57 protein-coding genes (1 of these 57 cut by a window edge) are annotated in these 55,669 nt (G+C 63.5%); 30 read left to right on the forward strand and 27 right to left on the reverse strand.

Annotation, left to right across the window (positions count from 1 at the left end):
- The first annotated feature begins 22 nt into the window (after positions 1-22).
- Positions 23-511 carry an Lrp/AsnC ligand binding domain-containing protein gene (locus IFT57_RS20965; RefSeq protein WP_043192202.1) on the forward strand — a complete coding sequence of 163 codons (489 nt, stop codon included), beginning with the start codon at positions 23-25 and terminating at the stop codon, positions 509-511.
- A 12-nt stretch (positions 512-523) separates the two neighbouring features.
- On the opposite strand, the gene IFT57_RS20970 is transcribed toward IFT57_RS20965, so the two are convergent.
- Complete coding sequence (locus tag IFT57_RS20970; protein WP_122479951.1) at positions 524-877, reverse strand: YkgJ family cysteine cluster protein; 354 nt, start codon at positions 875-877, stop codon at positions 524-526.
- Between the two features lie 110 nt (positions 878-987).
- Here IFT57_RS20970 and IFT57_RS20975 point away from each other — a divergent pair, with 110 nt between their 5' ends.
- Complete coding sequence (locus IFT57_RS20975) at positions 988-2,280, forward strand: NAD(P)/FAD-dependent oxidoreductase (protein ID WP_122716030.1); 1,293 nt, start codon at positions 988-990, stop codon at positions 2,278-2,280.
- 36 nt (positions 2,281-2,316) lie between these two features.
- On the opposite strand, the gene IFT57_RS20980 is transcribed toward IFT57_RS20975, so the two are convergent.
- Positions 2,317-2,553: a DUF1127 domain-containing protein gene (locus tag IFT57_RS20980; RefSeq protein ID WP_192152557.1), complete on the reverse strand. Its 237-nt coding sequence runs from the start codon at positions 2,551-2,553 to the stop codon at positions 2,317-2,319.
- A 165-nt stretch (positions 2,554-2,718) separates the two neighbouring features.
- On the opposite strand from IFT57_RS20980, the gene IFT57_RS20985 reads away from it, so the two are divergent.
- A complete protein-coding gene (locus IFT57_RS20985; RefSeq protein ID WP_192152558.1) occupies positions 2,719-4,158 on the forward strand; it encodes an aminotransferase-like domain-containing protein in 1,440 nt (479 codons plus the stop codon).
- 43 nt (positions 4,159-4,201) lie between these two features.
- The gene (locus IFT57_RS20990; protein ID WP_192152586.1) at positions 4,202-5,764 is read left to right on the forward strand and encodes a phospholipase D family protein; all 1,563 of its coding nucleotides are present in this window, start codon (positions 4,202-4,204) and stop codon (positions 5,762-5,764) included.
- Positions 5,765-5,788: 24 nt separating this feature from the next.
- Here IFT57_RS20990 and IFT57_RS20995 read toward each other — a convergent pair whose 3' ends face one another.
- Complete coding sequence (locus IFT57_RS20995) at positions 5,789-7,282, reverse strand: aldehyde dehydrogenase (protein ID WP_192152559.1); 1,494 nt, start codon at positions 7,280-7,282, stop codon at positions 5,789-5,791.
- Positions 7,283-7,444: 162 nt separating this feature from the next.
- On the opposite strand from IFT57_RS20995, the gene IFT57_RS21000 reads away from it, so the two are divergent.
- Positions 7,445-7,807 carry a cupin domain-containing protein gene (locus tag IFT57_RS21000; protein WP_192152560.1) on the forward strand — a complete coding sequence of 121 codons (363 nt, stop codon included), beginning with the start codon at positions 7,445-7,447 and terminating at the stop codon, positions 7,805-7,807.
- Positions 7,808-7,951: 144 nt separating this feature from the next.
- Here the strand turns inward: IFT57_RS21000 and rpmG are convergent, their stop codons facing one another.
- A complete protein-coding gene (rpmG, locus tag IFT57_RS21005; protein WP_022960960.1) occupies positions 7,952-8,107 on the reverse strand; it encodes a 50S ribosomal protein L33 in 156 nt (51 codons plus the stop codon).
- 12 nt (positions 8,108-8,119) lie between these two features.
- A complete protein-coding gene (rpmB, locus tag IFT57_RS21010; protein ID WP_122479958.1) occupies positions 8,120-8,356 on the reverse strand; it encodes a 50S ribosomal protein L28 in 237 nt (78 codons plus the stop codon).
- A 372-nt stretch (positions 8,357-8,728) separates the two neighbouring features.
- Between rpmB and IFT57_RS21015 the strand changes: the two genes are divergently transcribed.
- A complete protein-coding gene (locus IFT57_RS21015) occupies positions 8,729-10,318 on the forward strand; it encodes an ABC transporter substrate-binding protein (RefSeq protein ID WP_192152561.1) in 1,590 nt (529 codons plus the stop codon).
- 16 nt (positions 10,319-10,334) lie between these two features.
- Here the strand turns inward: IFT57_RS21015 and radC are convergent, their stop codons facing one another.
- Positions 10,335-11,009 carry a RadC family protein gene (gene radC / locus IFT57_RS21020; protein WP_122479960.1) on the reverse strand — a complete coding sequence of 225 codons (675 nt, stop codon included), beginning with the start codon at positions 11,007-11,009 and terminating at the stop codon, positions 10,335-10,337.
- A gap of 134 nt (positions 11,010-11,143) precedes the next feature.
- Here radC and coaBC point away from each other — a divergent pair, with 134 nt between their 5' ends.
- From coaBC to argB, 4 genes are all read left to right on the forward strand, one after another.
- On the forward strand, positions 11,144-12,352 hold the full coding sequence (gene coaBC / locus IFT57_RS21025) for a bifunctional phosphopantothenoylcysteine decarboxylase/phosphopantothenate--cysteine ligase CoaBC (protein WP_122716037.1): 1,209 nt from the start codon (positions 11,144-11,146) through the stop codon (positions 12,350-12,352).
- An 8-nt stretch (positions 12,353-12,360) separates the two neighbouring features.
- Complete coding sequence (gene dut, locus IFT57_RS21030) at positions 12,361-12,816, forward strand: dUTP diphosphatase (protein WP_192152562.1); 456 nt, start codon at positions 12,361-12,363, stop codon at positions 12,814-12,816.
- A 1,158-nt stretch (positions 12,817-13,974) separates the two neighbouring features.
- Positions 13,975-15,399, forward strand: a complete 1,425-nt coding sequence (locus IFT57_RS27045; RefSeq protein ID WP_244657393.1) for a phosphomannomutase/phosphoglucomutase — start codon at positions 13,975-13,977, stop codon at positions 15,397-15,399.
- 24 nt (positions 15,400-15,423) lie between these two features.
- On the forward strand, positions 15,424-16,329 hold the full coding sequence (gene argB / locus IFT57_RS21040; protein ID WP_192152564.1) for an acetylglutamate kinase: 906 nt from the start codon (positions 15,424-15,426) through the stop codon (positions 16,327-16,329).
- Between the two features lie 242 nt (positions 16,330-16,571).
- Here the strand turns inward: argB and IFT57_RS21045 are convergent, their stop codons facing one another.
- Together IFT57_RS21045 and pyrE are read right to left on the reverse strand one after the other, a co-directional pair.
- On the reverse strand, positions 16,572-17,129 hold the full coding sequence (locus tag IFT57_RS21045) for a DUF4124 domain-containing protein (RefSeq protein WP_244657394.1): 558 nt from the start codon (positions 17,127-17,129) through the stop codon (positions 16,572-16,574).
- A gap of 46 nt (positions 17,130-17,175) precedes the next feature.
- Positions 17,176-17,817, reverse strand: a complete 642-nt coding sequence (pyrE, locus tag IFT57_RS21050) for an orotate phosphoribosyltransferase (protein WP_192152565.1) — start codon at positions 17,815-17,817, stop codon at positions 17,176-17,178.
- Between the two features lie 82 nt (positions 17,818-17,899).
- Between pyrE and IFT57_RS21055 the strand changes: the two genes are divergently transcribed.
- Positions 17,900-18,679: an exodeoxyribonuclease III gene (locus IFT57_RS21055; RefSeq protein WP_043192186.1), complete on the forward strand. Its 780-nt coding sequence runs from the start codon at positions 17,900-17,902 to the stop codon at positions 18,677-18,679.
- Positions 18,680-18,794: 115 nt separating this feature from the next.
- Here the strand turns inward: IFT57_RS21055 and rph are convergent, their stop codons facing one another.
- Positions 18,795-19,517 carry a ribonuclease PH gene (gene rph / locus IFT57_RS21060; protein ID WP_122479965.1) on the reverse strand — a complete coding sequence of 241 codons (723 nt, stop codon included), beginning with the start codon at positions 19,515-19,517 and terminating at the stop codon, positions 18,795-18,797.
- Positions 19,518-19,703: 186 nt separating this feature from the next.
- Here rph and IFT57_RS21065 point away from each other — a divergent pair, with 186 nt between their 5' ends.
- The 6 genes from IFT57_RS21065 to IFT57_RS21090 all read left to right on the forward strand — a co-directional run bounded on the left by IFT57_RS21065 (position 19,704) and on the right by IFT57_RS21090 (position 24,942).
- On the forward strand, positions 19,704-20,567 hold the full coding sequence (locus IFT57_RS21065; protein ID WP_192152566.1) for a YicC/YloC family endoribonuclease: 864 nt from the start codon (positions 19,704-19,706) through the stop codon (positions 20,565-20,567).
- Between the two features lie 12 nt (positions 20,568-20,579).
- On the forward strand, positions 20,580-21,200 hold the full coding sequence (gene gmk / locus IFT57_RS21070; protein WP_043192180.1) for a guanylate kinase: 621 nt from the start codon (positions 20,580-20,582) through the stop codon (positions 21,198-21,200).
- 97 nt (positions 21,201-21,297) lie between these two features.
- Entirely contained in the window at positions 21,298-21,561 is a 264-nt protein-coding gene (gene rpoZ / locus IFT57_RS21075) for a DNA-directed RNA polymerase subunit omega (RefSeq protein WP_122796135.1), read from the forward strand.
- A 63-nt stretch (positions 21,562-21,624) separates the two neighbouring features.
- Positions 21,625-23,736: a bifunctional GTP diphosphokinase/guanosine-3',5'-bis pyrophosphate 3'-pyrophosphohydrolase gene (spoT, locus tag IFT57_RS21080; RefSeq protein ID WP_122479968.1), complete on the forward strand. Its 2,112-nt coding sequence runs from the start codon at positions 21,625-21,627 to the stop codon at positions 23,734-23,736.
- Positions 23,737-23,767: 31 nt separating this feature from the next.
- Complete coding sequence (locus IFT57_RS21085; protein WP_122716145.1) at positions 23,768-24,148, forward strand: RidA family protein; 381 nt, start codon at positions 23,768-23,770, stop codon at positions 24,146-24,148.
- Between the two features lie 59 nt (positions 24,149-24,207).
- Positions 24,208-24,942: a hypothetical protein gene (locus IFT57_RS21090; protein ID WP_122796134.1), complete on the forward strand. Its 735-nt coding sequence runs from the start codon at positions 24,208-24,210 to the stop codon at positions 24,940-24,942.
- A gap of 18 nt (positions 24,943-24,960) precedes the next feature.
- On the opposite strand, the gene IFT57_RS21095 is transcribed toward IFT57_RS21090, so the two are convergent.
- Positions 24,961-25,812, reverse strand: a complete 852-nt coding sequence (locus tag IFT57_RS21095) for an SDR family oxidoreductase (protein ID WP_192152567.1) — start codon at positions 25,810-25,812, stop codon at positions 24,961-24,963.
- Positions 25,813-26,006: 194 nt separating this feature from the next.
- Between IFT57_RS21095 and exbB the strand changes: the two genes are divergently transcribed.
- The 6 genes from exbB (at position 26,007) to IFT57_RS21125 (ending at position 32,713) form a co-directional block, all read left to right on the forward strand.
- The gene (gene exbB, locus IFT57_RS21100; protein WP_192152568.1) at positions 26,007-26,966 is read left to right on the forward strand and encodes a tonB-system energizer ExbB; all 960 of its coding nucleotides are present in this window, start codon (positions 26,007-26,009) and stop codon (positions 26,964-26,966) included.
- Between the two features lie 3 nt (positions 26,967-26,969).
- The gene (exbD, locus tag IFT57_RS21105) at positions 26,970-27,395 is read left to right on the forward strand and encodes a TonB system transport protein ExbD (protein ID WP_122479972.1); all 426 of its coding nucleotides are present in this window, start codon (positions 26,970-26,972) and stop codon (positions 27,393-27,395) included.
- On the forward strand, positions 27,392-28,135 hold the full coding sequence (locus IFT57_RS21110; RefSeq protein WP_192152569.1) for an energy transducer TonB: 744 nt from the start codon (positions 27,392-27,394) through the stop codon (positions 28,133-28,135). Before exbD ends, IFT57_RS21110 begins: the two co-directional genes overlap by 4 nt.
- Positions 28,136-28,228: 93 nt before the next feature.
- Complete coding sequence (locus tag IFT57_RS21115; RefSeq protein ID WP_122716044.1) at positions 28,229-29,155, forward strand: hydrogen peroxide-inducible genes activator; 927 nt, start codon at positions 28,229-28,231, stop codon at positions 29,153-29,155.
- Positions 29,152-31,227: an ATP-dependent DNA helicase RecG gene (gene recG, locus IFT57_RS21120; protein WP_192152570.1), complete on the forward strand. Its 2,076-nt coding sequence runs from the start codon at positions 29,152-29,154 to the stop codon at positions 31,225-31,227. The genes IFT57_RS21115 and recG overlap by 4 nt, the downstream gene beginning before the upstream one ends.
- A gap of 88 nt (positions 31,228-31,315) precedes the next feature.
- Positions 31,316-32,713 (forward strand): aminoacyl-tRNA deacylase and HDOD domain-containing protein, encoded by a 1,398-nt coding sequence (locus IFT57_RS21125; RefSeq protein ID WP_192152571.1) that lies wholly within the window; start codon positions 31,316-31,318, stop codon positions 32,711-32,713.
- A 17-nt stretch (positions 32,714-32,730) separates the two neighbouring features.
- On the opposite strand, the gene IFT57_RS21130 is transcribed toward IFT57_RS21125, so the two are convergent.
- The 3 genes from IFT57_RS21130 to IFT57_RS21140 all read right to left on the reverse strand — a co-directional run bounded on the left by IFT57_RS21130 (position 32,731) and on the right by IFT57_RS21140 (position 33,955).
- Complete coding sequence (locus IFT57_RS21130; RefSeq protein WP_192152572.1) at positions 32,731-33,102, reverse strand: helicase; 372 nt, start codon at positions 33,100-33,102, stop codon at positions 32,731-32,733.
- A 185-nt stretch (positions 33,103-33,287) separates the two neighbouring features.
- Entirely contained in the window at positions 33,288-33,569 is a 282-nt protein-coding gene (locus IFT57_RS21135) for an HU family DNA-binding protein (RefSeq protein WP_122479976.1), read from the reverse strand.
- 218 nt (positions 33,570-33,787) lie between these two features.
- Positions 33,788-33,955 carry a rubredoxin gene (locus IFT57_RS21140; RefSeq protein ID WP_122479977.1) on the reverse strand — a complete coding sequence of 56 codons (168 nt, stop codon included), beginning with the start codon at positions 33,953-33,955 and terminating at the stop codon, positions 33,788-33,790.
- Between the two features lie 180 nt (positions 33,956-34,135).
- Between IFT57_RS21140 and IFT57_RS21145 the strand changes: the two genes are divergently transcribed.
- Together IFT57_RS21145 and ubiA are read left to right on the forward strand one after the other, a co-directional pair.
- Positions 34,136-34,681 carry a chorismate--pyruvate lyase family protein gene (locus IFT57_RS21145; RefSeq protein ID WP_446731218.1) on the forward strand — a complete coding sequence of 182 codons (546 nt, stop codon included), beginning with the start codon at positions 34,136-34,138 and terminating at the stop codon, positions 34,679-34,681.
- Entirely contained in the window at positions 34,681-35,571 is an 891-nt protein-coding gene (gene ubiA / locus IFT57_RS21150) for a 4-hydroxybenzoate octaprenyltransferase (protein ID WP_122796127.1), read from the forward strand. The genes IFT57_RS21145 and ubiA overlap by 1 nt, the downstream gene beginning before the upstream one ends.
- A gap of 54 nt (positions 35,572-35,625) precedes the next feature.
- On the opposite strand, the gene IFT57_RS21155 is transcribed toward ubiA, so the two are convergent.
- On the reverse strand, positions 35,626-36,021 hold the full coding sequence (locus IFT57_RS21155) for a COG4315 family predicted lipoprotein (RefSeq protein ID WP_122716047.1): 396 nt from the start codon (positions 36,019-36,021) through the stop codon (positions 35,626-35,628).
- Positions 36,022-36,165: 144 nt separating this feature from the next.
- Between IFT57_RS21155 and phoB the strand changes: the two genes are divergently transcribed.
- The 3 genes from phoB to IFT57_RS21170 all read left to right on the forward strand — a co-directional run bounded on the left by phoB (position 36,166) and on the right by IFT57_RS21170 (position 39,772).
- Positions 36,166-36,855, forward strand: a complete 690-nt coding sequence (gene phoB / locus IFT57_RS21160) for a phosphate regulon transcriptional regulator PhoB (protein ID WP_122479981.1) — start codon at positions 36,166-36,168, stop codon at positions 36,853-36,855.
- Between the two features lie 71 nt (positions 36,856-36,926).
- Entirely contained in the window at positions 36,927-38,192 is a 1,266-nt protein-coding gene (gene phoR / locus IFT57_RS21165) for a phosphate regulon sensor histidine kinase PhoR (protein ID WP_199869035.1), read from the forward strand.
- Between the two features lie 239 nt (positions 38,193-38,431).
- Positions 38,432-39,772, forward strand: coding sequence for a hemolysin family protein (locus tag IFT57_RS21170; protein ID WP_043192150.1), 1,341 nt, complete (start codon positions 38,432-38,434; stop codon positions 39,770-39,772).
- 141 nt (positions 39,773-39,913) lie between these two features.
- Here the strand turns inward: IFT57_RS21170 and IFT57_RS21175 are convergent, their stop codons facing one another.
- The 8 genes from IFT57_RS21175 to IFT57_RS21210 form a co-directional block, all read right to left on the reverse strand.
- A complete protein-coding gene (locus IFT57_RS21175) occupies positions 39,914-40,810 on the reverse strand; it encodes a peptidoglycan DD-metalloendopeptidase family protein (protein ID WP_192050202.1) in 897 nt (298 codons plus the stop codon).
- Positions 40,811-40,880: 70 nt separating this feature from the next.
- Positions 40,881-41,786: a response regulator gene (locus tag IFT57_RS21180; protein WP_192152574.1), complete on the reverse strand. Its 906-nt coding sequence runs from the start codon at positions 41,784-41,786 to the stop codon at positions 40,881-40,883.
- Between the two features lie 140 nt (positions 41,787-41,926).
- A complete protein-coding gene (gene phoU / locus IFT57_RS21185; RefSeq protein ID WP_043192144.1) occupies positions 41,927-42,685 on the reverse strand; it encodes a phosphate signaling complex protein PhoU in 759 nt (252 codons plus the stop codon).
- Positions 42,686-42,740: 55 nt separating this feature from the next.
- The gene (gene pstB, locus IFT57_RS21190) at positions 42,741-43,574 is read right to left on the reverse strand and encodes a phosphate ABC transporter ATP-binding protein PstB (RefSeq protein WP_122479985.1); all 834 of its coding nucleotides are present in this window, start codon (positions 43,572-43,574) and stop codon (positions 42,741-42,743) included.
- A gap of 138 nt (positions 43,575-43,712) precedes the next feature.
- Complete coding sequence (gene pstA / locus IFT57_RS21195; protein WP_192152588.1) at positions 43,713-45,329, reverse strand: phosphate ABC transporter permease PstA; 1,617 nt, start codon at positions 45,327-45,329, stop codon at positions 43,713-43,715.
- Positions 45,330-45,399: 70 nt separating this feature from the next.
- The gene (locus tag IFT57_RS21200; protein ID WP_192152589.1) at positions 45,400-47,433 is read right to left on the reverse strand and encodes an ABC transporter permease subunit; all 2,034 of its coding nucleotides are present in this window, start codon (positions 47,431-47,433) and stop codon (positions 45,400-45,402) included.
- Between the two features lie 457 nt (positions 47,434-47,890).
- Positions 47,891-48,889 (reverse strand): phosphate ABC transporter substrate-binding protein PstS, encoded by a 999-nt coding sequence (locus tag IFT57_RS21205; protein WP_192152575.1) that lies wholly within the window; start codon positions 48,887-48,889, stop codon positions 47,891-47,893.
- A 161-nt stretch (positions 48,890-49,050) separates the two neighbouring features.
- Entirely contained in the window at positions 49,051-50,340 is a 1,290-nt protein-coding gene (locus IFT57_RS21210; protein ID WP_122716054.1) for an MFS transporter, read from the reverse strand.
- Positions 50,341-50,665: 325 nt separating this feature from the next.
- Between IFT57_RS21210 and IFT57_RS21215 the strand changes: the two genes are divergently transcribed.
- The gene (locus IFT57_RS21215) at positions 50,666-51,067 is read left to right on the forward strand and encodes an acyl-CoA thioesterase (RefSeq protein WP_043192132.1); all 402 of its coding nucleotides are present in this window, start codon (positions 50,666-50,668) and stop codon (positions 51,065-51,067) included.
- Between the two features lie 51 nt (positions 51,068-51,118).
- The gene (locus tag IFT57_RS21220; RefSeq protein ID WP_192152576.1) at positions 51,119-52,021 is read left to right on the forward strand and encodes a D-hexose-6-phosphate mutarotase; all 903 of its coding nucleotides are present in this window, start codon (positions 51,119-51,121) and stop codon (positions 52,019-52,021) included.
- A gap of 64 nt (positions 52,022-52,085) precedes the next feature.
- Here IFT57_RS21220 and IFT57_RS21225 read toward each other — a convergent pair whose 3' ends face one another.
- From IFT57_RS21225 to IFT57_RS21245, 5 genes are all read right to left on the reverse strand, one after another.
- Positions 52,086-52,619, reverse strand: coding sequence for a DUF3299 domain-containing protein (locus IFT57_RS21225; protein ID WP_122716056.1), 534 nt, complete (start codon positions 52,617-52,619; stop codon positions 52,086-52,088).
- A 140-nt stretch (positions 52,620-52,759) separates the two neighbouring features.
- A complete protein-coding gene (locus IFT57_RS21230; protein WP_122479992.1) occupies positions 52,760-53,008 on the reverse strand; it encodes a GlsB/YeaQ/YmgE family stress response membrane protein in 249 nt (82 codons plus the stop codon).
- Between the two features lie 93 nt (positions 53,009-53,101).
- Entirely contained in the window at positions 53,102-54,184 is a 1,083-nt protein-coding gene (locus IFT57_RS21235; RefSeq protein ID WP_122716057.1) for a 5-(carboxyamino)imidazole ribonucleotide synthase, read from the reverse strand.
- A gap of 11 nt (positions 54,185-54,195) precedes the next feature.
- On the reverse strand, positions 54,196-54,687 hold the full coding sequence (purE, locus tag IFT57_RS21240; RefSeq protein ID WP_122479994.1) for a 5-(carboxyamino)imidazole ribonucleotide mutase: 492 nt from the start codon (positions 54,685-54,687) through the stop codon (positions 54,196-54,198).
- A 337-nt stretch (positions 54,688-55,024) separates the two neighbouring features.
- Positions 55,025-55,669 carry the 3' portion of a LysR substrate-binding domain-containing protein gene (locus tag IFT57_RS21245; protein WP_192152577.1) on the reverse strand. It continues 264 nt past the right edge of the window, so only the last 645 of its 909 coding nucleotides appear in the window; the start codon falls outside the window, past its right edge — the gene reads right to left on this strand; its stop codon occupies positions 55,025-55,027.

Consider the following 55,669-nt stretch of genomic DNA (forward strand, 5'->3'; position numbering starts at 1 on the left):
CTTTAACGGAGGGGCATCGCCTGTGCGTACCCAGCACCAGAGCAAACGCGAACTCGACAAGATCGACCGCAACATCCTGCGCATCCTGCAGGCCGACGGGCGCATGTCGTTCACCGAACTGGGCGAGAAGGTCGGCCTGTCGACCACCCCCTGCACCGAGCGGGTCCGTCGCCTGGAGCGCGAAGGCATCATCATGGGCTATTACGCCCGGCTCAATCCGCAGCACCTGCGCGGCAGCCTGCTGGTGTTCGTCGAGATCAGCCTGGACTACAAGTCGGGCGACACCTTCGAAGAGTTTCGCCGCGCCGTGCTCAAGCTGCCCCATGTACTGGAATGCCATCTGGTGTCGGGTGACTTCGACTATTTGGTCAAGGCGCGTATCTCGGAGATGGCGTCCTACCGCAAGCTGCTGGGCGATATCCTGCTGAAACTGCCCCACGTGCGCGAATCCAAGAGCTACATCGTCATGGAAGAAGTGAAGGAAAGCCTGAACCTGCCGGTGCCGGACTGATCCACGGACGCTTCAGACCAGCACCTGACGGGTACTGGCGATCAGCTTGTGCACCTGATGCTCCACGGCCGGATCGATCAGCTCTGTCGGACGCCGCCCATTGGGGCACGGCAACGTCGGGGTGGTGCCGAACAGCCGGCAGATCAGCGGGCGCTCTTCATACACCGTGCATCCCTGCGGCCCCAGGTGCACACAGTCGAGGCGGGCCATCGCGGCCTCCTGCTCGGCGGCCGTCTTGCGCGGCAGCCGGGCCATTTCCTCGGACGATGTGGTCACCGGACCGCAGCAGTCATGGCAACCCGGCACGCATTCGAACGAGGGAATCTGCTCGCGAAGAAAGCGGAGCTTGTGGCTGTTGCAGCTCATGACGAGTCACCTGGTGGGCAAGGCGCCATTGTGCCGCGCGGTTGCCGCCATGGGAAACCCCGGCTTATGCTGCGTCAGATTTTCCAAACACTGCCATCAGGACCCTATCCATGAATGCTCACGCCGAGCACGCCGCTTCGTACTACGCCGCCAGCCTGCACCGGCAGCCGGTATACCCGCCCCTGCTGGGTGAGGTCAGCGTCGACGTCTGCGTGGTGGGCGGCGGTTTCTCCGGGCTCAACACCGCCATCGAGCTGGCTCAGCGCGGGCTCAGCGTCGCGCTGCTCGAAGCCCGGCAGATCGGCTGGGGCGCCAGCGGGCGCAACGGCGGGCAATTGATTCGTGGTGTCGGCCACGGCCTGGAGCAGTTTCGCAAGGTCATCGGCGACGACGGGGTGCGCGACCTGACCCTGATGGGGCTGGAAGCGGTGGAAATCGTGCGCCGGCGCATCGACCAGCATCGTATCGAGTGCGACATGACCTGGGGTTACTGTGACCTGGCCAACAAACCAGCCCAGTTGCAGGGCTTCATGGAAGAAGCCGAAGCGTTGCGCAGCCTCGGCTACGCCCACGAGTTGCAGATCGTCGAGGCGCAGGACATGCGCAGCGTGGTCGGCTCGGATCGCTACCACGGCGGCCTGGTCGACATGGGCTCCGGCCACCTGCATCCGCTGAACCTGGCCTTGGGCGAAGCCGAGGTGGCGCGGCAGCTGGGTGTGCAGCTTTTCGAGCACTCGCGGGTGACACGCATCGAGTATGGCCCGCAGGTGCGCGTGCACAGCGCTCAAGGCCAGGTACGCGCCCGCTATCTGGTGCTGGGCTGCAATGCCTACCTGAACGATCTCAACCCACAGCTGAGCGGCAAGGTGCTGCCTGCAGGCAGCTATATCATTGCCACCGAGCCACTGGCTGCCGAGCAGGCGCGGCAGCTGCTGCCGCGCAACACGGCGGTGTGCGACCAGCGAGTGACGGTCGACTACTACCGATTGTCTGCCGATCGGCGCTTGCTGTTCGGCGGTGCCTGTCACTATTCAGGGCGTGACCCGAAGGATATCGCCCAGTACATGCGGCCCAAGATGCTCGAGGTGTTCCCGCAACTGGCGGATGTGCGCATCGACTATCAGTGGGGCGGCATGATCGGCATCGGTGCCAACCGTCTGCCGCAGATCGGCCGGCTCAAGGAACAACCCAACGTGTTCTACGCCCAGGCCTACTCCGGGCATGGCCTGAACGTCACCCACCTGGCCGGCAAGCTGCTCGGCGAGGCCATCAGCGGCCAGGCCAGCCGCGGCTTCGACCTGTTCGCCAAGGTGCCGCACATGACCTTTCCCGGCGGTCGTCACCTGCGCTCGCCGCTGCTGGCGCTGGGCATGCTCTGGCACCGGTTCAAGGAACTGGGCTAGAGCCGCGAACGCTGCAGCCGCCAAGAACTCGCACGACTACAGGCGCCAGAACGGCTTCAAGCCCTCGCTACGCGCCTGCTGCACATCCAGGCCGATATCGCGCAACTGGTCCTTGTCCAGTTCCAGCAAGGCTGGCCGTGTGCGCAGGTGATGCAGCATCAGCGCCCAACGCCCCAGCTCCGCCGGTGCGCGCTCGGCGCAGGGACGCAGCCTTGGCTCTTCCCGCAATTCTTCGGTGCGCAGCAGCAGACGTACATCGGTCAAGCCATTCATGGCCGTTCTCCTTGAAGTGTTTAAACAGCAAGGCCATGGTGCCGTAGCAATGGGCATCTCATACAGATTCAAAAAGCTCTTATGTTTTCCATACAGAAAGCTGAAATGCTGGTCTGAATGCTGTATTTTAAGCGTATCTGTATGGTTCTTTGCTCGAGCGACTCTATGACCCTGTACATGAACCTCGCCCAGCTGCTCAGTCAGCGCATCGAACAAGGCCTCTACCGCCCTGGTGATCGGCTGCCCTCGGTACGCGCCCTGAGCATCGAGCACGGCGTCAGCCTGAGCACCGTGCAGCAAGCCTATCGCCAGCTCGAAGACCACGGCTTGGCGGCACCGCGGCCCAAATCCGGCTATTTCGTACCCACCGCTCGCGAGCTGCCGGCGCTGCCAGCGGTAGGCCGGCCCATGCAGCGTCCGGTGGAAATCTCGCAGTGGGACCAGGTGGTCGAACTGATGCGCGCCGCGCCTCGTGATGATGTGGTGCAGCTGGGCCGCGGCATGCCCGATGTCAGCAGCCCGACCCTGCGCCCCCTGCTGCGCGAGCTGGCTCGCCTGAGCCGGCACCAGGCCATGCCGGGCCTGTACTACGATTCGCTGTATGGCACCCAGGCCCTGCGCGAGCAGATTGCCCGGTTGCTGGTGGATGCCGGCTGCCAGTTGGGCGTTGGTGAACTGGTGGTCACCACTGGCTGCCACGAGGCGCTGTCGGCCAGCGTGCGTGCCATCTGCGAACCCGGCGATATCGTCGCCGTGGACTCACCGAGCTTCTTCGGCGCCATGCAGACGCTCAAGGGCTTGGGCATGAAGGCCCTGGAAATCCCCACCGACCCGCTGACCGGCATCAGCCTGCAGGCACTTGAACTGGCATTGGAGCAGTGGCCGATCAAGGCCATACAGCTGACGCCCAACTGCAACAACCCGCTGGGCTACGTCATGCCCGAAGCCCGCAAGCGCGCGCTGCTGACGCTCGCCCAGCGCTTCGACGTGGCGATCATCGAGGACGATGTGTATGGCGACCTGGCCTTCAGCTACCCACGTCCGCGCACGATCAAGTCGTTCGACGAAGACGGCCGGGTGCTGTTGTGCAGTTCGTTCTCCAAAACCCTGGCGCCCGGCCTGCGGATCGGTTTCGTCGCCCCGGGCCGCTACCTGGAACGGGTGCTGCACATGAAATACATCGGCACCGGGTCGACAGCGACACAGCCGCAGCTGGCCATCGCCGAGTTCATCAAGGGTGGCCATTACGAACCCCACCTGCGGCGCATGCGCACCCAATACCAGCGCAGCCGCGACCTGATGATCGACTGGGTCACTCGCTACTTTCCCGCCGGCACCCGCTGCAGCCGCCCGCAAGGTGGCTTCATGCTGTGGGTCGAATTGCCCGACGGCTTCGATACCCTCAAGCTCAACCGCCTGCTGCTCGATCAGGGCGTGCAGATCGCCGTGGGCAGCATTTTTTCGGCGTCGGGCAAATACCGTAATTGCCTGCGCATGAACTTCGCCAGCAAGCCCACGCCGCAGATAGAGACCGCGGTGCGCGCGGTGGGCAGCTGCGCACGGCAACTGCTGGTGGAAAATCCACACCCCGATGCCGACCTTTGACGGCCTGCCAGGGTCGAACTGCACGCCTCCCCCTCTGCCAAGGATGACCGCTTTGCCCTGCCCCAGGCTGTTACCGCTGCTGTTGACCTTGATCCTGGCCCTGCAAGGCTGCGCCAGCGTGAACGCGCCGCGGGACTACAGCGAGATGTTACCGGCCGAACAATCGGCCTTCGGCAGGTCGGTGCAGGCCCAGGTACAGGCCCATCACGGGCAATCGGGGTTCCGCCTGTTGTCGAGCAGCGATGAGGCGTTTCGCGCACGCGCCGAATTGATCCGTAACGCCCAGGGCAGCCTCGACCTGCAGTACTACATCGTCCACGACGGTTTCAGTACCCGGGCGCTGGTCGACGAGCTGCTCAAGGCCGCCGACCGCGGCGTGCGCGTGCGCATCCTGCTGGACGACACCACCAGTGATGGCCTGGACAAGACCATCGCCACCCTGGCTGCGCACCACAACATCCAGATCCGCCTGTTCAACCCGACGCACCTGGGCCGATCCACCGGCGCCACGCGTGCAGTGGGCCGTCTGCTGCAACTGTCCCGGCAACACCGGCGCATGCACAACAAATTGTGGCTGGCCGACAACAGCGTGGCCATCGTCGGCGGGCGCAACCTGGGCGACGAATACTTCGACGCCGAGCCGGACATGAATTTCACCGACATCGACCTGCTCGGCTTCGGGCCGGTGGCCCAGCAACTGGGCTACAGCTTCGATCAGTACTGGAACAGTGCGCTGAGCCAGCCGATCGCCAACTTTCTGTTCACCGTTCCCACGGCCAGGCACCTGGCGTCCACGCGCGTGCGCCTGGAGCAGTCGCTGCTTGAATCCAGACGCCAGCACCATGTTCTCTACGAACGCCTGATGACCTATCAGAGCGCGCCACAGATGGACATCTGGCGGCAGCAACTGATCTGGGCCTGGGGCCAGGCGCTGTGGGATGCACCAACCAAGGTGCTGGCCCGCGGCGAGCCCGACCCGCACCTGCTGCTGACCACCCAGCTCGCGCCTGAGCTGACCCGGGTCAAGCATGAACTGATGTTGATCTCTGCCTATTTCGTACCGGGCGAGGCTGGCCGCGACTACCTCACCGGGCGCGCCGACGCCGGGGTCGACGTCAGCCTGCTGACCAATTCACTGGAAGCCACCGATGTGCCCGCAGTACACGGCGGGTATGTACCCTACCGCAAGGCGTTGCTCGAACACGGCGTGAAGCTGTTCGAACTGCGTCGCCAGCCAGGTGACGATGGCGACGTGTCCCTGAGTTTCACCGGCAGTTCCGATTCCAGCCTGCACAGCAAGGCGATGATCTTCGATGCGCGCAAATCCTTCATCGGCTCGTTCAATTTCGATCCGCGTTCGGTGCTGTGGAATACCGAGGTCGGGGTGCTGGTCGACAGCCCGGAACTGGCAGCGCAGATGCGCCACCTGGCCCATGAGGGCATGTCGCCTGCGCGCAGCTATCAGGTGCGCCTGGAAAATGGCCAGGTGGTATGGGACACCGAGGACCACCACCAGATGCATACCCTGCATCGCGAACCGGGTGACTGGTGGCGAAGGCTGAACGCATGGTTCAGCGAGGCAGTGGGGCTGGAAAAGATGCTTTGATTCCCCAGCCCCCCTGGCGATGGATCAGAGCTTGATCCAGGTGGCCTTCAGTTCGGTGTATTTGTCGAACGCGTGCAGCGACTTGTCACGGCCGTTGCCCGACTGCTTGAAACCACCGAACGGCGCGGTCATGTCGCCACCATCGTACTGATTGACCCACACACTGCCGGCACGCAACGCCTTGGCCGTCAGGTGCGCCTTGGAGATGTCCGCCGTCCATACCGCGGCGGCCAGGCCATAGGCGCTGTCGTTGGCGATGCGCACGGCCTCCTCGGCAGTATCGAAGGTAAGCACCGACAATACCGGCCCGAAAATCTCTTCCTGAGCGATCTTCATGGCATTGGTCACGCCATCGAAAATGGTCGGTTCGACGTAGGTGCCGCCGGTTTCCTCGAGGATGCGCTTGCCGCCCACCAGCAGCGTTGCGCCGCCTTCCTGACCCGCCGCAATGTACGACAGCACGGTGTTCATCTGCTGGGTGTCCACCAGGGCACCGACGTTGGTCGCCGGGTCCAGCGGATTCCCGGGTTTCCACCCCTTGAGAGCCTCGACCACCATCGGCAGGAAGCGCTCCTTGACCGAACGTTCCACCAACAGGCGCGAACCGGCCGTACAGACTTCGCCCTGGTTGAAGGCAATGGCACTGGCCGCCGAATCGGCCGCGGCTTGCAGGTCGGGCGCATCGGCGAAGACGATGTTGGGGCTCTTGCCACCTGCTTCCAGCCAGACGCGCTTCATGTTCGACTCGCCAGCGTAGATCATCAGTTGCTTGGCGATCCTGGTGGAACCTGTGAACACCACGGTGTCCACGTCCATGTGCAGGGCCAGCGCCTTGCCGACCGTGTGGCCATGGCCGGGCAGCACGTTGAGCACGCCTTTGGGAATGCCCGCCTCGATCGCCAGCTGGGCAATGCGAATGGCCGTCAGCGGAGATTTTTCCGAAGGCTTGAGAATCACCGAGTTGCCCGTGGCCAGGGCCGGCCCCAGCTTCCAGCAGGCCATCATCAGCGGGAAGTTCCACGGCACCACTGCGGCGACCACGCCCACGGCTTCGCGGGTGACCAGGCCGAGCTGATCGTGCGGGGTCGGGGCGACTTCGTCGTAGACCTTGTCGATGGCCTCGCCGCTCCAGGCCAGGGCATTGGCCGAACCAGGCACGTCGATGTTCAGCGAATCGCTGATCGGCTTGCCCATGTCCAGCGTTTCCAGAAGCGCGAGCTCTTCGGCATTTTCCCGCAGCAGGCCGGCGAAGCGAATCAGGGTAGCCTTGCGCTTGGCCGGTGCCGCCTTGGCCCAGACGCCGGCATTGAACGTGGCGCGGGCATTCTCGACCGCGCGCTGCGCATCGGCAGCGTCGCAGCTGGCCACCTGGGCCAACAGCCGGCCATCGACGGGGCTTACGCATTCGAAGGTCTGGCCTGACACGGCGTCGGTGTATTCGCCGTTGATGAACGCGCGCCCTTCGATCTTCAGCTGCTGGGCACGTTGTTCCCAGTCAGCGCGAGTCAGAGTGGTCATACGGATCTCCTGTGATTGAATGCAAAGCCCGGCCGTGCAAGGCTGGGCGGGTAACATCGAACCACCCTAAACCACCGGTGTGACGCTTTTCAATATATTTGACACCTGGCGCACAGAGGCCCACGGATGTGCGTTTTATCCAACAAGCGAGGGGTTTGCTGCATGAACATCACCAGCATCGTCGATTTTGCTCAACACAGCGTCACCCCGGAACGCTACCGGCCTGAGCCCGAGAAGATCCTTGGCGGCGACCCCGAACAGACACTGTTCAACCACTACCAGAGCCCCTGCGGGCAGATGAACGCGGGGGTATGGGAAGGCCAGGTAGGGCAATGGACGGTCAACTATACCGAGCACGAATACTGTGAAATCGTGCAGGGCGTTTCCGTGTTGCGCGACAGTCAGGGCAACGGCAAGACGCTGCGCGCCGGCGACCGCTTCGTGATCCCCGCCGGCTTCACTGGCACCTGGGAAGTACTGGAAGCCTGCCGCAAGATCTACGTGGTGTTCGAATCCAAGGATTGAGTCTGCTCCACACCCCCCTGTGGGAACACGTGCACCTGTGGGAGCAGGCTCTACCCGCGAAAGCATCCCCGCGATGCCAGAATTCACACCAAAAAAAAGGCCCGCATCTTTCGACGCGGGCCTTTTTCTGGTCGCCAAAATCAATTACTTGATTTTGCCTTCCTTGTACATCACGTGCTTGCGAACAACCGGATCAAATTTCTTGATCTCGATCTTGTCCGGGGTAGTACGCTTGTTCTTGTCGGTAGTGTAGAAGTGACCAGTACCGGCGCTCGAGATCAAACGAATCAATTCACGCATGATAAAGCTCCCTTAAACCTTGCCGCCATCGCGACGGATTTCGGCCAGCACGACAGTGATGCCACGCTTGTCGATGATACGCATGCCCTTGGCGGATACGCGCAGACGCACAAAACGTTTCTCTTCTTCAACCCAGAAGCGGTGATGCTGCAGGTTCGGCAGGAAACGACGACGGGTTTTGTTGTTTGCGTGGGAAATGTTATTCCCAGTCACCGGACCCTTACCGGTAACTTGACAGACTCTCGACATGCCTCAGCCCTCTAAAACCACATGCCCAACCCGGCATGGGTTGGCCGCTTATCTTTCAGTCATTTGGCGCACGGCGCCGCGTTTCTTCAGGGTCTTACCCACCTCACCGTAAAGGCAGAGGAACAGGGCCCTAGAAAAGAGCGCTGCTTTATACCAGAAAGCCTTGGGCGCAACAACTGCAGATGCACAATCAATGTGCCGGGCAACGCAGTCATCGGCCCACGCGCAGCAGTGGCGGGCGTGCTGCGGCACGACCACTCGTCGCGCAAAAAAACGATTTAGGGATAGTCAACGCTGCCGGACATCTCTAGGGTAGGACTTTTCTCCAGACTGCATAGGCAGATGGGCCCTCGACACGCCAAGGAACACACCATGCGTCTTGCGACTTTGCCGTTCTTGCTTGCTCCCCTGTTTGCCTCTGCGTTGGCTCATGCCGCGCCGCTGACAGTCTGTACCGAGGCCAGCCCCGAAGGCTTCGACGTGGTCCAGTACAATTCCCTGACCACCACCAACGCGTCGGCCGACGTGCTGATGAACCGCCTGGTGGAGTTCGATGCCAAAGCCGGCAAGGTCGTTCCCAGCCTGGCGGACAGCTGGGCCGTATCGGCCGATGGCCTGAGCTACACGTTCAAGCTGCACCCCGGCGTCAAGTTCCACGGCACCTCGTACTTCAAGCCCGACCGCGAGCTGAATGCGCAGGACGTGCTGTTCAGCTTCCAGCGCATGCTCGACCCGGCCAACCCTTGGCACAAGGTCGCGCAGAGTGGCTTTCCGCACGCCCAGTCGATGCAGCTGCCGGGGCTGATCAAGAAGATCGAGGCGCCTGATCCGCTGACCGTCCGGTTTACCCTGGATCATCCCGATGCGACGTTCCTGGCGACCTTGAGCATGGGCTTCGCCTCGATCTATTCGGCGCAATACGCCGAGCAACTGATGCAGGCCGGCACTCCGGAAAAACTCAACAGCCAGCCCATCGGCAGCGGTCCGTTCATCTTCGTGCGTTTCGAGAAGGACGCCGTGGTGCGCTACAAGGCCAACCCGGACTACTTCGCCGGCAAACCTGCGGTCGACCCGCTGCTGTTCGCCATCACCCCGGACGCCAACGTGCGCCTGCAGAAGCTGCGGCGCAACGAGTGCCAACTGACCCTGTCGCCCAAGCCGCTGGACATCGCCGCAGCCGCCGACGACAAGAGCCTTCAGGTGATCAAGACCGAAGCCTTCATGACCGCGTTCCTGGCCATCAACAGCCAGCACCCGCCGCTGGACAAGCCTGAAGTGCGCCAGGCGATCAACCTGGCGTTCGACAAGGACAGCTACCTCAAGGCCGTGTTCGAAGGCACCGCCGAGGCGGCCAATGGGCCCTACCCGCCCAATACCTGGAGCTATGCGCGGGACCTGCCGGGTTACCAGCAGGACACCGCCAAGGCGCGCGAATTGCTGGCCAGGGCAGGCTTGAAGGACGGCTTCAAAACCACCATCTGGACCCGCCCATCGGGCAGCCTGCTCAACCCCAACCCCAGCCTGGGAGCGCAGCTGCTGCAGGCGGACCTGGCCAAGGTCGGCATCAAGGCCGAAATCCGCGTGATCGAATGGGGCGAGCTGATCCGTCGTGCCAAGGCCGGTGAGCATGACCTGTTGTTCATGGGCTGGGCCGGCGACAACGGTGATCCAGACAACTTCCTGACGCCGCAGTTTTCCTGCGCGGCCGTGCAGTCGGGGACCAACTTCGCGCGCTATTGCGACAAGGCCCTGGACAAGCTGATCAGTGATGGCAAGGCGGTGACCGACCAGGCCCAGCGCAGCAAGCTGTACCACCAGGCCCAGGCGCAGATCCAGCAGCAGGCGCTGTGGCTGCCACTGGCACACCCGACGGCGGCCGTGCTGGCCCGCAAGGGCGTCGAGGGCTACACCGTCAGCCCGTTCGGCCGGCAGGACTTTTCCAAGGTGTCTGTAGGTAAATAGGACGCAGCAAGGCCACTCACATCCAGCCATGCTCGACCATCGACAGCGGCTCGCCTTCGCCGATGATGATGTGATCGAGCACGCGCACATCTACCAGCGCCAGTGATTCCTTGAGGCGCTGGGTCAGCGCGCGGTCGGCCTGGCTCGGGGTCGGGTTTCCGGAAGGATGATTGTGCGTCAGGATCAGCGCCGCGGCGTTCATGGCTATGGCCCGCTTGACCACTTCGCGCGGATACACCGCCGCGCTGTCGATGGTGCCGCGAAACAGCACCTCGAAACCCAACGGCTGGTGCTTGGTGTCCAGGAACAGGCAACCGAACACTTCCTGGCGCTCATGGCGCAGCTTGGCCTTGAGGTAGCGGCGCACCGACTCGGGATCTTCCATGGCCGGTCCGCGGTTCAGGCGTTCGGCCATGTAGCGGCGGTTCATTTCGATGGAGGCTTGCAGCTGGGCGTATTTGGCCGGCCCCATGCCGAAGTGCTGGCTGAAGGTTTTCTGGTCGGCCTCGAGCAGGGCGCGCAGGCCGCCGAAGCGGATCAGCAGGTTGCGCGCGACGTCCACGGCGCTGTGCCCGGCCACGCCGGTGCGCAGGAATATCGCCAGCAGCTCGCCATCGGAAAGACTGCCCGGACCATGCGCCAGCAGGCGCTCACGTGGCCGCTCGGCCTCGGGCCAATCGCGAATACTCATCCCCACTCCCTGTCTGTGAGCCTCGCTGTTCCATAGCGAGCGCTGTGCTATCTTAGCGCAACTTTTTGCACGGCGACCCGGCCCCGGGAGGCGGTTTCACCGTGGTGTTATTACCAGATGATAAAGGCAGGCCTATGCAGCGGCTGTATCGAAAACGCATCATTCTGGGCGTCGGCGGCGGCATTGCCGCCTACAAGAGCGCCGAGCTGGTACGTAGGCTTCTGGAGCAGGGTGCCGAAGTACGCGTGGTGATGACCAAGGGCGGCAGCGAGTTCATCACGCCGCTGACGTTGCAGGCGCTTTCCGGCCACCCGGTGCACATGGACCTGCTCGACCCTGCGGCCGAAGCCGCCATGGGCCATATCGAGCTGGCCAAATGGGCCGACCTGGTGCTCATCGCCCCCGCCACTGCCGACCTGATGGCGCGCCTGGCGCAGGGCATGGCCAACGACCTGTTGACTACGCTGGTACTGGCCACCGACGCCACCGTGGCCATCGCCCCGGCCATGAACCAAGCCATGTGGCGCGATCCGGCCACTCAGGACAACCTGCACCTGCTGCGCAGCCGCGGCCTGAAAGTCTTCGGCCCGGCCGCCGGCAGCCAGGCCTGCGGCGACATCGGCCTGGGCCGCATGCTCGAAGCCACCGAGCTTGCGCTGTGCGCGGCCGAATGTTTCGAGCACCTGGCCTTGACCGGCAAGCACGTGCTGATCACTGCCGGCCCGACTCAGGAAAACATCGATCCGGTTCGCTATATCACCAACCACAGCTCCGGCAAGATGGGCTTTGCCCTGGCCGAAGCGGCCGTCGAGGCCGGCGCTCGCGTCACCTTGATCTGTGGCCCGGTGCACCTGCCCACGCCCGACCGCGTGACCCGCATCGACGTCGTCAGCGCCCGCGACATGCTCGCCGCCTGCGAAGCCGGCATGCCCTGCGACGTGTTCATCGCATCCGCCGCCGTGGCCGACTACCGCCCCGAGGTGGTGGCCGCGCAAAAGCTCAAGAAAGACCCGGCCAGCGGTGACGGCCTGTTGCTGCAGATGGTGCGCAACCCGGACATCCTGGCGACCATCGCCGGTCGCGCCGACCGCCCATTCAGCGTCGGCTTCGCTGCCGAAACCGAACACCTGCTCGACTACGCCGCGCGCAAGCTCCAGGACAAGAACCTGGACTTGATCGTGGCCAACGACGTCGCCAACCCCAGCATTGGTTTCAACAGCGAAGAAAACGCCTGCAGCGTGATCGACCGTCAGTTGCAGACCACTGCTTTCGCCCAGACCAGCAAGGGCAAGATCGCCCGCCAGCTGGTTTCCTTCATCGCCAAGCGCCTCGATCAGGTTTAACGACAACCATGCACGCCCTTCAAGCCAAGATCCTCGACCCACGCCTGGGCCGGGACTTCCCGCTGCCCCACTACGCCACGCCCGGCTCCGCCGGCCTGGACCTGCGCGCCATGCTGCAGCAGGACACGCTGCTGGCACCTGGGCAAACCTTGCTGATTCCTACCGGCCTGTCGATCTACATCGGCGATCCGGGCCTGGCGGCGCTGATCCTGCCGCGCTCGGGCCTGGGCCACAAGCACGGTATCGTGCTGGGCAATCTGGTCGGCCTGATCGACTCCGATTACCAGGGCGAGCTAATGGTTTCGTGCTGGAACCGAGGCCACACCGAGTTCACCCTGACGGTGGGCGAGCGTATTGCCCAACTGGTATTGGTGCCGGTGGTGCAAGCCCATTTCGAGCTGGTCGAAAGCTTCGACGAAAGCCAGCGCGGGACCGGCGGTTTCGGTCACTCCGGCACCCAGTAGACGGCCATGCAGATCAGGCGGCCGTGGCGATACCATGCCGTTCCAGAGCGTTCAATGCGGAGATGACAAGTGAAAGGATTTCCTCGCAATGCCAAGACCGCCGAGCACGGCCAGGCTTCGAACGCACGGCCCAACGCCGGCAACCAGGCGTTGCTGCTCGCCATTGCCGGGGTGCTCGCCGCTCTGCTGCTGATCTGGTTTCTGGTGGTCGCACCGCTGGCCGGCCGTGCCTTCCAGAACGCCGAGGCGAGTGCTGCCGCGCCTTTCACTGCGGGCCTGGACGCCGCGATCGCGCGTCAGGCCGGCCAGGCCGCCGCCCTGGCTCATTCACCTGCACTCATGGCCGCACTGGCCAGCCAGGACCCTGCGGGCATCGCCCAGGCTGCCAGTGCAGTGCCGTTGATCGACGGCCTGCAAGGTGTGCGCCTGAACCTGCCGGGACAGGCCAAGGTCGACCAGCAGGGCGCGGCCCCGATCAACTTTGCCGTACTGGACATGCTCAGCCGCGCCGAACGCGGCGTTGCCACCCCGCCCGAAGCCTACAAGGTCAACGGACGCTGGTGGATCTACACCGTCGCAGCCGTCCAGCAAGGCCCGCAGTCACCGGTGCTGGGCACGCTGCTGCTGGGGTTCGACATGCAGCCATTGGTCAAGGCGCTGGCATTGCCCGACGCCGAGTTCGGCCAGTTGCGCCTGCAGCAAAGCGTACTGGGCAGCCCACCGCAGCTGCTGGTCGAGCAAGGCAGCAACGCGTCTGCCACACGCTATCCGTATGCGACCTCCAACCCCAACTGGCGTCTGGAATTCAGCCCGGGGCCGTTGTTCCAACCGCCCTTCGCCTGGAGTTCGCTGGGCCTGATGATGCTGGCTGCGGCAATTGCCATTGGCTGCGCGGCGCTGGCAGTGCGTCTTGCCCAGCGCCAGCTGTATGCGCGCATCGAGGCCGATGCGCGGCAACTCGAGCAGTTGCTCGACGAGTTGTCCGGCGGCAAGGCGGTCAAGGCGTTCGGCCTCAGCCTGGCGCCGCTCAACGGCCTGGCACAGGGCCTGGCGCGGCTGTCGCTGCGTGAAGGCAGCGCGCAACTCGCCGACAGCACTGACGCTGCGCCAGCGCCTGCCGCGGACAATTGGACCAATCCGATCTTTCAGGACACCTACATGCTCGACCTCGACGCGGCGGACCCTGTCGCCGACCCGAGTACCCTGCCACCGGCACTGCCCCACGGGATTTTTCGCGCCTATGACATCCGCGGCATCGTCGGCAGTACTCTGAATGCCGACACGGCCTACTGGGTCGGCCGCGCCGTCGGTGCGCAAAGCCTGGCCATGGGCGAGGCCAACGTCAATGTCGGCCGGGACGGACGTCTGTCCGGGCCGGAGCTGGTGCAGCCGCTGATCCAGGGTCTGGTCGACGCCGGCTGCCATGTCAGCGACGTGGGCCTGGTGCCGACGCCGGCGCTGTACTATGCCAACCACGTGCTGAGCGGACGTTCCGGGGTGATGCTCACCGGCAGCCACAACCCGCCCGACTACAATGGCTTCAAGGTGGTGATCGCCGGCGACACGCTGGCCAACGAACAGATCCTGGCCTTGCACCAGCGCCTGCTGCACAACGACCTCAGCCAGGGCCAGGGCAGTGTCGAACGGGTGGACATCCTGCCGCGCTATGTCGCGCAGATCCGCGATGACATCGTGCTCACCCGCCGGCTCAAGGTGGTGGTCGATTGCGGCAACGGTGCCGGCGCGGTAGTGGCCCCGGAACTGATCCAGGCCTTGGGTTGCGAGGTCATCCCGTTATTCTGCGAGGTCGACGGGCATTTTCCCAATCACCATCCTGATCCGAGCAAGGCCGCCAATCTGCAGGCGTTGATTGCCAAGGTCAACGAAAGCGGCGCCGACCTGGGCCTGGCCTTCGATGGTGACGCCGACCGTGTAGGCGTGGTGACCAACACCGGTCGCATCATCCATCCCGATCGCCTGCTGATGCTGTTCGCGCGCGATGTGCTGTCGCGCAATCCCGGTGCCGACGTGATCTACGACGTCAAATGCACGCGCCGCCTGGGCCCGCTGATCAAGGAGCACGGCGGGCGTCCGGTGATGTGGAAGACGGGGCATTCCCTGATCAAGAAAGAGATGAAGCGCACCGGCGCGCTGGTGGCCGGGGAAATGAGCGGGCACATCTTCTTCAAGGAACGCTGGTTCGGCTTCGACGACGGCATCTACAGCGCCGCGCGGCTGCTGGAAATTCTCAGCCGGGAAAACCTCAGCGCCGAAGAGGTCTTCGCTGCATTCGCCGACGACGTGTCCACACCCGAACTGAATATCCCGGTGACCGAAGACAGCAAATTCAGCATCATCGACGCCTTGCACCAAAGCGCCCAATGGGGCGACGCGCAGCTCACCACCATTGATGGCGTGCGCGTGGACTACCCTAAAGGCTGGGGGCTGGTTCGTGCCTCCAACACCACACCGGTGCTGGTGACGCGCTTCGAAGCCGAAGACGCCGAGGAACTCGAACGAATCCAGGGCGTCTTCCGTACCCAGCTGTTGAAAGTCGCACCTGACCTGCACCTACCGTTCTGATCACTTGTTTCACTGGAGCCCCGCATGACCCTCGAACGTGATGCCGCCACCAACGTCGCCAAGGTATTGTCCGAAGCGCTGCCCTATATCCGCCGCTTCGTCGGCAAGACGCTGGTGATCAAGTACGGCGGCAACGCGATGGAGAGCGAAGAGCTCAAGACCGGTTTCGCCCGTGACATCGTGCTGATGAAGGCTGTCGGCATCAACCCGGTGGTGGTGCACGGTGGCGGACCGCAAATCGGCGACCTGCTCAAGCGCCTGTCCATCGAGAGCCATTTCGTCGATGGCATGCGCGTCACCGATGCGCAGACCATGGACGTGGTGGAGATGGTGCTGGGTGGCCAGGTCAACAAGGACATCGTCAACCTGATCAACCGTCACGGCGGCAGCGCCATCGGCCTGACCGGCAAGGACGCCGAACTGATCCGCGCGCGCAAGCTCACGGTGACTCGCCAGACGCCTGAAATGACCAAGCCGGAAATCATCGACATCGGCCACGTCGGGGAAGTCACCGGGGTCAATACCGATCTGCTGAACATGCTGGTCAACGGCGATTTCATTCCGGTGATCGCGCCCATCGGCGTCGGCCCGGACGGTGAGTCCTACAACATCAACGCCGATCTGGTGGCGGGCAAGGTGGCCGAGGCGCTCAAGGCCGAAAAGCTGATGCTGCTGACCAATATCGCCGGTTTGATGGACAATGAAGGCAACGTGCTGACCGGCCTGACCACCGAGCAGGTGGCCGGTCTGATCGCTGATGGCACCATCTACGGCGGCATGCTGCCCAAGATCCGCTGCGCACTGGAAGCGGTCCAGGGCGGCGTGACCACCTCGCACATCATCGACGGCCGCGTCCCCAACGCCGTGTTGCTGGAAATCTTCACCGACAGCGGCGTCGGCACCCTGATCAGCAACAAGAAGATCGGCTGACCCGACGGCGGTGCGCAGACGCACCGCAGCGATCGCCGACGCGGCTCGCGCCGCTGCTACAGAATTCCCGATCCCCTGTGGCAGCAGCACAAGCCGCGCCGGCGGTGAATGCACTCGTGTAGCAGCGGCGCGAGCCGCGTCGGCGGTGAATGCTCCCCTGTAGCAGCGGCGCGAGCCGCGTCGGCGGTGAATGCGGTGGACCAGGCAGAACGTGGTGAGGCCCGACGCGGCTTGCGCCGCTGCTACAGAGGCGTTTCGAGAAGCTTGACCAATTTGGCCCGCTGCTGCGCGAAGCCGGCGTCGGCTTCGCTGCGCGATTGCTGCAGCTTGTCGATGCGGGTTTGCAGCTCGGTAACTTGGGCCTGCACATCACGCAGCTGGTCGAGCATCGACGTCGATACCTCCTGACCCGCGCGCTCCTGTGTGGCGGCCTGCCCCTGCAATGTGGCCTGCTGGCCCTGCAAGGTCTGCACGTTCGCCGTGGCCACGGCAATCAGCGCATCGATTTCCGCCCGGCGACGGGCACAGGCCTTGTCCAATTCTTCTACCGATGGATAGCGCTCGAGCAGCTGCGCATCGGCCTGCGCCTGCACGTCGGCCTGCTGCTTGATACGCAGTTCCTCGGCCGTGGGCGCAGGTGGCACCGTCTGCACCACCCGACCGGTCTGGTTGAGCACCTGATAACCCTTGCCTACGTATTCCGGGGGTACGCCCTGGCGATCCAGCACGGTCACGCCGCGGCTATCGACGTAGCGATAGAGCAACATGCCCGGCACCTCGGCCGCCGTTGCCGGCAACATTGGCAGCAGGCTGATCGCGGCAACCGCCAGGCGCAGACGCACGTGCTCAGATACCGTATTGCGCACGGTAGGCTTCGACCGCCGGCAGATGCTGCTTGAGCTGCGCATCGTCGGCGAGAAATTCCAGCACCTGGTTCAGCGAAACGATGCTGACCACCGGCACGGCGAAGTCACGCTCCACCTCCTGGATGGCCGACAGCTCGCCGTTGCCAAGCTCCTGGCGATTCAAGGCGATCATGACCCCAGCGGCAGTGGCACCCTGCTGCTGGATGATCTGCATCACTTCGCGGATGGCCGTACCGGCGGTGATCACGTCGTCGATGATCAGCACGTTGCCTGCCAGCGGCGAACCGACCAGGCTGCCACCTTCGCCGTGCGCCTTGGCTTCCTTGCGATTGAAGCACCAGGGCACGTCCAGCTGGTGCCGTTCGGCCAGTTGCACGGAAGTGGCGGCCGCCAGGGGAATACCCTTGTAGGCGGGGCCGAACAACACGTCGAAGGCGATGCCGCTGTCAACGATGGCTGCGGCATAATAGCGCGCCAGTTCGGCCAGTGCAGCGCCGGTATTGAACAGGCCGGCATTGAAGAAATAAGGACTGGTACGCCCTGATTTCAGGGTGAATTCGCCGAAACGCAGAACGCCTCGATCAATGGCAAAACGAATGAAGTCGCGCTGATAGGCCTGCATCGAAAAAGTCTCGGATACCACGGATTTAGCTAATTAGGTAGAGCTCGGGTATCATACACGCACAAGATTTTTGGGGCCATGTATGCGGATCATCAGTGTGAACGTCAATGGTATTCAGGCGGCAGTCGAGCGCGGGTTGCTCAGTTGGCTGCAGGCCCAGAATGCCGACGTCATCTGCTTGCAGGACACCCGTGCTTCCGCCTTTGAACTGGACGACGCCGCCTTCCAACTGGACGGCTACTTCCTTTATGCATGCGATGCCGAAGTGCCCGCCCAAGGCGGCGTGGCGCTGTACTCGCGGTTGCAACCCAAGGCGGTCATCAGTGGGCTGGGCTTCGAGACAGCCGACCGCTACGGGCGTTATCTGCAGGCAGATTTCGACAAGCTCAGTATTGCCACCCTGCTGTTGCCCTCGGGCATGAACGGCGATGAAGACTTGAACCAGAAGTTCAAGCTCATGGACGACTTCGGCAAGTATCTGGACAAGCAACGGCGCAAGCGTCGCGAATACATCTACTGTGGCTCGCTGTATGTAGCGCAACAGAAACTCGACATCAAGAACTGGCGCGACAGTCAGCAGTCGCCGGGTTTCCTGGCACCCGAGCGCGCCTGGATGGACGAAATCGTCGGCAACATGGGTTACGTCGACGCATTGCGCGAAGTCAGCCGCGAAGGCGACCAGTACAGCTGGTGGCCCGACAACGAACAGGCCGAGATGCTCAACCTGGGCTGGCGCTTCGACTACCAACTGCTCACACCTGGCCTGCGCCGTTTCGTGCGCAGCGCGCGCCTGCCGCGTCAGCCGCGTTTTTCCCAGCATGCGCCACTGATCGTGGACTACGACTGGACCCTGACGATCTGATCGTCAGGCACAAAAAAGCCGACCCCTCGAGGTCGGCTTTTTTGTTTGCGGCCTGTGGCCGCTCCTACAAACACTGCGAATCCCCTGTGGCAGCCCGCTACCACAAAGGGTTACCTCACTCGCCCAGGGCGACTTTCTGCAGGGCGAAGATTTCTTCCATGCCGTGTTGAGCCAGCGCCAGCATGGCGTTCAGCTCGGCGGGCTGGAACGGCGCGCCTTCGGCGGTGCCCTGCACTTCGATGAAGCCACCGGTGCTGGTCATGACCACGTTGAGATCGGTCTCGGCTGCGGAGTCTTCCAAGTAGTCCAGGTCCAGGACCGGCTCGCCCTGATACATGCCTACCGATACTGCCGCGATCATCTGCTTGAGCGGATCGCCGCCTTTCAGCCCGCCGCGCTTCTTGACCATTTTCAAGGCATCGACCAACGCCACCATGGCACCGGTGATGGACGCGGTACGGGTACCGCCATCAGCCTGGATCACATCGCAATCGACGTAGAGGGTGATGTCGCCCAGCTTGCTCATGTCGAGCGCTGCGCGCAGCGAACGGCCGATCAGGCGCTGGATTTCCAAGGTGCGACCGCCTTGCTTGCCACGGCTGGCCTCACGTTGGTTACGGTCGCCGGTGGCGCGTGGCAGCATGCCGTATTCGGCGGTCAGCCAGCCTTGGCCCTGGCCTTTGAGGAAGCGCGGAACGCCGTTTTCGACGCTGACGGTGCAGATCACCTTGGTGTCGCCGAACTCTACCAGCACAGACCCTTCGGCGTGCTTGGTGTAGTTGCGAGTGATGCGGATCGAGCGGAGCTGATCGGCGGCGCGACCACTTGGACGTTTCATCGGGATACCTGTACTGGACTCAAATCTGACGGGCATTATAGGGCGTCCGACCACGAATTGCCCGCGCGGGGTCGGCGCGGGACATTGTAGATGGCCTCTGCGCGGGCAGCATTGGGAGCCAGCGCCAGGTTGCGCTACAATCCTGCGCCTCGATTCATCCTCCACCGCCTGCGAGGTTTCTCCCCCATGGTGCACAGCATGACCGCCTTCGCCCGCTGCGAACGCGCCGCGGCCCAGGGCACCCTGAGCTGGGAGCTGCGCTCGGTCAATCACCGCTACCTGGAACCGCACCTGCGCCTGCCCGAGGCCCTGCGCGACCTCGAGGGTTCGGTGCGCGAAGCGCTGCGCCAGGGCCTCTCGCGCGGCAAGGTCGAATGCACCCTGCGCTACACCGAGGAAACCGGCAGCCAGCCCCTGCAGGTCGATCGCGAACGCGCCACCCAGCTGATAGCCGCCGCCGAGACCATCGCCAGCTTGATCAAGCAGCCTGCGCCGCTCAACCCACTGGAAGTACTGGCCTGGCCTGGCGTGCTGGTGGTCGATGCCAGCGACCCCCAGGCGCTGAGCACGGCCGCCAACGAACTGTTCGCGCAGGCGCTGGCCGAGCTCAAGAATGGCCGTGTGCGCGAAGGCGCCGAACTGGCCCGACTGATCAACGACCGGCTCGATGCAATGAGCAGCGAGGTCGCCACCTTGCGCAGCCTGGTGCCGCAGATGCTCAGCGCGCAACGGCAGAAGATCCTCGATCGCTGCGCCGACCTCCAGGTCGAACTCGATCCGCAACGCCTGGAGCAGGAAATGGTCCTGCTGGCGCAGAAAAGCGACGTGGCCGAAGAGCTCGATCGCCTCGCCACCCACGTTACCGAAGTGCGGCGCGTGCTCAAGGCCGGCGGCGCCGCCGGCCGGCGCCTGGGTTTCCTCATGCAGGAACTCAACCGCGAAGCCAACACCCTGGGCTCCAAAGCCTTCGACCCACGCAGTACGCAGGCTGCCGTCAACCTCAAGGTGTTGATCGAGCAGATGCGTGAACAAGTGCAGAACATTGAGTAAGGCCACCCCGTCATGAACCACAGCACCGGCACCCTTTACATCGTTTCGGCCCCTTCGGGCGCCGGCAAGACCAGCCTGGTCAAGGCCCTGATCGACGCCCAGCCGTCCATTCGCGTCTCGGTCTCGCACACCACCCGCGCCATGCGGCCGGGCGAAGTCTGCGGCGTGAACTACCACTTCGTCGACCGCGAAACCTTCATCGACATGATCGGCCATGGCGACTTCCTGGAGCAGGCCGAGGTGTTCGGCAACCTCTACGGCACGTCCCAGAGTCACCTGCAGCAGACACTCGACGAAGGCCACGATCTGATCCTGGAAATCGACTGGCAAGGCGCCGAACAGGTGCGTCGGTTGATGCCCGGGGCGCGCTCGATCTTCATCCTGCCGCCCTCGCAGCTGGCGCTGCGCCAGCGCCTGACCAACCGCGGCACCGACAGCGACGAGATCATCGAGACGCGCATGCGTGAAGCGGTCAGCGAGATGAGTCACTATGTGGAATACGATTATCTGATCATCAACGACGACTTCGCCTCGGCCCTGGAAGACCTGAAAGCAGTGTTTCGCGCCAACCGTCTGCAGCAGCAGGCGCAGCAGCAAAGGCACGGCAATTTGCTGGCCGAGCTGCTTGCCTGAAAACAAAGCTTCCCTAAACGCTGGTGATTTTTTAAACTGTCTAGTCCGCTCGCCCATCCGGGCTGCGCGCATAATCGCATTTGCTACGAGGAAGACCATGGCCCGCGTAACCGTTGAAGACTGCCTAGAACACGTGGATAACCGTTTCGAGCTGGTCATGCTCTCCACCAAGCGCGCTCGCCAACTGGCGACCGGCGGCAAAGAGCCGAAAGTAGCGTGGGAAAATGACAAGCCTACCGTGGTAGCCCTGCGTGAAATCGCTGAAGGCCTGATCAACTATGCTGTTATTGCCGAAGCTGAAATCGTTGAAGACGAGCCCCTCTTCGCAGCGTTCGAAGACGAGGCCAACGAGGCCGTCTGAGTCCATGCCTGGTCGACGCTGTACGGCGCGAGGTTCTATCCCACCTCAGCAGGAGGTTTTCCCTTGCCGAGCATAGACGCCCTCGCCGATCGCCTGTCGACCTACCTCGGCAAGGAACAGGTCAACCTGGTCCGCCGAGCGTACTTCTACGCCGAACAAGCCCACGACGGCCAACGCCGTCGCAGCGGTGAAGCCTACGTCACGCATCCGTTGGCGGTGGCAGGCATTCTCGCCGACATGCACATGGACCATCAGAGCCTGATGGCGGCCATGTTGCACGATGTGATTGAAGACACCGGTATCGCCAAGGAAGCACTCAGTGCCCAGTTCGGCGAAACCGTGGCCGATCTGGTCGACGGGGTCAGCAAGCTGACCCAGATGAACTTCGAGACCAAGGCCGAGGCCCAGGCGGAAAACTTCCAGAAAATGGCCATGGCCATGGCCCGGGACATCCGCGTGATCCTGGTCAAGCTGGCCGACCGCCTGCACAACATGCGCACCCTCGAGGTGCTGTCCGGCGAAAAGCGCCGGCGCATCGCCAAGGAAACCCTGGAGATCTACGCACCCATCGCCAACCGCCTGGGCATGCACAACGTGCGCGTCGAATTCGAGGACCTGGGCTTCAAGGCCATGTACCCGATGCGCTCGGCGCGCATCTACCAGGCCGTCAAGCGCGCCCGGGGCAATCGCAAGGAACTGGTCAACAAGATCGAGCAGTCCCTGGCCCATTGCCTGTCGGTGGATGGCATCGAGGGCGATGTCAGCGGGCGGCAGAAACACATCTATGGCATCTACAAGAAGATGCGCGGCAAGCGCCGCGCCTTCAACGAGATCATGGACGTGTACGCTTTCCGCATCGTGGTCGACAAGGTCGACACCTGCTACCGCGTGCTCGGCGCCGTGCACAACCTGTACAAGCCGCTGCCGGGTCGCTTCAAGGACTACATCGCGATCCCCAAGGCCAACGGCTACCAGTCGCTGCACACCACCTTGTTCGGCATGCACGGGGTGCCCATCGAAATCCAGATCCGCACCCGTGAAATGGAAGAGATGGCCAACAACGGCATCGCTGCCCATTGGCTGTACAAGTCCAGTGACGACGAACAGCCCAAGGGCACCCATGCCCGTGCCCGCCAGTGGGTCAAGGGCGTGCTGGAAATGCAGCAACGTGCCGGCAACTCGCTGGAATTCATCGAGAGCGTGAAGATCGACCTGTTTCCGGACGAGGTCTACGTGTTCACGCCCAAGGGTCGCATCATGGAGCTGCCCAAAGGCTCCACGGCGGTTGACTTCGCCTATGCGGTGCACACCGACGTGGGCAACAGCTGCATTGCCTGCCGCATCAACCGACGTCTGGCCCCGCTCTCCGAACCGCTGCAGAGCGGCTCGACGGTGGAAATCGTCAGCGCACCCGGAGCCAGGCCCAACCCGGCCTGGCTCAATTTCGTGGTCACCGGCAAGGCACGTACGCACATTCGCCATGCCTTGAAGCTGCAGCGTCGCTCCGAATCGGTGAACCTGGGCGAGCGCCTGCTCAACAAGGTGCTCAATGGTTTCGACAGCGCGCTGGACACGATCCCCGCCGAGCGCATTCAGGCGATGCTGGCCGAGTACCGCCTGGAGCTCATCGAAGACCTGCTCGAAGACATCGGCCTGGGTAACCGCATGGCCTATGTGGTGGCTCGACGCCTGCTGGCGACCGATGGCGGCGAGCAGTTGCCCAGCCCTGAAGGGCCGCTGGCCATCCGCGGCACCGAGGGCCTGGTGCTCAGTTATGCCAAGTGCTGCACGCCGATTCCCGGCGATCCCATCGTCGGTCACCTGTCGGCCGGCAAGGGCATGGTGGTTCACCTGGAAAACTGCCGCAACATCAGCGAAATTCGCCACAACCCGGAAAAGTGCATCCAGTTGGGCTGGGCCAAGGACGTCACGGGCGAGTTCAATGTCGAACTGCGCGTGGAGCTCGAACACCAGCGCGGCCTGATCGCGCTGCTGGCCAGCAGCGTCAACGCGGCCGATGGCAACATCGAGAAAATCAGCATGGACGAACGCGATGGCCGCATCAGCGTGGTCCAGCTGGTGGTCAGCGTGCACGACCGTGTGCACCTGGCCCGCGTGATCAAGAAACTGCGCGCCCTGGCAGGCGTCACCCGCCTCACGCGCGTGCGTGCCTGAGGCGCAGAACCTTCATTTCAAGGAGCTGTTCATGACCAAGACCGTAATCACCAGCGACAAGGCCCCGGCCGCCATCGGCCCCTACTCCCAAGCCATCAAGGCTGGCAATACCGTCTACATGTCCGGTCAGATCCCACTGGATCCCACCACCATGGAGCTGGTCGAAGGTTTCGAGGCCCAGACCGTGCAGGTCTTCGAGAACCTCAAGTCGGTGGCCGAGGCGGCCGGTGGTTCGTTCAAGGACATCGTCAAGCTCAACATCTTCCTGACCGACCTGGGCCATTTCGCCACGGTCAACGAAGTGATGAGCCGCTATTTCCAGCAGCCTTACCCGGCCCGTGCCGCCATTGGCGTTGCCGCCCTGCCCAAAGGCGCGCAGGTTGAAATGGACGCTATCCTGGTCATCGAATAAGCCGCTTCGCGCGCTGCGGCCACTGGCTGCAGCGCCATTCGCCAGCAAGGACTTCCTTCATGCGTCACGCGCTCGCCCTATCTCTGGCCGCCCTGTTCCTGGGCGGCTGCGCCAGCCACGAAAACGTGGACCCCAACGGCGTCTGGATCAATCAGAAAGCCATCGATGCCGCGGCCAAGGGCGCAAGCCTGCGCCAGGCGCTGCTGGCCAACGGCCCGACTTTGGAGTGGTCGATCGACACCGTGGCCGGCCAGGCCCGGTTCAGCAATGGCTTCGAAGAAGGCGAAGGCAAGCTGCTGCCTCAGGCCGACGGCCAGCTCAAGGTGGACTTCTACGGTAACGGCGAAGACACCCTGAAGGTCGACGGCGATACCCTGCAGCAGGCAGCGAGCGATAACACTCCGGTGCAGACGTTCAGCAAGTCGGCGGCGCCGGTGCGTGCGGACACGCCAGCGGGCAGCACCTTCGAGCAGGCGCTGTACACCGCCTACATGGGTGGCGACTGGAAAGTGGTCGAGGGCCCGGGCAAGGGCGGCGTGGCGCATTTCCTTCCAGACGGACGAATCGATGGACTGGCCGGCCTGGATCGCTACGCACTGTGCCTGGCGGGCGACTGCGCCGCCATGAGCGGCGAGTTCGACAGCATGTGGCTGGAACAGCAACAGCGTGGCAATGCATTCATCTTTCGTCGCAACGGCAATCAGCTGGAAATCCTGCAGGCGCTCAACCAGGCCCAGGATGACGAAATGCCCAACCTGGTGCCCGGCACCCGGCGCTGGTTGCTCAGCAAGTAACACCAGGCGAATGCACGACTATCGTTCCAGCAAGGCCGCGTACCCTTCACGGTAGGTAGGGTACTGCGGCAGCCAGCCCAGCGCCTTGGCGCGCGCGTTGCTGCACCGCTTGGAACCGGTGCGGCGAATGCTCTGGGTCTGCGACCGATGGGTGACGCCAAGGTAGGCGCGCAGCCAATCCACGACCTCGTGCAGGGCCGTCGGGGCATCATCGACACCTATATAGCAATCATCCAGCACCTCACCCCGAGCATCTGCCTGCAGCAGAAACGTCAGCAGGCCGGCGGCATCGTCTGCGTGAATGCGGTTGCCGTACAGCGGTGGCTGCGATGCGACCTGATACCCCTCGCGCACCTGAGCGGCCAACCGCTCACGGCCAGGACCATAGATGCCGGTCAAGCGCACGACAGTTGCGGGCGCCGGGGCATTCAGCGCCAGTTGCTCGGCCTTGCACATCAGTTGCCCGGAAAATCCGCTTGGCGCTACCGGCGAGGTTTCATCGACCCATTCCCCCTCGCTTTGCCCGTACACACTGCTGCTGGACACGAAGAAGATTCGTCTGGGCGTCTGCTGGTTGTCTGCCAACCAGGCCAATACGTGACGCAGACCGTCGACATAGGCGGCCTGATAACCCGCCTCGTCATGCTGCGTGGCGGCCACGCAATACAGCAGGTAATCCAGGGGCTCCCGTGGCCAGGCATCGGGGCATTGAGCCTGGTGCAGGTCGGCGGCGACGCCGAGCACGCCGGCGGGCAACCGCTCGACCTGCCGCCGCAGGCCGTGCACGCGCCAGTCCAGCGCCAACAGACGGCGGGCAACGCGACTGCCGATATCGCCGCAGCCGGCAATCAATACAGTGGGTGAGGTCATGCGCATGGCTCCTGAAAGTCAGGCGTCGAGCCTACCTGCGCCGGGGCTTTGGCGGCCAGCGGAATTAAATAAGTTACATTATTACTTTTGCTAACAAGAATTACTTGCAATAATACTTCCCCAATCTGTTCTCGGTCTTTCGCGAGGCCTTGCAGAACGTTGACCCCTTTTCTCTCTTCTCAGGTCCGGCCAGCATGATTCGCAAACACCCTTCCGCTTCGCCAAACCAGCCACGCGCATGGCGCGCCATTGCAGCGTTGCTGCTGGGCCTGGCCATCGTCCCGCTGTCATTCGCCGACGCCACCGCTCCGAACACAGCACCCAACACGGCGCCAGCCAGCACTGCGGCACCGGCCAATGCCGTGCCTGCCGCAGCTCCTGCGCAGGGATCCGAGCCACTGGCGCCGGCGCCGGCCGAGCAGGCGCTGGTAGAGGACACCACGCTGGGCATGGGCCACGACCTGTCGCCCTGGGGCATGTACCAGAACGCCGACATCGTGGTGAAGGCGGTGATGATCGGCCTGGCCATCGCCTCGATCATCACCTGGACCATCTGGATCGCCAAGGGCTTCGAGCTGTTGGGCGCCAAGCGTCGCCTCAAGGGTGAAATTGCCGCGTTGAAGAAGGCTGCCAACCTCAAGCAGGCAAGCGAAACCGCCACCCGCAAGGGCACGCTGGCCAACCTGCTGGTACACGACGCGCTCGAAGAAATGCACCTGTCGGCCAATGCCCGCGAGCGTGAAGGCATCAAGGAGCGCGTGAGCTTCCGTCTCGAGCGCTTGGTAGCTGCCTGCGGCCGCAACATGAGCATGGGCACCGGCGTGCTGGCCACCATCGGTTCCACCGCACCCTTCGTCGGCCTGTTCGGCACCGTATGGGGCATCATGAACAGCTTCATCGGCATCGCCAAGACCCAGACCACCAACCTGGCGGTCGTCGCACCCGGCATCGCCGAAGCCCTGCTGGCCACGGCACTGGGCCTGGTCGCAGCCATTCCCGCGGTGGTCATCTACAACGTCTTCGCCCGCTCCATCGCCGGCTACAAGGCGCAGGTATCGGATGCTTCGGCGCAGGTGCTGCTGCTGGTCAGCCGCGACCTCGACCACCAGCCAGGCGAGCGCGCAGCTCAGCCGCAGATGGTCAAGGTGGGCTGACCTATGGGCCTGCACCTGAACGAAGGCGGCGATGATCTCGCCGAGAACCATGAAATCAACGTGACGCCGTTCATCGACGTCATGCTGGTGCTGCTGATCATTTTCATGGTCGCCGCTCCCCTGGCGACCGTGGACATCAAGGTCGACCTGCCCGCGTCCACCGCCAAGCCGGCGCCGCGGCCCGAGAAGCCGGTATTCTTGAGCGTCAAGGCCGATCAGAACCTGTACGTGGGCGATGACCGGATCGAGCGTGCGCAGCTGGGCCAGATTCTCGACGCCAAGACTCACGGCAACAAGGACACGACCATCTTCTTCCGGGCCGACAAGGGCGTGGATTACGGCGACCTGATGGAAGTGATGAACACCCTGCGCGGCGCGGGCTACCTGAAGGTAGGCCTGGTCGGACTCGAGACGGCAGCCAAGCAATGATCACGACGCGCCAGAAAACGACGCGTTATGGTGCCAGCCTGGCGGTAGTCCTCGGCGTGCATGCAGTTGCCGTGGTGATTGCCTTGAACTGGCCCGCGCCGCAGCCCATCGAGCTGCCGCCGCAGGCCATGATGGTGGAGATGGCGCCGCTGCCCGAGCCTGCGCCACCCCCGCCACCCCAGGTCGTCACACCCCCTCCGCCGCCCGAACCTGTGGTCGAGGACCCGTTGCCGAAGCTGGCCGAAGCGCCCAAGCCGACCATCTCCGTGCCCAAGCCAACGCCGCCCAAGCCCAAGCCCAAACCGCAGCCGCCCAAGGTCGAAAAGAAACCCGAACCGCCCAAGGAGCAACCGCCGGCCGAACAGACCGTCGACAGCCGCCCTGCTTCCCCGCAACCGGCCAAGCCGGCAGCGCCCGCGCCAAGTGTGCCTTCCAACAGCAATGCACTGCCCAGCTGGCAGAGCGACCTGCTGCGTCATCTGGCCAAGTACAAGAAGTACCCCGAAGACGCGCGTCGCCGCGGCATGACCGGGGTCAACCGCTTGCGCTTCGTGGTGGACGCCGAGGGCAAGGTGTTGTCGTATTCCCTGGCCGGCGGTTCAGGCAGTGCTGCACTGGATCGCGCGACCATGGAGATGATCCGTCGAGCGCAACCCTTGCCCAAGCCGCCGGCCGAAATCCTGGTCAATGGCAGCCTGGAAGTGGTCGCACCTTTCGTCTACTCGCTGGACAAGCGCTGAATCGCGGATATTGATGCGGTTCGGCACGGTTGATAACGTGCGTCTATCGGTTGCAGCCGCTATGCTGGGCTCGCAACTTCATGGACGCACGTTATGACCCTCACAGAATTGCGCTACATCGTTACCCTGGCCCAGGAACAACACTTCGGCCACGCTGCCGAACGCTGCCACGTCAGCCAGCCTACCCTGTCGGTAGGCGTCAAGAAGCTCGAGGACGAGCTCGGCGTGCTGATCTTCGAACGCAGCAAGAGCGCCGTGCGCCTGACCCCGGTGGGTGAAGGCATCGTCGCCCAGGCACAGAAGGTACTCGAGCAGGCCCAGGGCATTCGCGAACTGGCCCAGGCCGGCAAGAACCAGCTGACGGCCCCGCTCAAGGTCGGCGCCATCTACACCGTCGGCCCGTACCTGTTCCCCCACCTGATTCCGCAGCTGCACCGGGTTGCGCCGCAGATGCCGTTGTACATTGAGGAAAACTTCACTCACATCCTGCGCGACAAGCTGCGCAATGGTGAACTGGACGCGGTGATCATCGCGCTGCCGTTCAATGAAGCCGATGTGCTGACCCTGCCGCTCTATGACGAGCCGTTCTACGTGCTGATGCCTGCCGACCACCCGTGGACGCGCAAGGAAACCATCGACTCGGGCCTGCTCAACGACAAGAGCCTGCTGCTGCTGGGTGAAGGCCACTGCTTCCGTGACCAGGTGCTCGAAGCCTGCCCCACCCTGACCAAGGGTTCGGAGGGTGCCAAGCACACCACCGTCGAGTCCAGTTCGCTGGAAACCATTCGGCACATGGTCGCATCGGGCCTGGGTGTTTCGATCCTGCCGCTGTCGGCAGTCGACAGCCATCACTACGCCCCCGGCATCATCGAAGTCCGCCCACTGACCCCGCCGACGCCGTTCCGCACCGTGGCCATCGCCTGGCGCGCGAGCTTCCCGCGGCCCAAGGCGATCGAGATCCTCGCCGACTCGATCCGCCTGTGTTCGGTGGCCAAACCGGTGGGCCGCGACACGCCATGACCGAGCTGGCACAGGTAGCGGTCACTGCGCTCAAGGGCGTGGGCGAGGCCATGGCGGAAAAACTCGCCAAGGTCGGTCTTGAAAACCTGCAGGACGTGTTGTTCCACTTACCCCTGCGCTATCAGGACCGTACCCGCGTGGTGCCTATCGGCGCCCTGCATCCCGGCCAGGATGCGGTCATCGAAGGTGTAGTCAGTGGTGCCGACGTGTCCATGGGCAAGCGGCGCAGTCTGCTGGTGCGCCTGGGCGACGGCAGTGGCTCGTTGAGCCTGCGCTTCTATCACTTCAGCAATGCTCAAAAGGAGGCGCTCAAGCGCGGCACGCACCTGCGCTGCTATGGCGAAGCGCGGCCCGGCGCTTCGGGGCTGGAGATCTACCACCCCGAATACCGCGTCCTGACTGGCGAAGAAGACATTCCGGTCGAACAGAACCTGACGCCGATCTACCCGACCACTGAAGGCCTGACCCAGCAGCGTCTGCGCCAGTTGTCCCAACAGGCACTCGACCTGCTGGGGCCGCGCAGCCTGCCCGACTGGTTGCCCCCGGAGCTGGCGCGTGAACATCGACTGGCGCCACTGGACGAAGCGATCCGCTACCTGCATCGGCCACCGCCGGACGCCGATCTCGAGGAGCTGGCGGTCGGTCATCACTGGGCTCAGCACCGCCTGGCCTTCGAAGAGCTGCTGACCCATCAGCTTTCGCAGCAACGCCTGCGCGAAAGCCTGCGTGCCCAGCGCGCACCCGCCCTGCCCCTGGCTCGCGACCTGCCGGTACGCTATCTGGACAACCTGCGTTTTGCGCCAACCGGCGCTCAACGTCGCGTGGGTGCCGAGATCGCCTACGACTTGAGCCAGCCAGAGCCGATGTTGCGCCTGGTGCAGGGCGACGTCGGCGCCGGCAAGACGGTGGTTGCCGCCCTGGCTGCGCTGCAGGCGCTGGAAGCAGGCTATCAGGTGGCCCTGATGGCGCCGACCGAGATTCTCGCCGAACAGCATTTCATTACCTTCCAGCGCTGGCTCGAACCACTGGGCATCGAGGTCGCGTGGCTGGCCGGCAAGCTCAAGGGCAAGGCGCGGGTCAGTGCACTGGAGCGTATCGTCGGCGGCGCGCCCATGGTGGTGGGTACCCATGCGCTGTTTCAAGCCGAGGTGCAGTTCGCCCGCCTGGCTCTGGTGATCATCGATGAGCAGCATCGTTTCGGCGTGCAGCAACGTCTGGCGCTGCGGCAGAAAGGCGTGGGCGGCACCCTGTGCCCGCACCAGTTGATCATGACCGCCACGCCCATCCCACGGACCTTGGCCATGAGCGCCTACGCCGACCTCGACACCTCCGTGCTCGACGAGCTGCCGCCCGGGCGCACGCCGGTCAACACCGTGCTGGTGGCCGACAGCCGTCGCCCGGAAGTGGTGGAGCGGGTGCGGGCCGCCTGTGCCGAGGGCCGCCAGGCCTATTGGGTCTGCACCCTGATCGAGGAATCCGAAGAGCTGACCTGCCAGGCCGCGCAGAGTACCTTCGAAGAACTCACCCTGGCCCTCGGCGAGCTGCGCGTCGGGCTGATCCACGGACGCATGAAGCCGGTCGAGAAGGCCGAAGTGATGGCGCTGTTCAAGGCCGGCGAGCTGCAGCTGCTGATCGCCACCACAGTGATCGAAGTTGGGGTCGATGTACCCAACTCCAGCCTGATGATCATCGAGAACCCGGAACGTCTCGGGCTTGCCCAGCTTCACCAGTTGCGCGGTCGGGTCGGTCGCGGCAGTGCCGCCAGCCACTGTGTGCTGCTCTACCACCCCCCACTGTCGCAGATCGGCCGGGAACGGCTGGGCATCATGCGCGAGACCAATGACGGCTTCGTGATCGCCGAAAAGGACCTGCAGCTGCGCGGCCCTGGCGAGATGCTCGGCACCCGGCAGACCGGACTGCTGCAGTTCAAGGTCGCCGACCTGATGCGCGACGCCGACCTGCTGCCGGCCGTGCGCGATGCCGCTCAAATGCTGATCGAACGCTGGCCCGGGCATGTCACGCCACTGCTCGAACGCTGGCTGCGCCATGGACAGCAATACGGCCAAGTCTGACGCGCGCCGGAAACTTGCGCGATAGAGGTCTCGGTTTCCCAGGCAAGCTGAGTATACTGAGACGAATGTAGGACAATGGATGCAGACCATGAATGAATATGCGCTGGAAGCCGTCACTTCGCACGCCCCCTCGGTGATCCAGAAGATGCTCGACGATTTCGGCATCGCCTGGACCAAGGTGGACGCCCAGCACGTGACCGCTGCCGATGCCAGTCGCACGATCCAGGCCGTGCTGCTGGCCGATGCGATCGGCGCGCTCATGGTGCTGTTTCCGCAGAGCAAGCTGCTGGACCTCAGCCGCCTGGCCGAATTGACTGGGCGCAAGCTCACTGCGGTGCCCGAAGAGCGCCTGATGAAGATGCTGGGCAAGCACCAGCTGACCGTGCTTCCGGCCCTGCCGATCCTGACCAGTTCGCCGTGCCTGTACGATGAGCGTCTGATGCTCGAACCCACGTTGCTGATCAGTTCCGGGGAGCCGGGTGTCTGGCTGCAGCTCAGCGGCGACGATTTCCGCAAGATGCTTACCAAGGCCAGCTCGGGCGTCTTTGGCGAACCGCTGGCCAATGTCCGCCCCAACCTCGATCGTCCCGACGACGACAGCCAGGAAATCGACCGCGCCGTGCAGAATTTCACCGCACGGCGAATTCAGCAGCGCCTGGAGTCGACCATCGAGATTCCACCGCTGGCGGCCACTGCGCAGAAAATCATCAAGCTGCGTGTCGACCCCAACGCCACCATCGACGACATCACCGGCGTGGTCGAAACCGACCCGGCGCTGGCCGCGCAAGTGGTCAGTTGGGCCGCTTCGCCCTACTACGCGTCACCGGGCAAGATCCGTTCGGTAGAAGATGCCATCGTCCGCGTGCTGGGTTTCGACCTGGTCATCAACCTGGCGCTGGGCCTTGCCCTGGGCAAGACCATGAGCCTGCCCAAGGATCACCCTCAGCACGCCACACCCTACTGGCACCAGTCCATCTACGTCGCAGCGGTGATCGAGGGTCTGACCCGCGCCATGCCGCGGGCCAGCCGCCCGGAGGCAGGCCTCACCTACCTGGCCGGCCTGCTGCACAACTTTGGCTACCTGCTGCTTGCCCACGTCTTTCCGCCACATTTTTCCTTGATCTGTCGCCACCTCGAAGTCAATCCGCATCTGCAACATGACTTCGTCGAGCAGCACCTGCTGGGTGTCACCCGCGAGCAGATGGGTGCCTGGCTGATGCGCTATTGGGAAATGCCGGAAGAGCTGAGCACTGCATTGCGCTTTCAGCATGACCCTGGCTACACCGGCGAGCACGCCGCCTACGCCAACCTGGTATGCCTGGCCATCCGCTTGCTGCGCAGCCGCGGCATCGGCAGCGGCGAGCAGCATATTCCGGACGCCTTGTTCGAACGCCTGGAGCTGAGCCGAGACAAGGCCGAAGATGTCGTGAGCAAAGTGCTGGAAGCCGAAGCGCTGTTGCGCGAGCTGGCCCACCAGTTCGACTGACAGGTGCGCGGGGTGCCTCAGCGCTTTTTCGGCTTGAGGTATTTCATCGCGCCCTGGAACCACACGACCAGTGCCGGATTGCCCTTGATCTGAATGTGCTTGTCCTGGATGCCTTGCATGAAGGCCAGCTGTTTATTGCTGGCTTGCAAGGTGTCGTAGCCGTATCCGGCATCCCTGAAGGCAATCGCGAACGCCGGCTGCGCCACGCTGCCGCTGCGGCTGGTCACGCGTTGATCACGCACGGTGAAGTGCCGGGCGATCTTGCCGTCCAGTGTCTGCAACTGGAACACCAGGTCCTTGTCCTTGAGTTGCTGAGCGAATGCGGGGTTGTTGCGGCTGGCGCGGGCCATCATCAGGCCCATGGCCCAGAGCAGAAGGCGGAATTTCATGGCGAAGTCTCGGCACGGGAAAGTGCCGGCGAGTGTACCGGCAATGCCTTGCTCAAGGCAGTCCGGCTACGGCTGGGCACGATGTTTGGCAGGTATGCCGGCAGTGGTGGCGGCGCGTACGTCGCAGGCACCCGGCGAACCGGGTGCCATGGCGGGCTGCGCTCAGCGGCGCGACAGCAGACACCTCACTTGGTGGTGTTCACGCTGTCCTTGAGAGATTTCCCAGGCTTGAAGGCGACGGTATTGCTGGCCTTGATCTTCACCGGCTCGCCGGTCTGCGGATTCTTGCCGGTGCGGGCACCGCGGTGACGCTGGATGAAGGTGCCGAAGCCCACCAGGGTGACACTGTCCTTGCGATGCAGTGCACCGGTGATTTCTTCGAGTACGGCATTCAAGACGCGGTTGGCCTGTTCCTTGGTCAGGTCCGCTTTTTCAGCAATGGCATCTACGAGCTCTGGTTTACGCATGGTGAAGCCTCTCATTGACGGTTTTTGTTTTTATTGGCGGCTGCCTGGAGGACGGCGACGCCCAACTCGCCGCAGGCTCTACGCTGCGGCAGACGGAGTGAGAATGGCACGCTGCACGAGGGCGCGCCAGTGTCTGCCACGGGTTTGTTGCGGCCAGATGCCGGTTATTCCGACAGAACGGCGCCGATCCGCGCGCCGGGCCTGCCTGTGGGTGGCGATCAGCCGATCTCGATCATTTCGAAATCCATCTTGCCCACGCCACAATCGGGGCACAGCCAGTCTTCGGGCACGTCTTCCCAGCGGGTTCCGGGGATGATCCCGTCCTCGGGCCAGCCATCGGCTTCGTTGTAGATCAGGCCACAGACGATACATTGCCACTTCTTCATCATTTCCCCTTGGTATTCAGGCGGTCTGGCAGGCGCTCGATGGTGTGACGTTGTCGCCCGGCTCTCGCGGTTTGTACTGATCAACGCCGCGCGATGCAAGCTTCATCAGGCGCGGGCGGCCAATCGGCGCCGGCAAACATGATAAGCTCGGCGTCTTTCCGGCCGACCCGATTCACTACCGTGCCCCATTCAGGATACCCCTCCCCCGATTGGCAATGCCTGGCCGATGCCGAACCGCTGGTACACGACTGGCTGTTCGACCCAGGCTCCCTGACCCGCCGCTTGATCCAGCTCAGCGATGATCATTTCGGCGTCACCGTGCTACTGCAGGATTGGCAGCCGCTGCGCGATGAAGAGTGCCTGATGCTGGGTGTGCCGTCGGCCAGCCAGGGCTGGGTGCGCGAGGTCTGCCTGCTCGGCCACGGCCAGCCATGGGTGTTCGCCCGCAGCGTGGCGGCGCGCAGCAGCCTGCAGGCCAGCGACCTGGATCTGCAGGCGCTGGGCAACCGTTCGCTCGGCGAGCTGTTGTTCTGCGACCCGGCGTTTGTCCGCGGCCCCATCCAGACCTGCCGCTACCCGGCCCGGTGGCTGCCCGCGCAGCAGGCTGGCGAGAGCCTGTGGGCGCGGCGCTCGCGTTTCGACCGTGGGCCGTTGGCAGTGCTGGTTGCCGAAGTATTCCTGCCGCCGCTGTGGCAAGCCGTTCGTACCCAAGTGGAGAGCCGTTGATGTACCAGAGCCTGCTCAAGTCGCTGAACCGGCTGAACCCGCGCGCCTGGGATTTCGTTCAGCTCACGCGCATGGACAAGCCCATCGGCGTCTACCTGCTGCTCTGGCCGACGCTGTGGGCCCTGTGGATCGCCGGCGAAGGCCGGCCTTCGCTGGCCAACCTGGTGATTTTCGTTACCGGTGTGGTGCTGATGCGTGCGGCCGGCTGCGTGATCAACGATTTCGCCGACCGCAAGGTCGACGGGCACGTCAAGCGTACCGAAGCGCGGCCACTGGTCAGCGGCAGGATCAGCAGCAAGGAGGCACTGGTCTTCTTTGCCGTACTGGTCGGCATCAGTTTCATTCTGGTGCTGTGCACCAATGCGCAGACCATCGGCCTGTCGGTCGGTGGCCTGGTATTGGCGGCGAGCTACCCGTTCATGAAACGCTACACCTACTACCCACAGGTGGTGCTGGGCATGGCGTTTTCGTGGGGCATGCTGATGGCGTTCACCGCCGAAACCGGCGAGCTGCCAGCCGCCGCCTGGCTGCTGTGGATCGCCAACCTGCTGTGGACGGTAGCCTATGACACCTACTACGCCATGACCGACCGCGACGACGACCTGCGCATCGGGGTGAAGTCCACCGCCATTGTGTTCGGTGCTGCCGATCGGTTGATCATCGTCATGCTGCAGGGGCTGGCGCTGGCCTGCCTGCTGCTGGCCGGCGCGCGGTTCGGCCTCGGCGGCTGGTTTCATGCAGGCCTGGCGGTAGCCGCCGTGTGCTTCGGCTGGCAGTGGTGGCACAGCCGCGAGCGCGAGCGGATGGCCTGCTTCAGGGCGTTTCTGCACAACCACTGGGTGGGCCTGGCGATTTTCGTCGGTATCGTGCTCGACTATGCGTTGCGTTGAGGGGCCTTGGGTTGCTGCCGTCCCTGGCAGTCGCAGCGTATCTAGCCAGGCCGGTCAGTCTTCTACAGGGCGCGCCACCTGCCAGGCATTTTCCTTCTTGCCATCGCCACTGGTTTCCCCAGGCTTCTTGTCGCCCTTGTAGGTGTACAGCGGGCTGCCCATGTAGGCCCACTGCAAGCTGCCGTCGTCGCGGCTGAGCACGGTCCAGTCGCCATCGTCGCTGGCGCCCTTGTCGGCCATCAGCGGCGGCCAGTTCTTCGCGCAGTCGGCGTTGCACGTCGATTTGCCGTCTTCGTCCTCGGCGTAGGTGTAGAGCGTCATGCCGCGACCATCGACGAACGCCTTGCCCGGTTCCAGGCGCGGATGATCGGCGGCCGTCGCCATGCCGGACAGCGTCAGCGCCAGGGCGCCACACAGGGCCATCCAGGCCGAAGTCGTGCGAGTCTTCATGAGTGCTTCTCGTCTTCAATGAACAGGGATTTACAGCTTAGTACAGTCTGACTAATTTGATACGCTCGAACACCTGTCACACGACTGCAATAATTGCGTTATCTAATGCGGCGCATGACAGGGTAATGACAAGAGGTTCGCACAATGGCTGGCAGGAGCATTCTCATCGTCGACGATGAGGCACCGATCCGCGAAATGATCGCCGTGGCCCTGGAAATGGCAGGCTACGACAGCCTGGAGGCGGAGAACGCGCAGCAGGCCCACGCGATCATCGTCGACCGCAAACCCGATCTCATCCTGCTCGACTGGATGCTGCCCGGCACCTCGGGCATCGAATTGGCCCGGCGCCTCAAGCGCGACGAGCTGACCGGCGATATCCCGATCATCATGCTCACCGCCAAGGGTGAGGAAGACAACAAGATCCAGGGCCTGGAAGTCGGTGCCGACGACTACATCACCAAGCCGTTCTCGCCGCGCGAACTGGTGGCCCGGCTCAAGGCCGTGCTGCGCCGAGCCGGCCCCAGCGATGGCGAATCGCCGATCGAAGTCGGCGGCCTGCTGCTCGACCCGATCAGCCATCGCGTCACCATCGACGGCAAGCCCGCCGAAATGGGCCCCACCGAATACCGCCTGTTGCAGTTCTTCATGACCCATCAGGAGCGTGCCTACACCCGCGGGCAACTGCTCGACCAGGTCTGGGGTGGCAACGTCTATGTCGAGGAGCGCACCGTGGACGTGCATATCCGTCGTCTGCGCAAAGCCCTGGGTGACGCCTACGAAAATCTGGTACAAACCGTGCGCGGCACCGGTTACCGCTTCTCCACCAAGAGCTGAACCGGCAGGCTTTCACAGCAAAGGATGCGCGATACGTGAAACAAGACTGGTATGCCACCCTGGTGCGTCACATGCTGCTGCTGGTGGCGGGGTGCCTGTTGGTCGGGATGCTCACCGGCCACTACGGCTGGTGCCTGGCAGCAGGCCTGGCGGTGTACCTGGCCTGGACCCTCAAGCAACTGTTGCGTCTGCACCGCTGGCTGCGCGAGCACCAGCCAGATCAGCCGCCGCCCGACGGTTACGGGCTGTGGGGCGAGGTGTTCGACAGCATCTATCACATGCAGCGCCGCGATCAGCGCGCGCGGGGGCGGCTGCAGGCGGTGATCGATCGCGTGCAGGAGTCCACCGCGGCCCTGCGCGATGCGGTGATCATGCTCGACGCCGACGGCAACCTGGAATGGTGGAACCGCGCCGCCGAGACGCTGCTGGGGCTCAAGACCCCGCAGGACAGCGGCCAACCGGTGACCAACTTGATACGCCATCCACGCTTCAAGGAATACTTTGCGCACGAGCAGTACGCCGAGCCTCTGGAGATCCCCTCGCCAGTCAATGACCGCCTGCGTGTGCAGTTCCTGATCACTCGCTACGGCAACAACGAACACCTGATGCTGGTGCGCGACGTGACCCGCATTCATCAGCTGGAGCAGATGCGCAAGGATTTCGTGGCCAATGTATCTCACGAGCTGCGCACGCCGCTGACGGTCATCACCGGCTACTTGGAAACCCTGCTGGACAACGTCGAAAACGTCAATCCACGCTGGACCCGGGCCTTGCAGCAGATGGAACAGCAAGGCGTGCGCATGCAGACCCTGCTCAACGATCTGCTGTTGCTGGCCAAGCTGGAAGCCACCGACTACCCCTCGGACAACCTGCCGGTGGCGGTCACGCCTCTGTTGCAGAGCATCGTCAGCGACGCGCGGGCCTTGTCGGGGCCGCGTAACCAGACGATCAGCCTGGACATCGAAAACGATGTGCTGCTCAAGGGCAGCGAGGCCGAGCTGCGCAGTGCGTTCTCCAACCTGGTGTTCAACGCGGTGAAATACACGCCGGAACAGGGGACCATCCGCGTGCGCTGCTGGGCCGATGCGCAGGGCGCCCATCTGCGGGTCCAGGATTCGGGAATCGGCATCGACGCCAAGCACCTGCCGCGCCTGACCGAGCGCTTCTATCGAGTGGATTCGAGCCGGGCTTCCAACACCGGTGGCACCGGGCTGGGCCTGGCCATCGTCAAGCACGTGCTGCTGCGCCATCGGGCCACGCTGGAGATCAGCAGCGTGCCGGGCCGTGGCAGCCTCTTCACCTGCCACTTCTCGGCGGTGCAGGTGGTGGTTCGGTAACCGCGGCGCGCCCTTCGCGGCCACGGACCGCTCCTACGGGAATCGTGGTGTTCCTGTAGGAGCGGTCATTGGCCGCGAAGCAGGCGCTGCAGTCTGTTGGGAGAACGCTGCATATGGCAGCCTTATCGGCGCACCCCACTAGGCAAGTGCCCGCCCAGCCGTTACATTGCCAAACACATTACCCGCCCCGGGTATCGCCTCACTTCCCTTCCAGCACACGGACACCGTAAAACGCCACCATGGACCCTTCCACAGGCATCTCCCTTTCGTCATTGTTCGCCGACTTCGGCATGATTCTTTTCGCTCTGTTCCTGGTATTGCTCAACGGCTTCTTCGTTGCCGCCGAGTTCGCCATGGTCAAGCTGCGCTCGACCCGCGTGGAAGCCATCGCCAAGAAACATGGATGGCGCGGCAGCATCCTGCGTACCGTGCACAGCCAGCTCGACGCTTACCTGTCCGCCTGCCAGTTGGGCATCACCCTGGCCTCGCTGGGCCTGGGCTGGGTCGGTGAGCCGGCGTTCGCGCACATACTCGAACCCCTGCTGGGCGCAGTTGGCGTGCAGTCGCCGGAAGTGATCAAGGGCGTGTCGTTCTTCAGCGCCTTCTTCGTCATCTCCTACCTGCACATCGTGGTCGGCGAGCTGGCGCCCAAGTCCTGGGCAATCCGCAAACCCGAACTGCTGTCGATGTGGACGGCCGTGCCGCTGTATCTGTTCTACTGGGCGATGTACCCGGCCATTTACCTGCTCAACGCCAGCGCCAACGGCATTCTGCGCATCGCCGGCCAGGGCGAGCCGGGCCCACACCACGAACATCACTACAGCCGCGATGAGCTCAAGCTGATCCTGCATTCGAGCCGTGGCCAGGACCCCAGTGACCAAGGCATGCGCGTGCTGGCGTCGGCAGTGGAGATGGGCGAGCTGGAAGTGGTGGACTGGGCCAACTCCCGTGAAGACCTGGTGAGCCTGGAATTCAACGCGCCGCTCAAGGAAATCCTGGCGATGTTTCGCCGGCATAAATTCAGCCGCTATCCGGTGTACGACACCGAGCGCGAAGAATTCGTCGGCCTGTTGCACATCAAGGACCTGCTGCTGGAGCTGGCCGCACTCGATCATCTGCCAGAGTCGTTCAACCTGGCCGAATTGACCCGCCCTCTGGAGCGCGTATCGCGGCACATGCCGCTGTCGCGCCTGCTGGAGCAGTTCCGCAAGGGCGGCGCACACTTCGCCCTGGTGGAGGAAGCCGACGGCAAGATCATCGGCTACCTGACCATGGAAGACGTGCTGGAAGTGCTGGTCGGCGATATTCAGGACGAACACCGCAAGGCTGAGCGCGGCATTCTGGCCTATCAGCCCGGCAAGCTGCTGGTGCGTGGCGACACGCCGCTGTTCAAGGTCGAGCGGCTGTTGGGGGTGGACCTGGATCACATCGAGGCGGAAACCCTGGCAGGCTTGATCTACGAGACCCTCAAGCGGGTGCCCGAGGAAGAAGAGCTGCTGGAAGTCGAAGGGCTGCGCATCATCATCAAGAAGATGAAGGGGCCCAAGATCATCCTGGCCAAGGTGCTCAAGATCGAGTGATGTATGGCAGGTCGGTGCCAGCTGCGAGCAGGCCGGGCGTTGTGCAGTGACCCTGATGGCCTCTTCGCGGGTAGAACCCGCTCCCACATGGGTCCGTAGCACAAAGGTCTGTTCACGCAGGGGGTGGTTCCTGCGACGAGGCTACTGGCCGCCGACGGCAAAGTTGGGCAGCACGCCCAGTGGCCGGTCGAACTGGTAGGGGATCGATTCCAGCGCCAGGCCGACGTTGCGCTGCACCACGAAATGCAGGTGCGGGCCGGTGCTGTTGCCGGTGTTGCCCGAACGCGCCAGCGCCGCGCCGACACTGACCTGCTGACCCTCCCTGACGCTGACCGAACCGCGCATCAGGTGCAGATAGACGCCCATGGTGCCGTCCTCGTGGAGGATACGCACGAAGTTGCCCGACGGGTTGTCACCGCGATTGTCCTGCTCGTTTTCCACCTTGATCACCGTACCGCCGCGCGCCGCGATGATCGGCGTGCCTTCGGGCATGGCGATGTCCATGGCATAGCGCCCCTTGGCGCCGAAATGGCTGTATTTGCCATTGGGGCCCTGGGTCAGGCGGAAAGGTCCGCCGCGCCACGGGAACGGATAACGATAACCATGCGCCTCGCCTTGCGGGTCACCGATCGAGGACACCAGCGTCTGCGCATAGCCCAACGGCTTGCCGGCCTGCTGGGCCGTGAGCACCACCAGGCTGACGCTGCTGCGCGCGGGCACTACCCGGCGGATGCTGCTGGGGGGCAGGCCTTGCACGTTGCGCAACTTGCTCAGCTTGAGCTCGACCTCGACCGGTGCATACAGATCGTTGCGCACCATGAAATTGGCGCTGCCCTTGGTTTTCTTCACCTCGAGGCGGACCTGCCGGTCGATGCGCTCGACGATGCGCTCGCGCAGCACGAACACCCGCGCGCCGGGCACGGGTCGATCGGTGTAGGAGGTGACGCCATCGGCATTGGTGAACTTGTAGACGGTCGCCGCCTGAGCCATGGGGGCGGCCGCGAGCAGGCCGCAGATCAGCAGGAGGCGATAGACCATGGGGGCGATGTCTGAAGGGGAACGAGCGCCAAGATTAGCAGGTATCGGCGCAGCGGCAATGTGCCATCTGTCAGGCGCCTGGCACGAAATGTTTCTGCACCGATCCACGGGCGATCAAGCGCGAAACGTAGTCGAGCTTCTGCGCATCCTGGTCGAGAAAACGGAACGTCAGCTGCAGCCAGTCACTGTCGGGCTTGGGCTCGAATGCGGCAACGGCGTGCAGGTAGCCATTGAGGCGAGCCACCTCGGCATTCTCGCCCTGCTCCAGGTCCAGTACCGCCAGCTCCAGCACCTGGGGCAACACGGCTGCGCGGCGTACCACCAGCAACGCTTCCTTGAGGCTCAGGGCCTTGATCACGCACTGCTGGCTGCCACCGGGCAAACGCAGTTGGCCCTGCCCGCGGCCCATGGGCGCTGCAGCTCGCGGAGGCGCCGCGGCTGTACCTGCCAACAGTGGGCTGGCAGCACGAGACGCCGGCGCTGCAGCCCGTGCAGGCTCGGCACGGCCCGAGGTCAACGCACTGAGCGAGTCGTTGGCAAAGGCCGAAGCGGCCTGCTGGCGAGTCGGCGCACCGGCGGCCAGGGCCTGCAGCTTGCCGACCTTGGCCAGGGCCTTCTTGACCTTGGTCATCAGCTGTTCGTTGGTGAACGGCTTGCCGATGTAATCGGAAACGCCAGCCTGGATCGCCTGCACGACGTTTTCCTTGTCGCCTCGGCTGGTCACCATGATGAAGGGCAAGGTCTTGCTGTTTTCCTGCTCGCGGGTCCAGGTCAGCAGTTCAAGACCCGACATTTCCGGCATTTCCCAGTCGCACAGCACCATGTCGTAGCTGTTGTGCATCATCAAGGACTGCGCCTTGCGGCCGTTGACTGCATCTTCGACGACGATGCCGGGAAAGGCATTGCGCAGGCATTTCTTCACCAGGTCGCGGATGAACGGCGCGTCATCCACTACCAGCACACTGATCTTGCTCATCGACCGCTCCTGAAAACCGCGCAGGCATTACCGCTCGCCAAGGGCCACGTGCCACGTGGCGTGGCTGGCCACACGGCTGCCTCGCTTCGACCCACAATGAAAAACGCCCGGCAAAGGCCGGGCGTTCGTGTTGGGCCACCTTACTTATCGTCAGGTTGGTCCAGAACATTAGCGCTGTCGAGGGTCCCTTCGACTTCCTGCTTCATGCGCTTGAGGCCCATGTGCCGCACATCGGTGCCGCGCACCAGGTAAATCACCAGTTCGGAGATGTTGCGCGCATGGTCGCCGATGCGCTCCAGCGAGCGCAGCACCCAGATCACGTTGAGCACTCGGGAGATGGAGCGCGGGTCCTCCATCATGTAGGTCACCAGCTCGCGCAGCGCCGTCTTGTACTCGCGGTCGATGGTCTTGTCGTACTGCGCCACCGACAGGGCCAGGTCGGCGTCGAAGCGGGCGAAGGCGTCGAGCGCGTCGCGCACCATGATGCGTACCTGGTCGCCGATGTGCCGCACCTCGACGTAGCCACGCGGCGACTCGCCCTCCTCGCACAGCTGGATGGCGCGGCGGGCGATCTTGGTCGATTCGTCGCCGATGCGCTCCAGGTCGATCACCGACTTGGAAATGCTGATGATCAGCCGCAGGTCGGAGGCCGCTGGCTGTCGACGTGCAAGGATGCGCAGGCATTCCTCGTCGATGTTGCGCTCCATCTGGTTGATCTGCTCGTCGACCTCGCGCACCTGCTGGGCCAGGCCGGAGTCGGCCTCGATCAGCGCGGTGACCGCGTCGTTGACTTGCTTCTCGACCAGCCCGCCCATGGCCAGCAGGTGGCTGCGCACCTCCTCGAGTTCGGCGTTGAACTGCTGCGAGATGTGATGGGTGAGGCCTTCTTTACTGATCATGGGTCGAATCCTTGGTGCGTCCACTCGGGATGATGCCAGCAACCGCTGCGAAGCCCTAGCCGTAGCGACCGGTAATGTAGTCTTCGGTCTGCTTCTTGGCGGGATTGGTGAACAGCGTGTCGGTATCGCCGAACTCCACCAGCTTGCCCATGTACATGAACGCCGTGTAGTCCGACACCCGCGCGGCCTGCTGCATGTTGTGGGTCACGATGACGATGGTGTACTTGGACTTGAGCTCGTAGATCAGCTCTTCGACCTTGAGCGTGGAAATCGGGTCGAGCGCCGAGCACGGTTCGTCGAGCAACAGTACCTCGGGCTCGACGGCGATGGTGCGGGCGATCACCAGACGCTGCTGCTGGCCGCCGGACAGGCCCAGCGCCGACTCGTGCAGGCGGTCCTTGACCTCGTCCCACAAGGCTGCGCCCCTGAGCGCCCACTCGACCGCTTCATCGAGGATGCGCTTCTTGTTGATGCCCTGAATGCGCAGGCCGTAGACCACGTTTTCGTAGATGGTCTTGGGGAACGGGTTGGGCTTCTGGAACACCATGCCGACGCGGCGGCGCAGCTCGGCGACGTCCTCGCCCTTGCTATAGATGTCGTGGCCATAGAGGTTGATAGCACCCTGTACGCGGCAGCCATCGACCAGGTCGTTCATGCGGTTGAAGGTGCGCAGCAGGGTCGACTTGCCGCAGCCCGACGGGCCGATGAAGGCGGTCACGCGCTGCTTGGGAATGTTCATGCCGATGTCGAACAGTGCTTGCTTGTCGCCGTAGAACAGGCTCAGGCCGGGCACTTCGATGGCCACGGTCTCTTTCGCCAGGTTCAGGCTCTGCTTGTCGCGCCCCAGGGCCGACAGGTTGATGCCATGGGATGGGTTTTCATGCTGCATGGCAGACTCCAGAGGCTGTCAAATTCGGTTCCACGTCGGAATATTCCGGGGGCTGTGATGACCTGTTCGCGGGCGCAGCGCTCGCCACCCTTGTGGGAGCGGGCTCTGCCCGCGAAGGGGCCATCACTGACACACCCCTCAACTGTCCAGCGCCTTGTACTTCTCGCGCAAGTGGTTGCGGATCCACACTGCCGACAGGTTCAGCGTAGCGATCACCAGCACCAGCAGCAATGCGGTGGCATACACCAGCGGTCGCGCGGCCTCCACGTTGGGGCTCTGGAAACCGACGTCATAGATATGAAAGCCCAGGTGCATGATCTTCTGGTCCAGGTGCAGGTACGGGTAGTTGCCGTCCAGCGGCAGCGACGGCGCCAGCTTGACCACGCCCACCAGCATCAGCGGGGCCACCTCGCCGGCGGCGCGGGCCACGGCCAGGATCATGCCGGTCATCATGGCCGGGCTGGCCATGGGCAGGACGATCTTCCACAGGGTTTCCGCCTTGGTCGCGCCGAGGGCGAGCGAGCCCTCGCGCACGGTCCGCGGAATCCGCGCCAAGCCCTCCTCGGTGGCCACGATCACCACCGGCACCGCCAGCAGCGCCAGGGTCAGCGACGCCCACAACAGCCCCGGCGTGCCGAAGGTCGGCGCCGGCAGGGCCTCGGGAAAGAACAGGCGATCAAGCGAGCCACCCAGCACATAGACGAAGAACCCCAGGCCGAACACGCCATAGACGATGGCCGGCACACCCGCCAGGTTGTTCACCGCAATGCGGATCAGCCGGGTGAAGGTATTCTGCTTGGCGTACTCGCGCAGGTAGACCGCCGCCAGCACGCCGAACGGCGTGACGATGACGGCCATGATCAGCGTCATCATCACCGTGCCGAAGATGGCCGGGAAGATCCCGCCTTCGGTATTGGCTTCGCGCGGGTCATCGCTGAGGAATTCCCACATCTTGCTGAAATAGAAACCCAACTTGGTCAGGGTGTTCATGGCGTTGGGCTGATAGGCGTGGACGATCTGGCCCAGCCGAACCTCGATTTCCTTGCCGTTGGCGTCACGCACCGTGATGCTGTCGCGATTGACCTGGGCATGCAGCGCGCCCAGGCGGATTTCGATGTCCTTGTAACTCGCATCGAGCTCGGCGCGCTCGGCGTCCATGTCGGCCTGCGCCACGGGCGTGAGCCGGCCTTCGAGTTCAAGGCGACGGGTCTGCAGACGCAGCCTTTCCAGGCCGGCATTGACCTTGCCGATATCGGACTTCTCCAACCGCCGCAGCGCGTCCGCCAGGTCGCTGACCCGGGTGATGCGGCTCTGCAGTTCCGGCCAGGCTGTTTCACCCTCGGCGACGACCTTGCCTTGTTCCTTGATATTGACCAGGTAGCCATAGAAGTTGCCCCACTCGCGCCGCTCCAGCGCCATGAGTTCGGGTGGGGTGCTTTGTTCGGTCAACCAGTCGCCGACGATCCAGGTGAAATCGGCGCCGTTGATGTCACGGTTGCCAACCTTGACCAGTTCGCGCGTCATGAATTCGGGGCCGTTGTCGGGCACCGGCAGGCCGGCGCTTTTCAGACGCTCGCGCGGTACTTCTTCCTTCTGCACGATTTCGCCGATGACCAGATGATTGGCCATCCCCGGCACGTTGTAGCTGGCGTGGACCAGGTCGGCCGGCCAGAAATGTGCCAGGCCACGCACGGCGATCACTGCCAGCAGGCCCAGCGTCATGATCACCGCGATGGACACGGCCCCGCCGCTCATCCATACACCGGGCGAGCCGCTCTTGAACCAGCCTTTCAGGGAGTTCTGCTTCACAGCCGGCTACCTTTTCTCAAAGCGATGAATACTTTTTGCGCAGGCGCTGACGAATCAGCTCGGCCGCGGTGTTCATGACGAAGGTGAACAACAGCAGCACCAATGCCGAGAGGAACAGCACGCGGTAGTGGCTGCCGCCTACTTCCGATTCGGGCATTTCCACCGCAACGTTGGCCGCCAGGGTGCGCAGGCCTTCGAACAGGTTCATTTCCATGACCGGTGTGTTGCCGGTGGCCATCAGCACGATCATGGTTTCGCCCACGGCCCGGCCCATGCCGATCATCAGCGCCGAGAAGATGCCTGGGCTGGCGGTCAGGATCACCACGCGGGTCAACGTCTGCCAAGGTGTGGCGCCCAGTGCCAGCGAACCCAGGGTCAGGCCGCGGGGCACGCTGAACACAGCGTCCTCGGCAATCGAATAGATGTTGGGAATGACCGCGAAGCCCATGGCCAGGCCCACCACCAACGCGTTGCGCTGATCGTAGGTGATGCCCAGGTCGTTGCTGATCCACAGGCGCATGTCGCCGCCGAACCACCAGGTTTCCAGGAACGGGCTCATGTAAAGCGCAAACCAGCCCACCAGCAGGATCACCGGGATCAGGATCGCGCTTTCCCAACCGTCCGGAATGCGCAGACGGATCGACTCCGGCAGGCGGCTGACCACGAAACCTGCGGTGAGGATGCCCAGCGGGGTAAGCAGGAGCAGGCTGAAGATACCGGGCAGGTGACCTTCGACATAGGGTGCCAGGAACAGGCCGGCGAAGAAGCCGAGGATCACCGTGGGCATGGCTTCCATCAGCTCGATGACCGGCTTGACCTTGCGGCGCATGCCGGGGGCCATGAAGTAGGCGGTGTAGATCGCTGCGGCAATGGCCAGCGGCGCGGCCAGCAGCATTGCGTAGAACGCTGCCTTCAAGGTGCCGAACGTCAGCGGCGCCAGGCTCATCTTGGGTTCGAAATCGGTGTTGGCCGCGGTCGACTGCCAGACATAGGCCGGTTTGTCGTAGTTTTCGTACCAGACCTTGCTCCACATCGAGCTCCACGAAACTTCCGGGTGCGGGTTGTGCAGGGTCAATGGCTGCAACGCGCCGTTGGCTTCGACCATGAGCTTGTTGGCCCGCGGCGCCATGGCGTAGATACCCGCGCCGTCGACCACGGGCTCGACCAGCAGGGTGCGGTGCGCAGTGCTGTGGAAAACCCCGAGCTGACCGGCTGCATCCAGGGCGGTGAAGCCCTTGCGCCGCTGTTCGGAGCTGATCTGGATGATCGGCGTGTGTCCCATCTGGAAGGTACGGATCTGCTTGAGGCGCGGTTCGCCGTCTTCGTCGCGGGCCATGAACCATTGCGCCAGGCCACCCTTGGAGTCGCCGATGATCAGCGAGATGCCGCCGACCAGCTGGGCGCTGGCGGTGATCTGGGTGTCGGCGTTTTCGCTGAGCTTGTAGCGGCCGTTCATGCTGCGGTCGCGCAGGCTGAAAACATCGACCTGGGCACGGCCGTTGATCACGTACAGCCACTGCTGGCGCGGGTCGATGAAGATCGCCTTCACCGCCTGGTTCATCTGCGGCAGCTCGATGCGCTTCTGCTCGTTGGCGACCTCGCCGGTCATCATGTTTTCTTCGCGGGTGAGCTGCAGCACGTTGAGCTGATCGCCGGTGGAACCGGCCAGGATCAGGCTGGAATCGCTGGCATTGATGCTCACCCGCTCCAGCGCGCGGCCCTGGGGGTCGAGCTCGATAGGGGCGTTGCCGTAGGGGTATTCGATCGCCGGGGTGACGGTCTTGTTGCCATCCGGGTAAGTCACCCGGTAGGTGTGGCGAAACACCAAAGCCTGGCCGTTGGACAGGCCCAGTACCACCAGTGGCGCGCCAGGCTGGTCCTTGGCGCTGGCGGTCACGGTCACGCCGGCGGGAATCGGCAACGCCGTGCGCGACAGCTCTTCCCCGGTATGGGCATTGAAGAACAGTGCCGTGCCCTGCTCCGAGACGCGCATGCCTGCTTCGTTCTGCTCTTCGAGCGCATACACCAGAGGCTTGCCGGCATCCTGCAGCCACGCTGGGTGCAGGGGCGGCTCGACCGTCAGCTCTGCCCCTTTGAACAGCGGTACCACCACGTAGGCAAGGAAGAAGAAGATCAACGTTATCGCGGCCAGCACAGCCAGGCCACCGACCAACACATACCAGCGCGTGAAGCGATCCTTGAGCGCACGAATGCGCCGCTTGCGCTGCATCTCGGGGGTGTTGAAATCGATGCGCTTGGGTGGAGAAGTCGGGGTCATCGGGGAATTGGCCAGATCGTTCATGCGCACACCCTAGCGATCCTGTATGACAGAAACATGACAATGAGGTGACGCGACAAAATCGCCGGCCGGCTCAAGGCCGTCGGCGAATGGATGTTGGTTAATCCTGTAGGAGCGGTCTGTGGCCGCGAACCTGACACTGCGGTGCATCAGGTGTACTGCGGCGCTCTTTTCGCGACCACCGGCCGCTCCTACAGGGTGGCGATGTTTATTGCTTGGCGACGTCTGCGCCTTCCTTCAGACCCAGGTCGGCCAGGGCCTTGGCAGCGACTTTGGCCGGCAGCGGAATGTAGCCATCCTTGACCACGACTTCCTGACCCTGCTTGGACAGCATCAGCTTGACGAACTCGGCCTCGAGCGGAGCCAGCGGCTTGTTCGGCGCCTTGTTGACGTACACATAGAGGAAACGCGACAGCGGATACTTGCCGTTCAAGGCGTTTTCCTCGGTATCTTCGATGAACTCGCTGCTGCCTTTCTTGGCCAACGGAACGGTCTTCACGCTGGCGGTCTTGTAACCGATACCCGAGTAGCCGATGCCATTGAGCGAACTGCTGATCGACTGCACCACCGAGGCGGAGCCTGGCTGCTCGTTGACGTTGGGCTTGTAGTCACCCTTGCACAGGGCCTCTTCCTTGAAATAGCCATAGGTACCGGACACCGAGTTGCGACCGAACAGCTGCACTGGTTTGTTGGCCAGGTCGCCGGTCACGCCCAGGTCGCCCCAGGTCTTGACATCGGCCTTGGCGCCACACAGGCGAGTGGACGAGAACACCGCGTCGACCTGTTCCATGGTCAGGTGCTGGATCGGGTTGTCCTTGTGCACGAACACGGCCAGGGCGTCGACGGCTACCGGAATGGCCGTGGGCTTGTAGCCGTATTTCTGCTCGAAGGCCGCCATTTCGGTGTCCTTCATCTTGCGGCTCATGGGCCCCAGGTTGGCGGTGCCTTCGATCAGCGCCGTGGGCGCCGTGGCCGAACCTGCTGCCTGGATCTGGATGTTGACGTTCGGGTATTCCTTCTTGTAGTTCTCGGCCCACAAGGTCATCAGGTTGGCCAGGGTATCGGAACCCACACTGGACAAGTTGCCCGACACGCCGGTGGTCTTGACGTAGGCAGGGATGGAAGGGTCGACGGCGGCTACCGCATTGGCAGTGGCAAAGCCTGCGGCGACGAAGGTCATGGCGGCCATCAAACGCGTGAGTTTCATGCCTTGCTCCTAGCAGATCCAGAAAAGGGTGTTGACTCGGCGCTCGGTATTGGCGGGCCGTGGGGACACTCTATGAAAGGATTGTGACAGTAGGATGAATGGCCATCATCCTCCGTGCGTGCCTCGTTCGCAGGCGCTGCCAGCGAACGAGGCCGCCGGATTCAGCGCTTCTTGGCCATCAGGTACAACCCGCACAGGAAGCCGATCACACAGATCGCCGCCACGTAATAGGCCGGGCCCATGGGATTGGACTTCATCAGCAGGGTCACTGCCATCGGCGTCAGGCCGCCGAAGATGGCATAGGCCACGTTGTACGAAAACGACAGGCCGGAGAAACGCACCACCGCCGGGAAGGCCTTGACCATCACGTAGGGCACAGCGCCGATCACACCCACGCTCAGGCCAGTCACCGCATACAGCGGAAACAGCCAGTCGGGATGCGCGTGCAGGCTGTGGAACAAGGTCCAGGAGGTGGCCAACAGCGCCAGGCTGCCGACCACGAACACCTTGCCGGCGCCAAAGCGGTCGGCCAGCGCGCCCGAACCGATGCAGCCCAGACTCAGGAACACGATGGCCAGGCTGTTGGCCTGCAGCGACTGCTTGGGGGTGAAGCCGTAGAGGGTCTGCAGAATGGTCGGGGTCATCAGGATGACCACGATGATCCCCGCCGACAGTAACCAGGTCAGCAGCATGGAAATGGCCACCGCACCGCGATGGTCGCGCAGCACCGTGCGCAGGGGCACTTCGGCGGCCAGCGCCTTGCGTTGCTGCAGCTCGGCGAAGACCGGGGTTTCATGCAGCCAGCGCCGCAGGTACACCGACGCCAGACCGAACACACCACCGATCAGGAAAGGGATACGCCAGGCGTAGTCCGAAACCTCGGCCGGCGTGTAGATGCTGTTGATGGCAGTGGCCATCAGCGAGCCCAGCAGAATCCCGGTGGTCAGGCCGCAGGTCAGCGTGCCGCAGGCATAGCCGACATTGCGCCCCGGCACGTGCTCGGAGACGAACACCCAGGCTCCGGGTACTTCGCCGCCGATGGCTGCGCCTTGGATCACGCGCATCAACAGCAACAGGATGGGCGCAAAAATGCCGATCTGTGCGTAAGTGGGCAGTAGACCCATGATCAGGGTGGGCACGGCCATCATGAAGATGCTCAAGGTGAACATCTTCTTGCGCCCCAACAGGTCGCCGAAGTGCGCCATGATGATGCCGCCCAGCGGCCTCGCCAAATAGCCGGCGGCGAAGATGCCGAAGGTCTGCATCAGCCGCAGCCACTCGGGCATGTCGGCGGGAAAGAACAACTTGCCCACCACCGCCGCGAAGAACACGAAGATGATGAAATCGTAGAACTCAAGTGCACCGCCCAGGGCGGACAACGAAAGTGTCTTGTAATCACTGCGGGTCAGCGGACGCGAAGGCGGAGCGATACTCGAAGGCGCGGCGGTCATTTGATGTTCTCTTATATACAAATCCACAGCTTTGTTGCTGTTTTGGGTTTGGCAGTGCAGGCACGATAGCAAATTGCTAGAAAAAGCACATGGCCTGTATTGGCAATTGCAGTAATTGGACAGCGAACGGTCGTTATGGTGGTTCTGCGCCTATATACTGGCCTTAATTAAAGGGTGTTGTGCGAAAACGCAGCTAGCGTTGTAGCCGATTTCGCAGAGGTACCCTGTGTGCGCCAGTTGAAAGAAAAGCCGTGTAGGCTTTTGTCATTGGCGCCGATCAATGCGCCACTCCAATAAAGCGTCACGGGTCAGAGGCCCCCCCGGCATGATTGAACTCGAACAAGAAGATCCCATTCCCCAAGGCGACCTGGCCTTGCAGATCACCGCGCTTCCGCGCGAAACCAATGGCTTTGGCGATATCTTCGGCGGCTGGCTGGTCGCCCAGATGGATCTGGCCGGAACGGCCATGGCCAGCAAGGTCGCCGGTGGACGTGTGGCGACGGTCGCCATCGACCGCATGGCATTCCTGGTCCCGGTTGCCGTCGGCGCGCAATTGTCCTTCTATACCCAGACCCTGGAGATCGGCCGCAGCTCGATCCAGATGATGGTCGAGGTATGGAGCGACGATCCACTGTCGAGCGAATGGCGCAAGGTCACCGAGGCCGTCTTCGTGTTCGTCGCCATCGACGGCAGCGGCCGCACCCGCGCGGTACCACCGCGGCGCTGATGTACCACCGGCGCATCAGCCGACTTTTTGAACCCATAGCGAGAACTCTTCATGTCTGAGCCGCAGGTCGAATCGGTCAAGCTGGATGAACTCAATTGCTGGCGCATCAGCACCGATCAGGCTGAGCTGCTGATCGCGCAACAAGGCGCCCAGGTGATCAGCTACCAGCGTCACGGCGAGCAGCCGCTGATCTGGCCCAACCCAGCCGCCCTCTACAAGCCGGGCAAGGCCGTTCGCACCGGCGTGCCGGTGTGCTGGCCATGGTTCGGCAACCTGGGGCGCAATCCCGAGACGGTGCAGGCCATGCGCACCGCCAGCGACGAGGCACCTGCCCACGGCCTGGTGCGGACGCTGGACTGGGAGTTGCTGGGCATCGAAAATCTCGACTCAGGCGTCAAGGTCGAATTGAGCGTGCCGCAGGCAGCTCGCGGCGAATTGCCAGGGTGGCCGCACAAGGTCGAGGTCAGGCTGTGCGTGGTGCTTGGCGAGGCGCTGGAGATCACCTTGCACAGTCGCAACCTGGACGACCATCCCGTCAGCCTGAGCCAGGCGCTGCACAGCTACTTTGCGGTGAGCGACGTGCGTCAGGCCACCGTCGAGTGCCTGGGCGGCCTGACGTACATCGAAACCCTGGACGGCTGGCAGCCCCGCCAGCAGGCTGGCGTGCTCGGGTTTGCCGGCGAAACCGACCGGATCTACCTGAATACTCCAGCGCAGCTGAGTTTCGTCGACCCGGGCTGGCAACGGCGGGTGACCCTCGCCTCCACCGGCTCGCGCAGCGCAGTGGTGTGGAACCCGTGGGTCGAGCGCGCCACGGCCTTGCCGGACATGGCCGACGACGGTTGGCAGGGCATGCTGTGCATCGAGACGGCGAACGTCTGGGATGACGTGGTGACGCTGGCACCCGGTGCGGCGTGTGCTATGGGTGTGAGGTTTACGGCTTCAGAGCTTTGATATTTGCAGGCAGGTCTGGCCTCTTCGCGGGTAGAAGGCTCGCGAAGGGGCCAGACCTGCAGAATCACAAATCCGACTCCTTCACCACCCGCACTTTCTGCGCATCCAGCGCATAAGCCGCATCGGCCAGGTCGTTGCTGACCTTCTCCACCTTGACCTTGCCCGTGACCCACAACGGTGTGTAGATATCGGCCAGCTTCAGGCCCTTGGGGTAGCGCACCAGGATCAACTGGTTCGGCGGCGGCGGTGGGACGTGAATGCACGCGCCTGGGTACGGCACCAGGAAGAACAGCGTGCTGTTGCCCTTGGCATCGCTTTCCAGCGGAACGGGATAGCCACCGATGCGAATATCCTTGCCGTTCATGGCCGCCACGGTCTTGGTGGAATACATCACGGCGGGCAAACCCTTGGCCTGCTTCATGCCGCCCTTTTCGGTGAACGTGCCCTGTGCTTCGGGTGAATCGTGGTCGATCTCGGGCATCTGCTCCAAGGCCTTCTGGTCAGCCTTGGGCATCAGCTGCAGCCAGTCGGTTTCCGGCAATTCAGCATGCGCAGAGGCTGCGGCGAACACAAAGCAGAGCAGTAGAAGTCGGCGCATGGCAGGGCCCAGAGTGGAAAGTCGGCCATTCTAACCACAGCCCAGACGTGACGCAGCCCCCATCGAGGCAAGCTCGAGGGGGGCTGCGGTGCAACCAGTCAGGTACCTGCAGGTTTGCCGCAGGTATCAGGCGCGTTGAATCAACGCTTCTTGCTGACCATGCCGTAGATCACCAGCAGGATGATCGCGCCGACCAGCGCGCCGAGGAAACCGGCACCTTCGCCAGCCCGGTAGATACCCAGCGCCTGACCACCGTAGGTCGCAGCCAGGGAGCCGGCGATACCCAGCAGAATGGTCATGATCCAACCCATGCTGTCATCGCCGGGCTTCAGAAAACGAGCCAGCAGACCAACGATCAAGCCGATGAAGATAGTCCCGATGATTCCCATGATATTCCCTCTGATATGAACAGGCTTGATGCCAAGGTGCGATAGCAGCCTTGGCGTACAGCCATCAGAGGGTTGATGGTCGGCAATGGTTCCTCAACCCTCGATCAGCGCTTGGACTTCGGCGATCTGGCGTTGCAACGTGGCGCGATCGGCGCACCGCACGGTGGCATGACCAACCTTGCGGCCGACCTTGAACGCCTTGCCGTAGTGGTGCAGATGGCAGTCGTCGATGGCGGCGACCTGCGCCACTGCTGGTACTTCGCCGATGAAGTTGAGCATGGCGCTTTCGCCGACCTTGGCGGTCGAACCCAATGGCAGCCCGGCCACGGCACGCAGGTGGTTTTCGAACTGGCTGCACTCGGCGCCTTCGATGGTCCAGTGCCCGGAATTGTGCACGCGTGGCGCGATTTCATTGGCCTTCAAGCCGCCGTCCACTTCGAAGAACTCGAACGCCAGTACGCCAACGTAGTCGAGCTTCTCCAGCACACGGCCAGCGTAGTCTTCGGCCAGCCCCTGCAGTGGATGCGCGGTGCTTGCCACCGACAGGCGCAGGATGCCGGCCTCGTGGGTGTTGTGCACCAGCGGGTAGAAGCGGGTCTCGCCATCGCGTGCGCGCACGGCAATCAGCGACACTTCGCCGGTAAAGGGCACGAAGCCTTCGAGCAGGCACGGCACGCTGCCCAGTTCGGCGAAGGTTCCGGCCACATCAAGGGCGCTGCGCAGGACCTTCTGGCCTTTGCCGTCATAGCCCAGGGTACGGGTTTTCAACACAGCGGGCAGGCCGATGCTGGCCACCGCGGCGTCGAGATCGGCCTGGGACTGGATGTCGGCGAACGTCGGCGTCGGCACGCCCAGGTCCTTGAACATGCTTTTTTCGAACCAGCGGTCACGGGCGATGCGCAGCGCGTCGGCACTGGGATACACCGGTACGAATTGCGACAGGAAAGCCACGGTCTCGGCCGGAACGCTTTCGAACTCGAAGGTGACCAGGTCGACTTCGTCGGCCAACTGGCGCAGGTGATCCTGGTCGCCGTAGTCGGCCCGCAGGTGCTCGCCCAGAGGGGCGGCACAGGCATCGGGCGCCGGGTCCAGGAAAGCGAAATTCATCCCCAGGGGGGTACCGGCCAGGGCCAGCATGCGGCCCAGTTGGCCGCCACCGATTACACCGATCTTCATGTCAAAGAACCTCAGGCCTGGCGCGGGTCGGGATTGTCCAGAACGTTGTCTGTCTGCTCGGCGCGGAACGTTTTCAGCGCAGTGTGGAACTGCGGGTGCTTGGCGCCCAGGATGCTGGCCGACAGCAACGCGGCGTTGATCGCGCCGGCCTTGCCGATGGCCAGTGTGGCGACCGGAATGCCCGCCGGCATCTGCACGATGGACAGCAGCGAGTCGACGCCCGACAGCATGGACGACTGCACCGGCACGCCCAGCACCGGCAGGTGCGTCTTGGCCGCGCACATGCCTGGCAGATGCGCCGCGCCGCCGGCGCCGGCGATGATCACCTCGATGCCGCGGCTTTCGGCCTCGTCGGCATACTGGAACAGCAGGTCCGGGGTGCGGTGGGCGGAAACCACCTTGACCTCGAAGGGAATACCGAGCTTTTCCAGCATATCGGCGGTGTGGCTAAGGGTGGACCAATCGGACTTGGAGCCCATGATCACGCCAACCAATGCACTCATCGTCGAGCCTCTTCTCTTGGGCGCCCACAGGCGCGTCAAAAAACAACGAGCCACGCAGGAAGACCGGCGTGGCTCGTTATGCGAATAATGACCGGAACAGACCGGCCGAAGGCCGCGCAGTATACCGCAAGAATGAAGATTTATTGCAGCCATCTCGACCGACCGTCAAATGGCTGCGAAGCACGAGTTTGTTGACTTTCAGGTCAGTGAAATGGGTGTGGATCCTTCGCGGCCACTGGCCGCTCCTACAGAGATCGCGATGGCCGCACCTATGGAGATCACGGTGGCTTTGCGTAGGAGCGGTCAGTGGCCGCGAAGGCAGCACCGCCGACTCGAGTCAGGCGCTGCCCGCCGCCGCACCCTCCAACCGCTTCCACAACAGCCGCACATTGGCCTTGCGCACCAGCGCACAGCGATACACGCGAATCTCCAGCGGCACGTGCCACTGCGGCCCGCCACACACCACCAACTCACCCCGAGCCAATTCGGCGCGCACGCTCAGGCGCGGCACCCAGGCGATCCCCAGGCCTTCGAGCGCCATGCTTTTCAGGCTGTCGGCCATCGCCGTCTCATACACCGTGGTATAGCGCAGGCTGCGCTGACGCAGCAGCAGGTTCACCGAGCGCCCGAGGAAGGCGCCTGCAGTGTAAGCCAGCAGTGGAATGCTGCCCTCGCCTTCCAGGTCGAACAACGGCTGGCCCTGGGCGTCGCTGGCGCAGATGGGCAGCATTTCGGTGGTGCCCAGGTGCAGCGACGGAAATATCTCCGGGTCCATCTGCATCGCCGAATCGGGGTCGTAGAACGCCAGCATCAGGTCACAGCCGCCCTCTCGCAGTGCATGCACCGCATCACCGACGTTGGTGGCAATCAGGCGTGTGGCGATGGGCAGGCCCTCGTTGCGCAGCTTGGCGATCCAGCCGGGAAAGAAGCCCAGTGCCAACGAGTGCGCTGCAGCCACCTGCATGACCTCGCCCTGCCCACC

The sequence above is a fragment of the Pseudomonas sp. CFBP 13719 genome, from assembly GCF_014842095.1.
GTDB lineage: Bacteria > Pseudomonadota > Gammaproteobacteria > Pseudomonadales > Pseudomonadaceae > Aquipseudomonas.

Bases quoted from the DNA above. Each gene is read 5' to 3' on its own strand.
- IFT57_RS20970 (WP_122479951.1), bottom strand. From the start codon at position 877: ATGAGCTGCAACAGCCACAAGCTCCGCTTTCTTCGCGAGCAGATTCCC.
- IFT57_RS20975 (WP_122716030.1), top strand. From the start codon at position 988: ATGAATGCTCACGCCGAGCACGCCGCTTCGTACTACGCCGCCAGCCTG.
- IFT57_RS20980 (WP_192152557.1), bottom strand. From the start codon at position 2,553: ATGAATGGCTTGACCGATGTACGTCTGCTGCTGCGCACCGAAGAATTG.
- IFT57_RS20985 (WP_192152558.1), top strand. From the start codon at position 2,719: ATGACCCTGTACATGAACCTCGCCCAGCTGCTCAGTCAGCGCATCGAA.
- IFT57_RS20990 (WP_192152586.1), top strand. From the start codon at position 4,202: ATGACCGCTTTGCCCTGCCCCAGGCTGTTACCGCTGCTGTTGACCTTG.
- IFT57_RS20995 (WP_192152559.1), bottom strand. From the start codon at position 7,282: ATGACCACTCTGACTCGCGCTGACTGGGAACAACGTGCCCAGCAGCTG.
- IFT57_RS21000 (WP_192152560.1), top strand. From the start codon at position 7,445: ATGAACATCACCAGCATCGTCGATTTTGCTCAACACAGCGTCACCCCG.
- rpmG (WP_022960960.1), bottom strand. From the start codon at position 8,107: ATGCGTGAATTGATTCGTTTGATCTCGAGCGCCGGTACTGGTCACTTC.
- rpmB (WP_122479958.1), bottom strand. From the start codon at position 8,356: ATGTCGAGAGTCTGTCAAGTTACCGGTAAGGGTCCGGTGACTGGGAAT.
- IFT57_RS21015 (WP_192152561.1), top strand. From the start codon at position 8,729: ATGCGTCTTGCGACTTTGCCGTTCTTGCTTGCTCCCCTGTTTGCCTCT.
- radC (WP_122479960.1), bottom strand. From the start codon at position 11,009: ATGAGTATTCGCGATTGGCCCGAGGCCGAGCGGCCACGTGAGCGCCTG.
- coaBC (WP_122716037.1), top strand. From the start codon at position 11,144: ATGCAGCGGCTGTATCGAAAACGCATCATTCTGGGCGTCGGCGGCGGC.
- dut (WP_192152562.1), top strand. From the start codon at position 12,361: ATGCACGCCCTTCAAGCCAAGATCCTCGACCCACGCCTGGGCCGGGAC.
- IFT57_RS27045 (WP_244657393.1), top strand. From the start codon at position 13,975: ATGCTCGACCTCGACGCGGCGGACCCTGTCGCCGACCCGAGTACCCTG.
- argB (WP_192152564.1), top strand. From the start codon at position 15,424: ATGACCCTCGAACGTGATGCCGCCACCAACGTCGCCAAGGTATTGTCC.
- IFT57_RS21045 (WP_244657394.1), bottom strand. From the start codon at position 17,129: ATGTTGCCGGCAACGGCGGCCGAGGTGCCGGGCATGTTGCTCTATCGC.
- pyrE (WP_192152565.1), bottom strand. From the start codon at position 17,817: ATGCAGGCCTATCAGCGCGACTTCATTCGTTTTGCCATTGATCGAGGC.
- IFT57_RS21055 (WP_043192186.1), top strand. From the start codon at position 17,900: ATGCGGATCATCAGTGTGAACGTCAATGGTATTCAGGCGGCAGTCGAG.
- rph (WP_122479965.1), bottom strand. From the start codon at position 19,517: ATGAAACGTCCAAGTGGTCGCGCCGCCGATCAGCTCCGCTCGATCCGC.
- IFT57_RS21065 (WP_192152566.1), top strand. From the start codon at position 19,704: ATGGTGCACAGCATGACCGCCTTCGCCCGCTGCGAACGCGCCGCGGCC.
- gmk (WP_043192180.1), top strand. From the start codon at position 20,580: ATGAACCACAGCACCGGCACCCTTTACATCGTTTCGGCCCCTTCGGGC.
- rpoZ (WP_122796135.1), top strand. From the start codon at position 21,298: ATGGCCCGCGTAACCGTTGAAGACTGCCTAGAACACGTGGATAACCGT.
- IFT57_RS21085 (WP_122716145.1), top strand. From the start codon at position 23,768: ATGACCAAGACCGTAATCACCAGCGACAAGGCCCCGGCCGCCATCGGC.
- IFT57_RS21090 (WP_122796134.1), top strand. From the start codon at position 24,208: ATGCGTCACGCGCTCGCCCTATCTCTGGCCGCCCTGTTCCTGGGCGGC.
- IFT57_RS21095 (WP_192152567.1), bottom strand. From the start codon at position 25,812: ATGACCTCACCCACTGTATTGATTGCCGGCTGCGGCGATATCGGCAGT.
- exbB (WP_192152568.1), top strand. From the start codon at position 26,007: ATGATTCGCAAACACCCTTCCGCTTCGCCAAACCAGCCACGCGCATGG.
- exbD (WP_122479972.1), top strand. From the start codon at position 26,970: ATGGGCCTGCACCTGAACGAAGGCGGCGATGATCTCGCCGAGAACCAT.
- IFT57_RS21110 (WP_192152569.1), top strand. From the start codon at position 27,392: ATGATCACGACGCGCCAGAAAACGACGCGTTATGGTGCCAGCCTGGCG.
- IFT57_RS21115 (WP_122716044.1), top strand. From the start codon at position 28,229: ATGACCCTCACAGAATTGCGCTACATCGTTACCCTGGCCCAGGAACAA.
- recG (WP_192152570.1), top strand. From the start codon at position 29,152: ATGACCGAGCTGGCACAGGTAGCGGTCACTGCGCTCAAGGGCGTGGGC.
- IFT57_RS21125 (WP_192152571.1), top strand. From the start codon at position 31,316: ATGAATGAATATGCGCTGGAAGCCGTCACTTCGCACGCCCCCTCGGTG.
- IFT57_RS21130 (WP_192152572.1), bottom strand. From the start codon at position 33,102: ATGAAATTCCGCCTTCTGCTCTGGGCCATGGGCCTGATGATGGCCCGC.
- IFT57_RS21135 (WP_122479976.1), bottom strand. From the start codon at position 33,569: ATGCGTAAACCAGAGCTCGTAGATGCCATTGCTGAAAAAGCGGACCTG.
- IFT57_RS21140 (WP_122479977.1), bottom strand. From the start codon at position 33,955: ATGAAGAAGTGGCAATGTATCGTCTGTGGCCTGATCTACAACGAAGCC.
- ubiA (WP_122796127.1), top strand. From the start codon at position 34,681: ATGTACCAGAGCCTGCTCAAGTCGCTGAACCGGCTGAACCCGCGCGCC.
- IFT57_RS21155 (WP_122716047.1), bottom strand. From the start codon at position 36,021: ATGAAGACTCGCACGACTTCGGCCTGGATGGCCCTGTGTGGCGCCCTG.
- phoB (WP_122479981.1), top strand. From the start codon at position 36,166: ATGGCTGGCAGGAGCATTCTCATCGTCGACGATGAGGCACCGATCCGC.
- phoR (WP_199869035.1), top strand. From the start codon at position 36,927: ATGCTGCTGCTGGTGGCGGGGTGCCTGTTGGTCGGGATGCTCACCGGC.
- IFT57_RS21170 (WP_043192150.1), top strand. From the start codon at position 38,432: ATGGACCCTTCCACAGGCATCTCCCTTTCGTCATTGTTCGCCGACTTC.
- IFT57_RS21175 (WP_192050202.1), bottom strand. From the start codon at position 40,810: ATGGTCTATCGCCTCCTGCTGATCTGCGGCCTGCTCGCGGCCGCCCCC.
- IFT57_RS21180 (WP_192152574.1), bottom strand. From the start codon at position 41,786: ATGAGCAAGATCAGTGTGCTGGTAGTGGATGACGCGCCGTTCATCCGC.
- phoU (WP_043192144.1), bottom strand. From the start codon at position 42,685: ATGATCAGTAAAGAAGGCCTCACCCATCACATCTCGCAGCAGTTCAAC.
- pstB (WP_122479985.1), bottom strand. From the start codon at position 43,574: ATGCAGCATGAAAACCCATCCCATGGCATCAACCTGTCGGCCCTGGGG.
- pstA (WP_192152588.1), bottom strand. From the start codon at position 45,329: ATGAGCGGCGGGGCCGTGTCCATCGCGGTGATCATGACGCTGGGCCTG.
- IFT57_RS21205 (WP_192152575.1), bottom strand. From the start codon at position 48,889: ATGAAACTCACGCGTTTGATGGCCGCCATGACCTTCGTCGCCGCAGGC.
- IFT57_RS21210 (WP_122716054.1), bottom strand. From the start codon at position 50,340: ATGACCGCCGCGCCTTCGAGTATCGCTCCGCCTTCGCGTCCGCTGACC.
- IFT57_RS21215 (WP_043192132.1), top strand. From the start codon at position 50,666: ATGATTGAACTCGAACAAGAAGATCCCATTCCCCAAGGCGACCTGGCC.
- IFT57_RS21220 (WP_192152576.1), top strand. From the start codon at position 51,119: ATGTCTGAGCCGCAGGTCGAATCGGTCAAGCTGGATGAACTCAATTGC.
- IFT57_RS21225 (WP_122716056.1), bottom strand. From the start codon at position 52,619: ATGCGCCGACTTCTACTGCTCTGCTTTGTGTTCGCCGCAGCCTCTGCG.
- IFT57_RS21230 (WP_122479992.1), bottom strand. From the start codon at position 53,008: ATGGGAATCATCGGGACTATCTTCATCGGCTTGATCGTTGGTCTGCTG.
- IFT57_RS21235 (WP_122716057.1), bottom strand. From the start codon at position 54,184: ATGAAGATCGGTGTAATCGGTGGCGGCCAACTGGGCCGCATGCTGGCC.
- purE (WP_122479994.1), bottom strand. From the start codon at position 54,687: ATGAGTGCATTGGTTGGCGTGATCATGGGCTCCAAGTCCGATTGGTCC.